We start from the raw sequence: 56,354 nt of genomic DNA, 5'->3' as shown, positions 1-56,354 counted from the left end.
TGGATTATTGATCCTATCGACGGTACGACAAACTTCGTCCACCAGCAGTATAATTTCGCCATATCGATAGGCATTTTCGAAGATGGTATCGGACAGCTCGGACTCGTCTACGATGTAATGAAGCGCGAGTGGTTTACAGCTCTTAAAGGAGAAGGCGCTTTTCAAAATGAAAAAAAATTAGAAAAGAGAAAGCCGGTAACGCTTAATAAAGCAATTATCGGGCTGAACAGCCGCTGGCTTGTATGGGAGCACAAAAATGGCGGCGGGCTGCTTCATGAACTGGTTGACAAATCGAGGAGTGCCCGCTCGTATGGATCTGCTGCTCTGGAGTTATGCTACGTAGCCTGCGGCCGGCTTGATACGTATATTAATCTCCGCCTATCTCCATGGGATTATGCAGGAAGTTTAATTATATTAGAAGAAGTAGGGGCTTCAGCAACTACATTTTCCAATGAAAAACCTTCTTTACTGGAGCAGGGATCCTTTATTGCCAGTGCCCCTGACCTGCATGAAGAACTGCTTGCCTACATGCCGAAAATGAAATAAAAAAAGCCTTTGACAACGTTTTCATATGCGTTTATAATCAAATTAAGTTAATGAAGAGCTACTAAGAGAAGATGAGACCAGTAGATATTTTTCACGCCGATAGTATCGTGATTAATTTTCCACTGGTCTTTTTTGCGTAGCTTGAGCTTTGAACTAACAGGTATATTTTTAGATTTCTGAATATTTATAATTTTTAATAATATAAAGGAGGAATAATTATGTCGCCGTTCATTGGGGAATTGCTGGGCACGATGTTACTTATCATTTTTGGTGGTGGGGTTGTAGCAGGTGTCGTGTTGAAGAAATCGAAAGCGGAAGGATCGGGATGGATCGTTATTACTATTGCCTGGGGTCTTGGTGTAGCAATGGCTATTTACGCAGTCGGTCAGATAAGTGGTGCGCACATTAACCCAGCTGTAACAGTTGGTCTGGCAATGACAGGAGAGTTTCCTTGGGCAGACGTACCGGGCTACATTGCAGCCCAGGTCATTGGAGCTTTTGTCGGTGGTACACTTGTATGGCTGCACTATTACCCTCACTTCAAAGAAACAGAAGACCAGGGCGCAAAACTTGCCGTGTTTTCAACAGACCCGGCCATTAACTACCGGCCGTCCAACTTCTTTGGGGAAGCGCTGGGAACATTTATGCTGGTTTTTGGAATCCTGGCCATTGGAGCCAATCAGTTCACGGAAGGCCTGAATCCTCTCATTATCGGAACGTTGATTATTGTTATCGGTTTATCTCTCGGGGGTACTACCGGCTATGCTATTAACCCGGCTCGTGATTTTGGACCGCGGCTTGTACACTTTTTCATGCCGATTGCCGGAAAAGGAAAATCCAATTGGGGCTATGCCTGGATACCAATAGTTGGACCGCTTCTTGGAGGTTCACTCGGAGCGCTGAGCTATAATTCCTGGTTTAATGGGGTAACGACTCCTATGTATTTTGTTGTACTTGCACTGTTTGTAGCCGTCCAGGCTACCACCATCGTGATGGAACGGAGATCAACTAAACAGGATAGGCCGGGACGCAATATTGTCCATGAAAAAGCAACACCGAAAATGTAACCAGCCAGGCTCTCTGCTTAATTAAAGCAGGGGGCTTTTTTTTTTTGCTCATTTTCGTGAACAAAACGTTTTTAATTTCCTTTTCATTTCAAAATGTTTTTAAGGTTACTCTTGAAAGAGTTGTCTGATAAGTTTAGCAGACAAAATATTTTGATATTATATGCAAGCGCATACAAATAACAAAAAATACGTAAAGAGAGTGCTGGAGGAGGAACCTGTTATGACTAGTCTTATCGGATTTATAACTATTATTACTATTGTTACACTGCTTATTACTAAAAAAATATCCCCTATCGTCGCACTGATATTAATTCCTGTTATTAGTGCGCTGCTGCTGGGAACAGGAGCAGCTGAGCTGACAGGCTATTTTGAAGAGGGCATCGATGCTGTTATATCTGTTGTCATCATGTTTATATTCGCTATTTTGTTTTTTGGTATTATGCAGGATGCCGGTTTATTTGACCCGATAATTAAAAAACTTGTGTCTCTAACGCGGGGGAACGTTATTATTGTAGCAATGGTAACAATCGCAATTGCTATTATTGCCGGCCTTGACGGATCGGGAGCATCGACGTTTCTTATTACGATTCCGGCTCTTCTGCCATTATATAAACGTCTGCATATGAGCCCCTATTTGTTAATGCTCCTTGTTGTTTTAAGCATCGGGGTTATGAACCTGCTTCCATGGGCTGGACCGATTGGAAGAGCGGCTTCTGTACTGGATATGGATCCTGTTGAACTATGGAGACCTTTGATTCCTTTACAGCTTATTGAAATTGTATTGTTATTTATCATTGGAGCATTGTTTGGATGGAGAGAAAAGATACGTATCGAAAAACGGTTTGGTAAAGAGGCGTATCGTGAATCGGCCGCATCGGTAGATACTTCTTCCGATGAGATGACAGTGTATGATGAAGAACGCGAAAAGTTGAGAAGACCAAAGCTGCTGTGGATTAATATTTTATTAACCGTTGGAGTAGTGGGAATGCTGATGAGCGGATTTTTGCCTTCCGGGTTTGTCTTTATGATTGGTCTTGCTATTGCTCTGCCGCTGAATTATCCAAAAGTAGATGACCAAATGAATCGTATTAAAGCGCACGCACCTAATGCTTTAATGATGGCGGGAATTATTTTAGCAGCCGGTTCATTTTTAGGGATTTTGGAAGGCACCGGAATGCTTGATGAAATGGCAGGAGACATCGTTAACCTGCTGCCGGCTTTCTTTATTCCATATCTGCACATTGTTATTGGAATATTTGGAGTGCCGTTTGATTTAGTATTGAGTACAGATGCATACTATTTCGCTTTAGTTCCTATTGTAGAACAAATTGTGTCGCAGGCCGGAGTGGCTTCCACTACGATTATATACACACTTGTGATCGGAAATATTATCGGAACTATGGTAAGTCCATTTGCGCCTGCTTTATGGCTTGGACTTGGTCTTGCTGGTATAGAGATGGGCAAGCACCTCCGCTATTCATTTTTCTGGGTGTGGGGCTTCAGCATCATTCTTCTCGGCGTAGCATGGATGATTGGAATAATAGGCGTATAGAATAAAGCACCTGCCGGGTATTAATCCGGCAGGTGCTCTTAATTTTTCCGGGTTTTAATCTGATACAGGCGCTGGGGTCTTCCCGGGTCCCCGTAGCTTGAAAACACCTCTGCATAGCTTGTGCTGGCCAAGTACTCCAGGTAGCGGCGGGCGGTGGGCCGGCTTACTCCTGCCAGCCCGGCTGCTTTGGCTGCGGAGACGCCCTCCGTTTCTACTTTAAGAGAATTTTTAATATGCTCGAGTGTAGTAGGATCGATGCCTTTAGGGAGAGCTTCATTTATTGGAGAGGCCGTTTTTTTCTTTTGGTGAATAAGACGATCAATGTCATCCTGCTCCAGTTCGCCCTGCTGTTGAAGCAGGGCGTGATGGCTGGCATATTGACTCAGCGTTTCCTGAAAGCGAAGAAAGTCGATCGGTTTTAAAATATAATCATAAATACCGGAGCGAATCGCTTCCTGTATCGTTTCTGTCTCGCGGGCTGCTGTGATCATAATAATATCAAGCTGTCCGTATGATTCCCGTATCTCTCTCAACAGAGACAAGCCGTCCGCATCAGGAATATACACATCGAGAAGAACTAAGTCAGGAAGCTTTGAACAGGACTTTAAGAAATGCATCGTTTCCTGAGCTGATTTGGTTTTATTGATGACTTGATAAGAGGAAGCGTTATGTACCGCATCTTCTATAATACCCGCAACTCTGAAGTCATCTTCTACAATCAATACATTTAACATGGCAACCCGGTTCCTCCTTTTATTTTGGAATGACTGCAACAAAGCAGGCTCCGCCGTGCTCTCCTTCTTCGACATAAATCGTGCCGCCTGCTTCCTGCACTTGAACATAGCAAAGATGGAGACCGATACCGCGGTTTTTTCCTTCTTTAGTCGTAACACCTTTTTGAAAAATAGTAGCAGAAACGTCTTTAGAAATACCCGGGCCGTTGTCTTCCACTTCGATAATAATGTTGTCTCCGGCATCATGAAAATGGATCCATATCTCCGGATCAGACTTTCCAGTCAATGCATCGAACGCGTTTTCTATTAGATTGCCCATAACGGTTAACAGTGTTTGACGCTGCTTTTCAGATAAAGGACAGGTTAAACTGCTGTTTTCATCAATATGCATAGCTGTTTTTAATTCAGATGCCTGATTATATTTCCCCATTAAAAGCCCGGCTAGTGCTGGATCGGAGACATTTTTTATAAAAAACTGAAGCCGGCTCTGCTGTATATTGGTTTCTTCCTGAATATAGTGAACGGCTTCTTCTTTTTTTCCGAGCTGCAGCATTCCTGAAATAGTAAATAATTTATTAAAAAACTCATGTGCCTGCGCCCGCAGCGTATCTGCATACTGCACCGTTCGGGATAGTTCCTCCGCCATAATATCAAGCTCGGACTTGTGGTGAAAAGAAGCAACAACTCCGACAGGTTCCTGTCCTCGTTTAATAGGGATCAGGCTTAGTATCAACGTTGTATTTTCAAACGGTATTTCCTGTTTGAATAAACTTTCTCCAGAACGATAAACGGTTTCTGCCATAGAGACGGGCACCAGGCCGACAAGGTAATTTTCTTTTTGTGCCTCTGGAAGGTATCGGAGGGAGTCAGCAATGGTCGAGGCGGCTTTATTTATTAAAGTTGGCTGCAGATAATGATCAAACGCAATGATGCCTTCGTATGTGGTCTGCAGTATCATTTCTTTCTGCAGGTAAAGCTGGGAAATTTCCGCAGGTTCCAGGCCAAACAGCTCTTTCTTAATATGATAAGCAATAAACACGGCTCCAAGAATACTGACCGTCAGCAGAAAACCGAGCAGAATCATAATTTCCAAACGAAATGCATTTATCGTATCATTTACTTCATTTACAAGAAAGCCGACAGATACGACACCAATAATGGCTCCTGCTTCGTCGTAAACCGGGGTTTTCCCGCGGATGGAGGGGCCGAGTGACCCTTCTTCCCGGCTTATATAGCTGTCCCCTTTAAGCAGAGCGCGCTCGTTGTCCGCGCCGATCATCTGCTCTCCTATGCGGGCCGGATCCGGATGGGAGTATCGTATTTCATCGGTGTTACCCACCACAATAAATTCAGCGTCTGTCTGCTCCCGCATCGGATCGACAATCGGCTGAATAACCGTTTCAGGATCTTCGCTGTTAAATGCCTCCTGTATTTCAGGAATATTGGCTACAGTAATCGCTAGATTTAAAGCGTTATCTCCAACTCTTTCTTCAAGAGAATCGGATAGCACGACAAATACAAATACAGCTGCTGTACTGATGCTGATAATTAAAAGCACACTCATTAATAAAATCATTTTGTGCAGAAGCTTTAAAGGAGGCCGCTTGCTTTGGGAGGGCATATGTATCCATCCTATCCTGGGTTACTCTTTCTATTATATAGTTTCCACCAGGCAAAACTAAAGGAGTAAAATAAACAGAATCCGTAACAGAGAATCAGCTGTTGTCCTGCCGGTGCATGCCGCAAGAAAAAGAAACGTTCAGCAACCAGATGCGACCTGCTATACTATATTTAAAATGAATTGATGGAGGAAACCATGAAGATAGGAATAATTGGACTGGGCAGTATTGCGTTAAAAGCGTACCTGCCTAGCATTTCTCAAATGAAACAGATAGATATTCACTTATGTACGAGAAACAAACAGGTTCTTCGGGAAGCGATGGATCGTTTTCATATCAGCAATGGCCATACTTCTATAGAAAAACTGGTAGAACAGAAAATAGAAGCAGCTTTTGTACATTCCTCTACCGATTCTCATGAACATATCATCGATTTCCTGCTGGACCACGGCATTCATGTCTATGTGGACAAGCCGTTAACAAATAACGCTGAAGCAACCAACCGATTGATCGATAAAGCAAACAGCAAAGGGTTATTGCTGATGGTCGGTTTTAACAGGCGGTATGCAAAGGTTTATCAAAACCTTAAAGAAGTGAAAGATCCGACGATGATCCTTATGCAGAAAAATCGTGCGCACCAACTGGATACTATAAGGGAATTTGTACTGGATGACTTTATCCATGTAATTGATACAGTTCTTTTTTTATTCCCGCATGAAATTGAGCAGATTCATGTTTCCGGTAAAGTGAAAGATGGCTGCCTTCATCACGCCACGCTTCAGATAGAGGGCGGAGGCAGTACAGCGATTGCAGTAATGAACAGAGTAAATGGAGCGGCTGAAGAGCGCGCGGAAGCTGCCGGTCCTGCTGAGAAAAGAGTGGCGGAGAATGTACGGGAGCTTTTCGTTTTAAAAGGTAAAAAAATAGAAAAGCAGGAAGAGGATGATTGGGAACCGACATTAACAAAGAGGGGGTTTACCCCTATGATTGAAGACTTCCTGTCAGCTGTGCGGCAGAAAACACTCCCGGCAGAAAACACAAATAACCAGGTTCGGCGTGTGCATGAACTGGCTGAAGAAGTTATTATGAATTTAGAAAATAAGTCGTAAATGATAAGACAAGCAGCCGGGAAGGCGCTTGTCTTTTTTCTATTCTTCCAGCTGATACATAAAAGCGATGGCACCGGGCCCGGTATGCGTGCTGATAACCGGCGTGGTGTCGTCAATAGAAATCATGACTCCTGGGGCCTTTTTATTAATAGCCTGAGCCGTTTTTTCAGCAAGTTCTTTTCCGTCCGCATGAGCAAATCCGGCTTTCTTGACGGAACGTCCTTCTATATCGGAAGCAAACTGCTCAGTGAGAAATCGTATCACCTGGTTGGAATTTCTTACTTTTGTTACTGGAGCGTAGACCCCGTCTTCAAGAACGGCAATTGGTTTTATTTTAAGCAGTGTACCTATTAAACCGCGGCCTTTTCCAATCCGTCCGCCTTTAATTAAATTCTCTAAAGTGTGTACGACCACGAATAATCGGGTGTTTTTTCGAACTTGTTCCAACTTCCGGATGATCTCATCCATCGGCATGTCCCGGTCTGCCATCTCACAGGCTTCTTCTACTTGAAAAGATAACGCTTTCGAAATGAATTTGGAATCTACAATAGTAACTTCCGCCTCTGTCATTTCAGAAGCAGTGTGTGCGGCATTGATCGTACCGCTGAGGCCGCTGGAGGCGTGGATAGATAAGATTTGATACCCCTCTTTGTGAAGTTTGTCGTATACTTCGGCAAACGCTCCCGGAGAAGGCTGGGACGTTTTCGGCAGTTCAGAAGATGCTTTCATTTTTGTAATAAATTCTGTTGGAGTAATGTCTACTCTGTCGAGGAAAGTTTCTTCGCCAATAGAAATCGATAGGGGAACTACTGTTACTCCGTAGGCTTTAATATCTTCTTCTCTCATATCAACAGTTGAATCAGTGACAATTTTTATTTTTTTCATTAATGGACGCCTGCTTTCCTATCATTTGATTAAAATCATGAAAGATCCTATCTTATCAATGTATACAAAGTGAATTAAACGTATCAAACAGGCAGAGAGAAGTCAATGTCAGAACTTTCAAGAATCAATCATATATTGACATTGATAATCATTATCAATTATAGTGTGAGTAGATTATTTAAAGAGGAGAGGGAAACGATGGCTTCTATTCTGCTCGTTTTTGCCAGCTTATCCGGAAATACGGAAGAAATAGCTGATATCATTCAAGCGCAGCTTACGCCCGCTGCGGACGTTACAAGAAAACATATCGATATGGACGACATAAAAGCGGTGGAACTGGAAAATTACGATGGAGTAATATTTGGAACCTATACATGGGGAGATGGAGATCTGCCGTATGAACTGGAAGATTTTTATGACGACATGGATAATATAACCCTGCAGGCAATACCGGCAGCCTGCTTTGGCTCCTGCGATTCCTCCTATCCGGAATACGGGGCAGCTGTAGATACAATCAGCGGAAAGCTTCAGGAAAAAGGAGCACTCCTTGTAGAACCTAACTTAAAAATTGAACTTGATCCGGAGGGAGAAGATATTACCCGCTGTAAGCAGTTTGCGGAGCAGTTTTTGGAAAAATGGAAAATACATCTTCAAAGCGTTTAACAAAAGCAGGTTGTGGGAGGTTCATAGTCCATCAGCCTGCTTTTTTTATTCGTGATTTCAAAAATATTCCTGCCGTGCTAAACTGCTTATGATAAAAGCAAAATAAGATAAAACACGATTGCAGGGAGGATATCAAATGGATAAATCGAGCAAGAATTTTTTATTTACACTGCTTAACACACCCTCTCCTTCCGGGAGCGAAGAAGAAATTCAAAGAATATGGCTGGATTACACAAAGCCTTTTGCCGAGGAGCAGAAAGCAGATGGTGCGGGGAATGCTGTTTCTATTATCAATCCCGCAGGTGCATTGAAAATTATGATTGCCGGTCACTGTGATGAAATTGGGTTTATGGTGAAAGGCATTGAGTCAGATGGTTATATCCGGGTTGAAAAGCTTGGGGGCATCAGCCATAAACCAGCGCTTGGAATGAAAGTGGATATACTTGGGGAAAATGAAACCATTACCGGCGTGTTTGGTGTGAATGCTGAGCACCAGGGCGGCACCGGTGACAGCTTTTCTTTTTCCGACTTGTTCATCGACTGCGGAGCATCCAGCAGAGAAGAAGTGGAAAAGTTTATATCCATCGGAGATACAGCTGTCTACCATCGATCGCCTGAACTGCTTTTTGGAAGTAAAATAAGCGGCAGGGGCCTTGATAATCGAACGGGAGCGTTCATTGCAGCGGAAACCATTAAACGTTTAAAAGGAAAGACATTTCCGGCCAGTGTTACTGCAGTGAGTACTGTTAATGAAGAGACCAATATGGGCGGAGCATACTATGCGGGAGCCGCTGTTCAGCCTGATCTGGCCATCGTCATTGATGTAACATTTGCTTATGATTATCCGGGGTCGAACCGGAATGGACAGCCGGAGGTGAAACTGGGCGGCGGTCCCGTTCTTGCCGTTGGCCCTCCTGTTAATAAAAAAGCTACCCGCCTTTTAAAAGAAACAGCAGAGAAGCTGGACATGAATGTTCAATATGAATTAACCCCGAGACATACCGGGACGGATGCAGATAAAATTCGTTACACGGGCAGCGGCATTGCTACAGTGAATGTCTCCCTTCCGCTTCGGTATATGCACTCACCCGTCGAAACAGCAAGTCTCGAGGACATAGAAAATGTAATCACCCTGCTGGTCACCTATATTGAAGGTTTGGAAGATAATACCCGTTTTCAGCCATTAATACTGGATTGATATGTATACACGGATGCGGTCAAAAATAGTATAATAAACAACATCATGTACAAAGAAAGGATTCTGCAGTTTGATTTCATTAAAGACAAAAAGGGAAATACAATTGATGGAAGACGCCGGCAGGCTGCTGGCAGACTGCCACAAAGAAATAGAACATCGGATAAAGCCGGGGGTGTCCACGAAAGAAATAGACAGGTTTGTAGAAACATATTTAAAAAAACATGGGGCAACACCGGAACAGAAAGGGTATATGGGCTACAAGTACGCTACCTGCGCGAGCATAAACGATGAAATTTGTCACGGCTTTCCGAGGCCTTCTGTGTTAAAAGAAGGCGATATTGTAACGATTGATATGGTCGTGAATCTAAAGGGAGGCCTGGCTGACTCCGCCTGGACGCATAAAGCTGGGAAAGTCTCTGATCAGACGGAGAAACTGCTGGAGGTAACCAAAAAATCTTTGGATTTAGGCATTCAGCAGGCGGTGGACGGAAACAGAATCGGTGATATCGGCCATGCTATCCAAAGCTATGCAGAAAATGAAGGATACTCCGTCGTTAAAGATTTTTCCGGTCACGGCATCGGGCGTACTATTCATGAAGATCCGCAGATTCCCCATTACGGAGAACCCGGAAAAGGACAGCGGTTAAAAAAAGGAATGGCCGTAACAATCGAACCGATGATTAACGAAGGCAGCTGGCACAGCAGGATGGACCGCAACGGCTGGACAGCCCGAACGAAAGATGGAAAGAAATCGGCTCAGTATGAACATACCATCATCATTACAGAGGATGAGCCTATAATATTGACCCGGCAATCATAAAAATATTGTAGGAGGAATAAAGGATGAAACAAGTAAATGAATATATTCAATCCGTTTTTCAGCCAAATGATGATGAATTAACAGAGGTGCTTAAGTCTATCCGGGAAAACAACATGCCGGAAATTTCCGTCAGTCCGAATGTAGGTAAAATATTGACGATGCTTGTTAAGATATCCCGTTCAAAAAATATCCTTGAAATAGGTGCATTGGGCGGATACAGCGGCATCTGTCTTGCCAGGGGATTTGGAAAAGAAGGACATTTAACAAGCCTGGAAGTAAACGAAAATTTCGCACAGGTATCCAAGCAGAATCATATCCGCGCCGGATTTGAAGGACAGACGACGATTATGGTCGGCGAGGCTCTCGATACATTAAAGCATCTAAAAGAAGGCGAGTATTCCTACGATTTTATTTTTATAGATGCCGACAAGAAAAATTACGTCAATTATCTCGACTATGCGGTAGAGCTTGCCAACCCACAGGCATTAATTGTAGCAGACAACGTTCTGGCAGGGGATACCGTATTTAATCCCGATTTGGAAGATAAGCGCTACACTGAATCGATCCGGCAGTTTAATGAAAAGGTGGCGGCCCATCCTCAGCTGGAGTCGACGCTTATCCCGAGCGGAGACGGGATTACTGTATCCAGAGTTGTTAAAAACGAAAACAGGGATTAAGGCTTCCGGTGTCTAACTGATCCGGCACCGGGAATGGTTGATTTAAGGCAGGTGAAAGAATGAGTTATTTAAAAGGAAGAAAAGCAATAATTGCAGCGGTTCTGTCCCTGCTGCTACCAGGGGTGGGACAAATGTATCTGAGGAAGTTTTTCAGTGGGGTTTTGTTTTTAATTGTTTATATTGCATTGTTTACGACCGTCTATGCGCCTTCCATATTTGTTGCAGGCGTAGCGGCTGTCCATGCCTATGCATCAGCTCCTGATGAAAATAATGCAGAAAAAAACAGCAGTGTTCAGTGAACACTGCTGTTTCCTATGCATTGGACTGTTGTTTCACACGAAGTTTTCTGGCTCCATAAAAAGAGCCAAGCAAACCGGCAATGCAGATCAAAGCAATTAGAAGTGAGCCTTCTGCAACAGCAATACCAAGGCTGGCAATGCTGAAAGTAGCGAGAAAGGCAAAGAAAAGAAATACCCATTTTACTGCCGTCATTGTAGTAAACACCACTTTTCACTATTACTTTATTCTACTTAATAGTCTACAATGGAATTAGAGAATTTAAAAGCATGACAGATATTTTCCCTTAATTAAGCAAAAAGTACTCCCAATCAAAAGGGAATGTGCTACAATTGATAGGTTAAGGAATGATAGTATCGGATAGGAGCGGTAAACGAATGGAATTACGTAATGATTTGAGAAATATTGCTATTATAGCTCACGTTGACCATGGTAAAACAACATTGGTGGACGAGCTGTTAAAACAGTCTGGAACGTATCGGGAGAATGAGCATGTCGATGAGCGTGCAATGGACAATAACGACATTGAAAAAGAACGCGGTATTACTATTCTTGCTAAAAACACGGCAGTAAAGTATAAAGACACCCGCATTAATATAATGGATACTCCAGGCCACGCCGATTTCGGCGGAGAAGTCGAACGTATCCTGAAAATGGTGGATGGTGTTCTTCTGGTAGTGGATGCGTATGAAGGATGTATGCCGCAGACCCGCTTTGTTCTTAAGAAGGCACTTGAACAGAAACTTACGCCACTTGTAGTGGTTAACAAGATTGACCGTCCAATGGCACGTCCTAATGAAGTAGTGGACGAGGTACTTGACCTTTTCATCGAGCTTGGCGCTGATGAAGAGCAGATCGAGTTTCCCGTAGTATTTGCTTCTGCTATTAACGGAACAGCAAGCATGGATTCAGATAACCAGGATGGAAAAATGGATATCCTGTTTGATGTTATTCTTGATACTGTACCTGCCCCAATTGATAACAGCAGCGAGCCTGCTCAGTTTCAGGTTACAATGCTTGATTACAATGACTATCTTGGACGTATCGGGATCGGAAGAGTATTCCGTGGAACGATCAAAAATGGAGATCAGGTTTCCTTAATTAAACTGGATGGCACGGTAAGAAACTTTAGAATTACGAAGCTTTTTGGCTTCATGGGATTAAAGCGTATGGAGATCGACGTTGCAACAGCCGGTGACCTGATTGCTATTGCCGGTGTAGAGGATATTATGGTTGGGGAGACAATCTGCCCGGCAGACCATAAAGATCCACTGCCTGCACTTCGTATCGATGAGCCTACTCTTCAAATGACGTTTCTTGTAAACAACAGTCCTTTCGCCGGACGCGAAGGCGACTATGTTACGAGCAGAAAAATTGAAGAGCGTTTGATGACACAACTGGAAACAGATGTCAGTCTCCGCGTAGAGCACACTGATTCTCCGGATGTATGGACCGTTTCCGGGCGCGGTGAGCTTCACTTAAGTATTCTTATTGAAAACCTCCGCCGTGAAGGATTTGAAATTCAGGTATCCAAGCCTCAGGTCATTATCAAAGAAGTAGATGGTGTCGTATCTGAGCCGGTTGAACGGGTACAGGTTGACGTGCCTGAAGATTATACAGGAGCAGTTATGGAATCTCTCGGAGAACGAAAGGGAGAAATGCGCGACATGGTTAACCGTGGAGACGGTCAGGTTCGTATGGAATTTTTCGTTCCTTCCAGAGGTCTTATTGGTTATTCAACAGAATTCATGGCCCAGACAAAAGGTTACGGCATTATTAACCATGTGTTTGACGGCTATCGTCCACTGCACAGCGGACAGGTCGGCGGACGCCGCCAGGGAGTGCTTGTTTCCATGGAAACTGGTAAATGTACTCCGTACGGCATGATGCAGGTGGAAGACCGCGGTACGCTTTTCCTTGAACCCGGAACGGAAATTTACGAAGGTATGATCGTTGGCGAACATACCCGTGATAACGATTTAACTGTTAACATCACAAAGATGAAACAGCAGACAAACGTTCGTTCCGCTAACAAAGACAACACCGTTACGATGAAGCGTCCAAGAATTATGACGCTTGAAGAAGCGTTGGAATACCTTAACGAAGATGAGTATTGTGAAGTAACACCAAAGTCTATTCGTCTCCGGAAGAAAATTCTTGATAAGAGTGCCAGAGAGCGCGATGAAAAGCGAAGCAAGGTATCTAAATAAGTAACACCTCAGCATAAATGGCATCTCATGAGGAGGGAAGCGTAATGAACGGCACCACCAACTCCGAAGATATTGCCGTCACGCAGGACCAGCTGTCATGGACAGCCGGTATGCTCGGCATACATGAATATCCGATTACGGGCTTTTGGCTTTTGTATGCAGCTGTAGTGATTATGTGCATTCTCGTATTTAACATGGGATTTGCACGTAAACTGCCTCTTCTCAAAAACGTTATCGTGTATAGTGCCCTTCTCATAGGTGCCCTTCCTTTAACAATATTTGCTATTGGAATGGCTGTAGTTGAATCGTTATTTGCAGCGGCTGTTGTGCTGGCTGTTTACCGGCTGCGGCTTAAACGCCATAAGCAGGAGCAGAATCAGCAGACGTCTGCATAATAAAAGAAGCTTTCCCTTTTGGGAGAGCTTCTTTTATTTTTATAAAGGTCTGGCTATAAAAAAACACTTCCCGAAGGAAGCGTTTTTGATAAACCATTTTTTTACCATCCATCATCCTGAGTAGGGTCCCGGTATAAATGAAAGTTACCGGTCTGCGCTCTTTCTTCTGTACGTTTGGCAATTCGTGCCTGGCAGGTTTCGCACATATACGTATGAATCGGGCGGTTCCGCAATTTTTTTGCAAGCGGATTTCCATCGTCAAGATCATGAATGTCATCGCAGAGTACACATTTGACTTTCATATCTGAATCCTCCAGTAGGATGAGCAATTTTATCGAGATTGTTTCTATAATAGTATAACATGAAAGAAGGAAGGCTATCACTGATGAACTTCCAAAGAACGACTAGTGAACAGGAAATTAAAGGAGTTTCCGCTCAAAATGTCGTATATGTAAACTAATAGGCATAAGCACCGCCTGTTATGGGAATTAAAAATACATAAGGGGGTTATGGAATGGCAAACCGAATGGAAAAAAACTTAAATGATGAGCTGTTGGCCCTTCTCAAAAAAGAACGGTACATTTCACTAACTACAGTAGACCACGAATCAAATGCGCCGGATGTGAGAGTACTTTCCTGGATATATGCACCGGATAGAGAAACCCTGCGGTTCACTATCGACAACCGTTCCAAGATGATGGATAACATGCATCATAATCCTGGGATTGTTATTACCGTTATAGGAAATGGATCGACGTATGCGATCGCCGGGGAGGTTAAAATACTCAAAGAAGAAATAGAAGATGTGCCTATTAAACTGGCGTTGGCTGAACTCGATATTAATGAGGTAAAGGACATTATGTTTTACGGCGCCAAAATGACATTGGAGCCCCGCTATGAGAAAACCTACGATGCGGAAGCTGCAGCTAAATTGGATAATCAAGTGATGAAGGCCATGAAAACAGTCTAGACGTAAGGGGGCCTCCTCCACAAAAAAAGACATCATTCTATTCATATAGGATAGAACAGATTTTCACTTACATCTGGGGGGAATAACGTTGAAAAAAATATACGTGCTCGATACAAATGTGCTTCTTCAGGACCCTCGTGCTATCTATCAGTTTAAAGAAAATGACGTAGTAATTCCGGCCGTAGTGCTGGAGGAAATTGATTCAAAAAAAAGGTATATGGATGAGATTGGAAGAAATGCCCGCGAAACGGCCAGAATTCTCGATAGTCTAAGAGCCACAGGGAAACTTCATGAAGGAGTCCTGCTCGATTCAGGAGGCTCCGTACGGGTTGAACTGAATCATAAATCCTATCAATACTTGAAAGATATGTTCATAGAAGTAACAAACGATAATCGCATTCTGGCCGTAGCGCATAACCTTCATACGCAGCAAATTGAAGAAAATACAGGAAAAACCGTTATTATCGTAAGTAAGGATGGATTGGTTCGCGTAAAGGCCGATGCTTTAGGTCTTCATGCCGAGGACTTTCTAAGTGACCGTGTAACTGAATTTGATGATATGTATAGAGGAAAGCGGCATATAGCCGTTACAAAAGATCTGATAGATACTTTCTATGCGGAAAATTCACTCCCGCTGGAACAACTGGAAGAAACGGGGATGTATCCGCATGAGTTTGTTGTTCTCCGGGACATTGCAGGCGGATCGTCTTCTGCTTTATGCAAAGTAGATGCTTCTGCCTCTCAGCTGGTTCCTTTTACGAATGAACATGAACATGCCTGGGGAATAAAGCCGCGGAACGTGGAACAAAAGATGGCTCTGGAACTGCTTTTGCGGGACGATATCCCGCTGGTTACCCTGACAGGTAAAGCAGGCACAGGAAAAACGCTCCTGACGCTTGCCTGCGGTTTAATGCTTACGGAAGACTACGGCAGCTATAATAAGCTTCTCGTAGCCAGGCCGGTTGTACCAATGGGGAAAGATATAGGTTATCTGCCCGGCGAAAAAGACGAAAAGCTCAGACCTTGGATGCAGCCTATTTTTGATAACCTGGAATATTTATTCAACGCAAAAAAGCCCGGCGAACTCGATCAGATTCTAGCCGGCATGGGATCGATTGAAGTGGAGGCGTTAACGTATATTAGAGGCCGAAGCATACCCGATCAATTTATTATAATTGACGAAGCACAGAATTTAACAAAACATGAAGTGAAAACGATCCTGACAAGAGTAGGGGAAGGCAGTAAAATTGTACTGATGGGTGATCCAAAACAAATTGATCATCCTTATCTGGATGAATTAAACAACGGGCTAGCCTACGTTGTCGAAGTGTTTAAGAATCAATCAATCAGCGGCCACGTGAAGCTGGAAAAAGGCGAGAGATCAGGACTCGCCCAGCTTGCAGCCGATCTGTTATAATTATACGATCCGGAATCCTGTCACAAAAGTGATGGGATTTTCTTTGTTTTCCCCGCTGCCGTAATAAATATGAACAGGACCGTCTTCTTTAAGGGTGGCACCGTCTTTGGAAAATCCTGCAATGAAGTCTTTTGCCGTATCCAGATCTACAATAAGTTCTGACCCCTGTGAGCGTTCTACGACTACTTTGGAGGCGTCTTCTCCGGGCTCGGCATTCTCGATAAAGGAATAAAAAGGAATCCCAAAACTGCCTTTGATCAACGTTTCTTTTTTGTTACGGACTTCATTTGTCTTGGTACGCTTTGGAATACGTGCCCCTTCTGTCATTTCCCTGTCCCAGTGCTCTGAGGCCGCCCGCGTGTATTCTTCCAAAGATGTATCTGCCTTTTTTTCCTGTTCAAACCAGGTAGTCAGGTCCACCTTTCTATCATCGAAAATCCAGACGGTGGGATCAATAGTGATCGTGTATTTGGTGTTACCGTATATGAAAAGAATAAATTCCATCGTGTAATTCCTCCTTGTATATGCAGTAGTACTATAATATCATAGGAAGGGAAGACTTGGAAAACAAGCAGGATGTTTAGATATGGTGAACTTTTCAATACTTTCTTGCATTTTTCCTATTAAATAGATAAGATAGATTTAATTAGCTTATATTAGGAGGGGTCACCTTGAGCGTAAAGGCAGAAACCGAACATAAAGAAAAAGCATATGCCCTTCTTGTTGCCGATGCAGAAAAAATCAGAAAGCTGATTGAAGTGCAGATGGAAAACTTAACAATGCCTCAATGTCCTCTTTATGAAGAGGTATTGGACACGCAGATGTTTGGTCTTTCCCGTGAGATTGACTTTGCTATCCGCTTGAATCTTATTGAAGATGCAACGGGTAAACATATTCTTTCTGAACTTGAAAGAAAACTTTCCGCGTTCCACGAAGCAACAGTAAACAGTTAAGAACAAGCTGCAGTCCGCAGCTTGTTTTTTTATTTATAAAGTACAAAATTTTTTTGACAAAAAATAAGGACATGGTATGATAAAATATATTTGGAATTGTCAGTAAATATATACAGAAAAAGAATGAAAACCGGGAGGTACGAGATGAGCCAGCTGAATAATATTAAAAAAGTATTAGTTGCGAACCGTGGAGAGATTGCGATTCGGATTTTCAGAGCTTGCACAGAACTACATATCCGCACCGTAGCAATTTATTCCAAGGAAGACACAGGGGCTTTTCATCGATACAAAGCAGATGAAGCATACCTCGTGGGAGCAGGAAAAAAGCCTATTGATGCATATCTTGATATTGAAGATATTATTGCTACGGCGAAAGAAAATAATATTGATGCTATTCACCCCGGCTATGGATTTCTTTCAGAAAATATTGAATTTGCCAGACGGTGTGAAGAAGAGGGCATTATTTTCATAGGTCCGGAAACAAAACATTTAAATATGTTCGGGGACAAAGTAAAAGCCCGGACCACAGCACTCGAGGCAGGTCTGCCTGTTATTCCGGGAAGCGACGGTCCGGTGGAGAGCGTCGAGGAAGTGCGTTCCTTTGCCGAGGCGAATGGATATCCCTTTATTATTAAAGCGTCTCTTGGCGGCGGCGGCCGCGGCATGAGGATTGTCCGGGACGCGGAATCTTTATCCGAGTCGTACGACAGGGCAAAATCAGAAGCTAAATCAGCTTTTGGAAACGATGAAGTATATGTAGAGAAGTTTGTAGAAAGTCCGAAACACATCGAAGTACAGATTCTAGGGGACACCCACGGCAACGTCGTGCATCTGTATGAAAGAGACTGTTCCGTGCAAAGAAGGCACCAGAAGGTAGTGGAAATTGCGCCGAGCGTGTCGCTTGGAGACGAACTCCGCGAGAAGATCTGCGACGCGGCCGTAAAGCTAAGCAAAAAAATTGAGTATGTGAATGCAGGTACGGTTGAATTTCTGGTCGATCCCCACGGAGAATTTTTCTTCATTGAAGTGAATCCGAGAATTCAAGTGGAACACACAATCACGGAAATGATTACCGGCTTTGACATCGTGCAGGCCCAGCTTTATATAGCAGACGGAAAATCCCTGCATGGAAAAGAACTGAATATGCCGGAACAACAAGATATTAAAACATTCGGCTTTGCGATTCAGTCCCGTGTTACCACAGAAGATCCCGCCAACGACTTTATGCCTGATACCGGGAAAATAATGGCCTACCGCTCCAGCGGGGGATTTGGTGTACGACTTGATGCCGGTAACGGCTTTCAAGGGGCCGTAATATCGCCACATTACGATTCTCTGCTCGTGAAAGTTTCCACCTGGTCGTTAACATTTGAAGGAGCGGCGGCAAAAATGCTGCGGAACCTCCGCGAATTCCGGATCCGGGGTATTATTACGAACATTCCTTTTCTGGAAAACCTCGTGCAGCACAGCGGCTTTTTAAGCGGCGATTATAATACTTCCTTTATAGATGAAACGCAGGAGCTGTTCGTCTTTCCAAAACGAAAAGACCGCGGAACAAAAATGCTCACCTTTATTGGAGAGACGATTGTAAACGGCTACCCGGGACTGGAAAAACTGAAAAAGCCTGTATTGGACAAGCCGCCTGTACCGATCATTGAAAAAACGGCAGAACCGTTAAAAGGAACCAAGCAGATTTTAGACGAACGCGGTCCGGAAGGTCTGGCTGACTGGGTCTTGAGCCAAAAGCAGGTACTGTTAACAGATACTACTTTCCGCGATGCCCACCAGTCGCTGCTTGCGACAAGAGTCCGGACGCAGGATTTGAAAAAGATTGCCGCCCCGACTTCTCATATGCTGCCGCAGCTGTTTTCGTCGGAGATGTGGGGAGGCGCGACGTTTGACGTATCGATGCGTTTTCTACACGAAGATCCGTGGGAGCGTCTGATTCTCTTACGTGAGAAAATGCCGAATATTCTGCTGCAGATGCTGCTGCGGGCCTCTAATGCCGTAGGATACAAAAACTATCCGGATAATGTCATTAAAGAATTTGTAGAAAAAAGCGCGGATGCAGGCATTGATGTGTTCCGCATATTTGATTCTTTAAACTGGCTGGAGGGCATGCAGCTGGCGATTGATGAAGTGAGAAACCAGCAGAAAGTGGCAGAGGCTTCTATCTGCTACACAGGCGACATATTAGATGCCGCCCGTACGAAATATGACCTGCAGTATTATAAAGACATGGCGGTGTCCCTCGAGAAGGCAGGCGCCCATATTCTGGGTATTAAAGACATGGCCGGCCTGCTTAAACCGGAAGCAGCCTATCAGCTGGTGACCGAGCTGAAGCAGACCATCTCCATACCGATCCACCTGCATACCCATGACACAAGCGGCAATGGCATCTTTACGTACGCGAAAGCGATAGAAGCAGGAGTCGATATTGTGGATGTTGCCATCAGCTCGATGGCCGGACTAACGTCCCAGCCAAGCATGAACAGCCTGTATTATGCGATTAAAGGCAATGAACGCCAGCCGGATATTGATATAAAAGCGATAGAAGAGCTGAATGAATACTGGGATTATACAAGAAAATACTACCAGGGCTTTGAAAGCGGCATGAACGCCCCTCACACGGAGGTATATGAGCATGAAATGCCAGGCGGCCAGTACAGCAACCTGCAGCAGCAGGCGAAAGCAGTCGGTCTCGGTTCACGCTGGAATGACGTGAAGAAAATGTACCGCCGGGTGAACGACATGTTTGGAGATGTAGTAAAAGTTACTCCTTCTTCAAAAGTAGTCGGCGATATGGCTCTTTATATGGTCCAAAATGATCTGACAGAAGAAGATGTGCTGCAAAAAGGCGGCAGTCTGGATTTTCCTGATTCTGTTGTAGAGCTGTTCCAAGGCTATCTCGGCCAGCCATATCAAGGATTTCCAAAAGACCTGCAGGACGTGATTCTTAAAGGACGGGAAGCCATCACCAACCGTCCCGGGGAAAACATGGATGACGTGGATTTCAAAAGCCTTCAGGAAGAGCTGTATAAAGAAGTAGATCGTCAGATCACAAGTCATGATCTATTGTCTTACGCGCTCTATCCGAAAGTGTATATGGATTTTGAACGTTTCCGTCATCAGTTCGGGGATGTAACGGTGCTGGATACTGCTACCTTCTTCTATGGCCTGCGGCTCGGTGAAGAGATTGAAGTGGAAATTGAGCAGGGAAAAACGTTAATTGTTAAGCTGATATCCATTTCCAAACCACAGGATAATGGCACGAGAATTGTTTATTTTGAACTGAACGGCCAGCCGCGGGAAGTAAATATTAAAGATCAGAACGTGGCAGCATCTGTTGTCGAACGGCCCAAAGTAGATAAAAAGAATGCCAATCAAATAGGGGCTTCTATGCCGGGAACCGTGATTAAGACACTTGTTGTAGATGGAGAAAAAGTTAAAAAGGGCGATCATTTGATGATCACGGAAGCCATGAAAATGGAAACAACCGTACAGGCTCCGTTCGATGGAAAAGTGAAGTCCATTCACGTAGCCGATGGCGATGCAATAGCTACCGGTGACCTGTTAATTGAATTTTCATCCTAACTATAAGAAAACCAGCTGAAGAGGTTATGCCTTCAGCTGGTTTTTTGTTTTTAAAAGCTTATAAAAGAGGGTATAAGAGAAAGGATAAGCAGAGAGGATGATATACACGATGGCAGAAACAGCAGTATTGTGGTTTAGAAGGGATTTACGGCTCACGGACAGCCATGCCATGCATGCGCTCGAGCAGTGGCTGCAGGAAGATGACGCCAGAAAATGGCTCGCCTTTTTTCATATAGAAAAAAAACGGATAGAAGACCCGTGTCCGCATCATGATTATTTTTTTCAAAACCTGGAGGCTTTTTCGGAAGAATGCAGCGAAAAGGATATCCGCCTGTACATAAAAGTTGGAGAAATCGGGCATGTTTTTGAAAGCTTAGGGGAAGCAGAAGAAATCAGTGCGGTATTTTTTAACGAAGATGAAGTGCCGCAGGCGGTCAAAAGAGATGAACAAGCACGCAAGGGGCTTTCTAATGCTGTATTTTATCCTTTTAAAGATGCCCATTTTCACGCTTCAGATGAAGTATTAAAAAAAGATGAAAGCTACTATGAGGTCTTTACGCCTTACTATCGAAATTGGTTTAAAAAGCAAAAAGACAGGCCGTTCCAGGCAGATATGGAGTTTTTAGCATCACGACAAATAAACAAAGCCTTTGCCGATAAACAAGACCAGGAGAGTTTAAAGAATTATAATAAAAAGGCAGAAACAAAATGGGAGAAGGTGCAGGAGCAGGATGCCCTTGATCGTTTAGATGCATTTGCAGATGATCCAGTGGAATATTATGAAAAAGAACGGGACATTCTTGCAGCAGACGGTACGAGCAGACTGTCGGCTTATTTAAAAACCGGCAGAATATCAGTACGTACGATTTATCAAGCACTGCTTCCCAAGCTCGAAGAAGAGGACAAAGGGGCCGGTACTTTCTTAAGTGAACTGGCCTGGAGGGATTTCTATAATATGATTCACGTTTCCCATCCGGATTTAAAAAATAAAGAATTAAAGGAAGCATACCAGTCGCTGAGCTGGGAAAATAATAAAAAAAATCTGGATAAATGGAAGAATGCCGAGACAGGGTACCCTGTAGTGGATGCATGTATGATTCAATTAAATAAAACAGGCTGGATGCATAACCGCGGCAGGATGATAACGGCCTCTTTTCTCGTGAAAGATTTTCTGGAAGACTGGAGAGAAGGGGAGCAGTATTTTGAACGACGTCTCATAGACTACGATCCGTCATCCAATGCCGGAGGATGGCAGTGGGCTGCGTCCACCGGTTCTGATGCGGTGCCGTATTTCAGAGTATTTTCTCCGATACGACAAAGCCAGCGGTTTGACGAAAGAGGAGAATTTATAAAAAAATACCTGCCCGTTTTAAAAGATGTACCCGAACAGTTTATTCATGAGCCTTGGAAGATGAGTGAAGAAGAGCAGGAAAAAGCATCCTGCATCATAGGGAAAGATTATCCTGAGCCGGCAGTTGACCATTCTATTCAGCGGAAACGGGCTATTGCCATGTTCAAAGGAGAGGACGAATAAAGGTGGAAATACGAAAAATGAAGACGGCAGAGCTCGATCAAAACATGAATCTGGGGGAATTTGCCTTTCAATTTGAGCTTTCAGCCGATCAGCGGGAAGACCGCAGAAAAATCATTAAACCGGAAAATACCTGGGTGGCCGTAGAAAACAAAGAAATTGCTTCAAAACTTACTATTATTCCTTCTGATATCTATATTGCCGGACAGATTATGAAGATGGGAGGGATTTCAGGTGTGGCAACCTGGCCTGAAAAACGTCGAGGCGGATTGGTTCGCGAGCTTCTCCGCTCCGCTTTGGAAGATATAAAAGAAAGGGGATGTGAAGTCTCTCTGCTGTATCCTTTCTCTTTTTCTTTTTACCGGAAGTTTGGATGGGAGCTGTTTGCCGATGCAAAAACCTGGACGCTTTCAAGCGCTCAGCTTCCCAAGCCCGTTCCATTGGAAAAAGGCAGCATCTCTAGAGTGAAACAAAGAGCAGTAGCGGTGCTGCAGCCTATTTACGAAAAATGGGCTGTTTCCTATACTGGAGCTGTTATCCGTGATAAACAATGGTGGGATTACATGGTGTTAAAGCGGAAAACGGGAGAGGTTGCCGTATTTAAAAATGAACAGGGCGAAGATAGAGGGTACGTTATTTACAAAGTGAAAGATCAGAAGATGGACGTAAAAGAGTTTATCTGGCTCGATGAAGAAGCACGTACGGCGCTTTGGAGTTTTCTGGCTCAGCACGATTCGATGATTACGGAAGTGGAAATGAAACCAGCTGTAGATGATCCAAGCCGTTTTCTGCTCCCGGATTCGAGGATTACAGAAAAGCGGGAAAGCTACTTTATGGCACGTATTGTAAACATGACTTCTTTTCTGCAGAAGTATCCGCTGCATTTAAAAGAAGGGGAAGAATTAAATTTAAAAATTGAAGATGATTTTTGTGAATGGAATCAAGGATTTTACAGCCTTGAAAATGTAGACGGCAGTATTCACATTCGATTTTTTCCAGGACGATCAGAGCATGAGGGCCTTGAAATGGATATCCAGACGGCCACGGCTGTTTTTATGGGATACATTAGTGCCAGGCAGGCTTGGAAATCCGGAAGAATCCAGGGGATGGAAGAACAGGCTAATCTTCTGCAGGCTGGTGTCAGCACCCTGGAGCCATTTATATACGATTTCTTTTAATAGGTACAAAAGAAGACCAGGGGGGTGACCCCCCTGGTCTTCTCCTTTGTTTATAAAAATAGTTCATATGCAGCCGGCAGCGCAGTTTTTATAACCAACTGTTATTTATAACGTTTATCCACCGGGGGTTTCCGGGTAGCAATCATTGCCATGTAGGCAAGCGTGGTAAATAAAAATGTGACCGTAATCGCATGTGTTAAAGCAGATGCAAGATAGGCATTAACAAATACAATGGAAACGCCGGCAGTAATTTGCAGGACTGTTAAGGCGAATACAAGAATGCTTGCTGTTTTTAAAGCAGTTGAAGAAGCAAAGCGTTTAATAGTCCAGATCATCAGAATCGCGATGAAAATGAATAAAATAGTAGCAAACACCCGATGGGCAAAATGAATACCGATCTGAAAGCCCAATACGCCGCTCACATCCGGAATAATCTGGCTGTTGCAGAGCGGAAAGCCTTCACAGGCGTAAGTGGCATCGGTATGCTTTACATAGGCTCCTGTATAAATAACAGCGTAACAGTAAACGATAACGAAAAGCAGATAATTTCTATATCCTTTACTGACCAGTGGGGCAGGAGCATCTTTATTATTCTCAAAAGCTAAAACGGTAAGAAGAACCACTGTAGCAAAAGAAATAGTGGAAATCCCGAAATGGAGGGCAAGTACAAGGCTTGAATTCCCCCATATGACGGCCCCGGCTCCCATCATTCCCTGGAAGACAATAAAAAGAACAGCCATGAGAGCCATAAACTTGGTCTCTCTTAAATGGGAGAGTTTTTTCCAGGCCCATACAGCCAGAATAATCACAAACAGTCCCATAAGTCCGGACCACAAACGATGGCTGTATTCTATAATCGTTTCCAAAGCAGGAGAATCCGGTATAACTTCTCCAAAGCAGAGCGGCCAGGTAGCTCCACATCCTTCTCCGGAACCTGTTTTTGTTACGAGGGAACCTTGAATAAGTACAATTAACATTCCAATAGAAGTTAAAACACTAAAAATCTTTAAGCCAATATTATTCACTGCTATCCACCTCAGTCCAATCTATGCTGTATAAGTAACGAACCTATTGTAATCGTAGGGATTCTACATATAAAAGTCAATTTAATAGTAATGAACATTTAAAGGCGTTTCGTAAACTTGAATAAATTGTGAATATAAGGAAATAGGTGAAAGCGTGAAGCATTTAAGCTATAATATTATAGTAAGGATGCGGCAGGACCTTGCAATTTCTGGTTCTAACCAGGGTATTTTAATGCTACAATATAAACAGTGAAGCGTACACACAGGGGGATTATTTATAATAGGAGGTGTAATCATGAATAGGACAGGATCATCTGCTGATTCGCTTCATCATCCAGGAGCCTCCGGAGAAAATCGATTCGCTGCGCGCCTATTCTTTTTATTCAGGAGAACAGGGCTTTTATTTTTTGTTATTTTGATAACGTTTACAGTGATGCTGGCCGCAGAACCCTTCTCCAGCTTCCAATGGCAGCAGAATCTGCATTTGTTTATTCTTACCTTTGCTGGAACAGGGCTTCTTTTACAAGGGTGCGTTATGGTGGAAAATAAACTGAAAAAAAGCAGCCGGAACGACGGAGAAAAAAAGGATAAACAAGCGCTTGCTATAGGCCTTCTTGTTATCGCTGTAGGTATCATGCTGCTCTTTTCCATTAGTTTAACGACTGGATTATTTGGAACGTTTGCTGCTTTAGTGTATGTGTTTGGCTATGCGTACTGGCTCAAATATCGGTCAAGCTTCGGAAGCTTTATACAGGCGGGAGTTTTTGCAGTGCTGCCTTTAATCGCCTGGTCAGCAGCAGATGCTTCGCTTCACCCGGCGGCCTGGATTTTAGCGTTTCTATTTTTTATCTGGTACTGTACGTGCTCGCTGGCTCTTTCCGTTATGAAAAAGGAAGAATACATAAAAGCGGGAATTCCCGTACTTTCAGTGATATCTGGAAACAAGACAGCTAAACTTCAAAGTATTTTATACGCAGCAGTTTTTATACTGGGTGCTCTTCTGCTGAGCCAGTATGGAACCGCGTATCTTATTACCGTAATGACCGGGGGAGCCGTCTGGCTCATTTGGCTGGCAGCAGGTTTGAAAGCCCGCTCGGACAAAAAGTGGGCAGCCGGGGCACTTGTCTGCTCCGTCGTATGTTTTTCCATGGTATTAATAACCATGGCGCTTCCTGCTCTATGAATTGCGCCGATCAGGCGTTGATATATTATTAATTAAAGAAAGAGGGGGTTAAATTAGCTATGAACAAGCATACGTTTATGATGCGGCTTCTGCCTTTATCTTTCATACTGCTCTTATTGTCAGGATGTGGTGAAGAACGCCTTACTGCGCTGGACCCATACGGTCCACAGGCAGAATGGATTCTTGATAACCTGATTTTGAGCTTGTATGTTATGGCAGTTGTCATTATTGTTGTATTTGCACTGTACTTTATTGCTGTAGTGAAATTCAGAAGAAAACCGGGTGACGATGAGTACCCTAAACAGGTAGAAGGAAGTAAAACACTAGAGCTAACCTGGACTATTATTCCTATATTTTTATTGGCAATTCTAGCCGTACCGACAATTACAGGTACATATTATTTTGCTGACACAACGCCCCAGGCCTCAGGATCCAGCGGTGAGGGAGAAGGCGAAGGTGTCACGATCGATGTAACAGGTCATCAATACTGGTGGCAGTTTGATTATCAAGAAGGCTTTACCGCAGGGAATGAAGTATATATTCCTGTTGGAGAAAGAGTAGAGTTCACATTAACGGCTGAAGATGTTATCCATTCTTTCTGGGTACCGGCACTTGGTGGGAAAATTGATGCTATTCCGGGAATTGAAAACAGTCTTTGGCTCGAAGCAGATGAGCCTGGTATTTACAAAGGGAAATGCGCAGAACTATGCGGACCTTCCCATGCATTAATGGACTTTAAAGTAGTAGCACTTGAGCGCGATGAATACAACAGCTGGGTAGAAACCATGCAGGCAGAACCTGCTGAACTGGAAGAGGATACTACAGCTGCAGATGGACGACAGGTATTTGAAGACCAGGGCTGTATTGGATGTCATGCTGTAGACGGTCAGGGTTCTGCCCAGGGACCGACGCTGACAAACTTTTCCGACCGGGAGACGATTGCCGGGGTTGTAGAATACAATGAAGAAAATCTTGAAGCGTGGATTCGTGATCCGGAATCCTTTAAGCAGGGTAACAATATGCAGGCATATCCGGACATGGAAGATCAGGATATGGAAGCTCTGCTTGATTACCTTGATACGTTAGAAGTGGAACAGCCGGCTCTGGGAAGACAAATAGAGACGGATGGATCAGATAGAATAGAAGAACCACAAAACGAATAAAGAGTAAAGGAGGGTAAATCCAATGGCGGATTATTCAGCAATTATTAAAGAAAAGAAAGACAAAAGCGTCTTAATGGACTGGCTGACCACAGTAGACCATAAGAAATTAGGCGTTATGTATTTAATAGCGGGTACGTTGTTTTTCCTGAAAGCAGGGTTAATGGCTGTTTTTATGAGAATACAGCTTATGTTTCCGGAAAACAACTTCCTGGACGGGCAGACATTTAATGAATTTATTACAATGCACGGAACCATCATGTTATTCCTTGCAGCAACACCCTTATTATTCGCTTTTATGAACTATGTTATTCCCCTTCAAATAGGAGCGCGTGACGTAGCATTTCCTTTTGTGAATGCGCTCGGTTTTTGGATTTTCTTTTTCGGCGGACTGCTATTAAGCGTCAGCTGGTTTTTCGGAGGAGCTCCGGACGCAGGCTGGACGGCATATGTGCCTCTGTCGGCAGGAGATTACGGACATTTAGGCATGGACTTTTATGTTCTCGGTCTTCAAGTGAGTGGTATTGGTACACTGATCTCTGCTATTAACTTTATTGTAACGATCGTAAATATGCGTGCCCCAGGGATGACAATGATGAGAATGCCGCTTTTCTGCTGGACTTCACTTGTTACTTCCCTACTGATTGTATTCGCTTTTACGCCATTAGCTGCAGGGCTTGCTCTTCTTATGCTTGACCGGCTGTTCGGCGCACAGTTCTTTTCACCGGACAGCGGTGGAAATGCTGTATTATGGCAGCATATTTTCTGGATTTTCGGGCACCCGGAAGTATATATTTTAGTACTGCCGGCCTTTGGAATTATTTCCGAAGTCATCCCGGCCTTCTCAAGAAAACGATTATTTGGTTACACAGCAATGGTATTTGCTACATTAATTATTGCTTTTCTAGGCTTTATGGTTTGGGTTCACCATATGTTTACCGTTGGTATCGGCCCGGTAACAAACTCGGTATTTGCTATTGCCACTATGGCAATAGGAATACCAACAGGCATCAAAATATTCAACTGGCTCTTTACGATGTGGGGCGGTAAGCTGACGTTTAATACAGCGATGCTGTGTGCTTCTTCTTTCGTCCCTACCTTCGTATTGGGCGGTGTAACTGGTGTTATGCTTTCTATGGTTCCAGTTGACTATTTATACCATGACACTTACTTCGTTGTAGCCCACTTCCATTATATTATTGTAGGTGGTATTGTTCTCGGGCTGCTGGCTGGATTGTACTACTGGTATCCAAAAATGTTCGGCCATCATTTAAATGAAAAGCTTGGTATGCTGATGTTCTGGATGTTTTATATCGGTTTTCACATGACATTCTTTGTGCAGCATATTCTGGGCCTTATCGGAATGCCAAGAAGGGTGTACACGTACCTGGAAGGCCAGGGAATGGAAACGATGAACTTAATTTCCTCACTTGGGGCATTTCTAATGTCTGCCGGTATTATCGTACTGGTTATTAACATCGTATATTCTGCTATGACAGCAGAGCGTGTGGTAGTAAGCGACCCGTGGGATGCAAGAACATTGGAATGGACGACTCCAACCCCTGTTCCGGAATATAACTTTGCACAGACGCCGCAGGTACGCTCCCTTGATCCTTTATTTTATGAAAAGATTCATGGAGACGGCAAAATGAAGCCGGCTGAACCATTGTCTGACATTCATATGCCAAATGGTTCAATTCTTCCTTTTATTATTGGAATCGGCATGTTTGTCTGGGGATTCGGCATGATTATGATTAATATGGAAAACGCTATTGTATCTCCATACGCTGTTATTATTCCAGGCTTTCTGCTTACATTCGGGCCGATGCTCGTCCGTTCTATTAAAGAGGACCACGGTTACCACATTACAGCAGAAGAATTGAAAAAGCTGGAAAAGGAGGTAAGTTAACATGGCTGATCACGTAGATATGACGAAAGGCCTTCCTTCCAATCCCGAAAAAGCAACGCTGGAAGGAAGAAATAAATTTTTAGGCTTTTGGATCTTTCTAAGCGGGGAAACGATCATGTTTGCTACCTTCTTTGGGGCTTTTCTCGGCTTAAGAGAAGGAACGGCAGGAGGTCCAACTGCAGAAGAATTATTCCAGCTGCCGCTTGTGTTTATCATGACAATGCTGCTGCTAACGAGTTCGCTTACGAGTGTACTGGCGATGTACGCGATGAAACGCAACAATTTTAAAAGCATGATGATCTGGATGAGTACTACCGTAGTACTCGGTATGGCATTTCTTGGTTTAGAAATCTATGAGTTCGTGGAATATGTACATCACGGGCTGGGTTTTACTACAAGTGCTTTTGGGTCTTCCTTTTATGCTCTAGTCGGTCTTCACGGAGCCCACGTGCTATTCGGACTTGCCTGGATCAGTACGCTGCTTATACGCTACGCCAGAACAGGTATTACCCTAACGAATGCTCCGAAGTTTTATCTGGCCAGTCTATATTGGCACTTTATAGACGTCGTATGGGTGTTTATATTTACCGTCGTTTATCTTATGGGAATAGGGGGAGCTTAATATGGCAAATGAGTTATCCAAACCATTCGAAAAAAGCGCATTGTCAGACGAAGATCTGCACAAGATGAATAAAGAAAAGAAAGTGCAGATTACTTCTTTCGCTTTTATGATTTTTCTAACATTCCTGGCATTTATTGCAGTAGCCACGGAAATGATTGAACCAACCTTTGCTGTTCCGTTTATTCTTGTACTGGCAGGAATTCAATTTTTTCTACAGTTGTTTTACTTCATGCATTTGAAAGACAAAGGCCATGAATGGGCTAACACATTTATTATTACCGGTGTGGTGCTTTCCACTCCAGCCTTGATTGCATTAACGTTTCTTCTGGGTATGACAAAATACTAAAAAGAAACAGCCTTTCGTTGAGAGAGGCTGTTTTTTTGTGTGTTCACTGATTTGTTAGAGATTTGAAACAGGCGGCAGCTACTTTCCTGTATAATGAAGAATAGATAAATAGAGAAATGGGGGAGACGATGAGTAAATCTTCAGATCAACTATCATCACAATCAAAGGGTTCATCAGAAAAAAGCCATGTGGCTATAGTAGTAACGCTTACTATTGTTATTAATGGTCTGGTCACCCTTTTGTTTTTTATGGATGGGCTGGGCGGAGATATAGAAGCTTTCGATTTAACAATCCTGCCAATGATGAATGCTATATTTAACAGCTTCACGACCGTCTTTTTGTTTACAGCATTGTTTTTTATTTTGAAAAAAAACATTACGATGCACAAGCGGTTTATTTATGCCGCGTTTTCTTCCACCGGGCTGTTTCTAGTCACTTATGTTACGTACCACGCTTTGGCGGAATCTACCGAATACGGTGGTACAGGAGCAATAGCCGCTGTATACTACTTTATTTTAATTTCCCATATTATCCTGGCAATTATTATTGTGCCGCTTGCAATATGGACGTTTTTAAAAGGAATCACCTCCCAGGTTGAAAAACACCGGAAAATTGCCAGATGGACAATGCCGCTCTGGCTGTATGTTAGTATAACCGGAGTTATTGTGTATCTCATGATCTCTCCTTATTATTAAAGAATAAGCAAACGGACTGCTCTTGTGAGCAGTCCGTTTTTGTTAAGTTAAATTTTAAAATCGAGTTTGATGAGACCGGCTTCCCGAGCGGATGTAAAAGCAATGACTGCGAGAGGACCTACAATAAAGCCGACGATACCAAGAAGGGAAAGGCCGATATACAAGGATATAAGTGTGGCCAATGGAGAAAGGCCGATGTGATGACCCATCACTTTAGGTTCTACCGTCCGGCGGATGATCAGGAGAATAATTCCTAATACCAGCAGCTGGGTGCCAAGCACCATATCCCCGGATAAATATTGGAAAATCGCCCACGGAGCAAGAATAGCAATAGAGCCAATAATGGGGATGAAATCTATCACCCAAATAATGAGCGCCATAATCAGAGCTACCTCGGGCACAATAAAGTATAAACCGATATAGGTTACAATTACGATAATAAGACTGACCAAAAACTGGGCTTTAAAAAAGCCAATGATTACTTTACCAAGACGAGCCGTCATAAAATGAACTTTTTGAGCGGTTTCTACTTTCATGAAAGAATACATTTTCCTGCTTAGGCGGGGAAGGTCCATCATAAACAAGAACAGTGCAATTAAATACACAATAAATGATACTAGATAGCCAGGGATAGAAGCGACAATACTCGTAACGGTATTTAAAAACTGGCCATCGGTAAAGATGTTACTAACGTTATTAAGCATGTCAGTTACCTGGGCATTTATTACGTTAATTACATCAGGAGGCAGATTCATTTGTACATAGGTGTTTTCAATAGAAGTCTGTATTTCTTTCCAAGAACGGTTTACTTCAGTTATGTAGTCCGGCAGGTTTTCCACAAATAGAATAGCCTGTGTCACAACTTGAGTAATGATTAGATAACCGGCGATGCCGAGAGAAATAAGAAACAAGATAAATACTACCATTACAGCAATGGAACGCCGCCACTTAGCTTTTTCATTTAACAGCCTGACAAGAGGCGAGAGAGCAAGCGCTGTGAGTAATGCGAGAATAATAGGACCGGAAACCGGCAGAATGAAAATTAGAGCAACGATAAGTATAAGTATGGATAAAAAACGAATCATATTTTTTTTCGTAAGGAACGACGACACAGCTATACCCCTTTCAGACATACGGACAAGATAGTATACCAATTAGTATATAGGATTTGAAAGAAGAGAACAAAATATTTATCCCGTGAACATAAAAAAAGAAGCTGGTTTCAGCTTCTTTTTGATTATTTCTTTGCTTTTAGGACATCCCAGACTGCTTTTGTTTTGTCCTGGCATTTTTGAATGATTTTTTCCGGGAATTCTTCATCGTATTCTATTCCGTGTGGATAGTAATGTCTTCCAAAATAGGGTGTTAATATTTCAACAACTGTATCTTCGTCCGGAATATCTCCGTCCACCGCATAAGCCGGGATACGTAAATAGTAAGTCGCATCATCCGTGCGGTCAAAAAATTTATAATCAAATGTTACGCGCTCATAGTCCCATTGACCAGCGTGAATAAATCCTGCGTCTTTAATGATTCTATGTAGCTTACCAAATGTGATTTGAGTGCCCTCAAATTCATAATCTGCAATTTGCATGTGCTGCGCCCCCTATTTATACATATATTCTTATTTTAATATTAAAATAAAGCGTTTGCAATGGGGAGATGGAATTTCATGAGTTAAGCCAGGAAATCAATTACATAAAACGTGCCGGTGCCATAGGCAATAATTTGATCTTTTTCGTCTTTCACAGTGGAAGATAAAAAAAGCGTTTTTGAGCTTTGCGATATCACTTCCGTTCGGCAGTACAAATAGTCTCCTTTTCCGGGTTTTAAGTAGTTCACCTTTATTTCCAGTGTAACAGCCGCCTTTTTTGCAGGAGTGGAGTGGTTGGCAAGGGTTCCCATGCAGGTGTCCATTAACGTAGCGGTTACTCCACCGTGGACAATCTCGAGCGGGTTTTGTATGCCTTTATGAATCGGAATGCGCATTTGATAGCTTCCATCTTCATTCCATTCTCCTTCCGCCTGCAGCCAGCCGCTCACATAAGAAGGATGGTGGCCTTCGTGCGTTTGTTTAAGGCCATTTAGAAACTGCTGCATCACTTCTTTTTCTTCGGCTGTTGCAGACTGTAAAAAATCCTTAATATCTGTTGATAAGGTTTTTGTATCTGTCATATTCGATCCTTTCCTAATGCTTTAATAGTTATATTGTAGCAAGCAAGCTCAAGCATGCCAATTAATTCTTCAAACAAAGGCTTATTCCATGTTATACTCCGGATAGGAGGTGCCATTATGAACAGTACTGCTTATACGTCGACACCAGCTGACATTTTAACAGCATCAGAGGAGCTGACAGCTTTGTTGTTTACCTCTGATATATATATAGCTTACACGACAGCCAAGGCTGAAATGGAAGCCGATAAAGAAGCCCGCAGGCTTATTTCTGAATTCACCGGCTGGAAGGACCGTTACGAGGAAGTCCAGCGTTTTGGAAAGTACCATCCGGATTATAAATTGGTTTCAAAAGAAATCCGGCTGAAAAAGAGGGAGATGGACGTCCATCCAACCGTTACGGCTTTTAAAAAAGCAGAAAAGGATTTAGAAACCCTTTTAAATGATATTTCCGGAGAAATCGCCGGGGCAGTTTCTCCTAATATAAAAGTGCCTACCGGAAACCCATTTTTCGACAATGCTTCCTGCGGCACCGGCGGATGCGGGTCCGGCGGTTCGTGCGGGTGCAGCGCATAGACTATCTGCCTGATTAACGTTCTGTTTTTCATATAAGATCTTTTTCTTTAGTACAGAAATTGCTGCCAAGGAGGAACAGTATGTTTAAAGGGAGTATCGAATACCAGACAGTAGTAAAAGCATCCAGAGCCGACGTCTGGAATTTCTTCCAGGATTCTAAAGCACTGGAAGGACTGACAGATTTTCCGGAAGTTACCGTAGTATCCAATGGAGAGTCGAAAGCCGGAGAGACAGTGGAGATTCAGATAGCAGCCGGCCCGATTAAATGTAATTGGGTGTCCGCTATTACGGACAGCAAACAAGAAGAGTATTTCGTAGATGAAGGAAAAGATATACCGTTTCCTTTAATCAACTGGAAGCATACCCACTCTTTTCAATCGCTGGCTGATGGAGAGCTGACCGGAATTACAGATCACGTGGAGTTCGAAAGTTATGCTCCATCATTATTTATTAAAGCAGGATTATATAACATGTTTAAAGACAGGGAAAAAGCACTGCAGAAACAATTTAAACAATAACGAAAAGAGCCATCCATCTGGACGGCTCTTTTGCTTTATGCTGAATATCTGATTATGCTTATCCTTTTTCAAAGTAACGGTGGATTAAAGCAAGAATGGATCGTCTTGTTAAAATGCCGACAAAAGAATGGTCATGATCTTCAATGCAGACAAAAGGATGATTAATAGAAAGCATCAGCGCTTTTCCAAATGTTTCATCTTTGTGCATACGAGGAACTTTAGCAGACATCACATCTTTTACTTTGTAGTCATGAAGGCGCTCCATTTCGATGCGTTCAATACCCAGGATAGAATCGAGGATGTGCGCTTTGCTGATCTGACCCTGCACCCTGTATGATTTATCAAGCACAGGAATAGCGGTATAACCCGATTTGATTAAAATAAGCAAAGCATGATCCAAAGGGTTTTCAAGCTGTACGTGTGCGACTTTTTCATCTGACACAATAAGCTGTTTTATTTCGTTATCCATGATCTGGCTGTTTTTTAATGTTTGCATGTGTTTCATCACTTTCTTTCTGTAGGCGCTCCCGCGCCGGAAGTTTCAAGTAACACCTCAGCACAAGTGTTGGAGGGTTTATACCTCTTTTATCGTATGCTCAAAAAATAGGAAAGTCAAGAAAATATTGTAAGCGTTACATGAAGCGAAATCGGATGATGCCGCCACTTACATATACCCCTTTACTTTTGTATTTAATCCATAATATGTTTATTTCCGCAGGTTAAAAGCAGCATTTAACTGGCCGCGCAGCATTTTATCACGAAGCTCTGAATTCTTCATTTTCTTTTGTTCCATCCTGCGTATTTCAAACGTCTGCATACCATCTTCCATTTTATCAGCTATGTCAATCAGGCGTTCCACATCGCCAAATGAATATTTTCTTGTACCACCGGACGATCGTTCCGGAAATATCAGCTTTCTTTCTTCGTAATATCTGATTTTTCTCTCCGACAAACCTGTAAGTTCGCTAATGACTCCTATTGTAATGACTTTTTTGTCTTTGTAGTTTGAAGACATCGACAAGCGCCCCTTTTTCTCTATTGTTTCTAACAACATATCATAAAATCTTACATAGTAAATGTACATTGTTAGATTTCCTTACATGATTGAGGTTCTTTTCTGTTGTATATACGCTATACTATAAAGAACATCAGAAAGAAAAAAGTACGTGAAAAAAACCCTGTATACAGCGTCAGCAGGAAGTTCTTCAGGATACATACAATATTCAATGCCATAGGCATAAAGAACCTTTGTAAGAGCGCCTGAGCGCTGTATATCTAGTGTCAGCAGAGTAAATGTCCTTTGTGGCAGGGAGCTATTTATGATAAGCTAATATTTGTGAAATTTTCAGAATTTAGATTAAAGGAAACTATTTATTTGGGAGATGGGAACGAATGAACGTAGCAAAATTTGGGGGATCCTCCTTGGCAGACGCCGGGCAGATCAAAAAAGTAGCATCGATTATTACGGCAGATACAGATAGAAAAATAATTGTCGTTTCCGCGCCAGGAAAAAGAAGCGATGAAGATACAAAAGTAACGGATCTGCTGATTCATTTAGGCGAAACAGCATTGGCTGAAAAAGACACAGCAGAGGCTTTGCATAATGTGGTCGAGCGGTTTCGTTCGATAACAGAAGAGCTGGGGCTTTCCGAAGACATGCTGCAAATCATTGAAAAAGACCTGCAGGAAAGAGTCGACTATAAAAAAGACAATCCGGGCCGGTTTCTTGATCAAATGAAAGCAGCGGGAGAGGACAACAATGCGAAAGTGATTGCCGGCTATCTGCAGAGCCTGGGAATCGTGTCAGAATACATAAATCCGGCAGAAGCCGGTCTCTATGTCAGTGACACCCCTGGAAACGCGCAGGTGCTTCCGGAATCCTACGACAACCTGTACAAGCTGCGGAACCGGAAGGGAATTCTAATATTTCCCGGTTTCTTTGGTTATTCCAAACAAGGCGAGCTGGTTACTTTTTCCAGAGGGGGGTCAGATATTACAGGCTCCATCGTAGCAGCCGGTATTAAAGCGGATTTATACGAAAACTTTACCGATGTGGACAGCGTATTTGCAGCGAATCCAAACGTAGTTAAAGATCCTGTAGCCATTAAAAGAATGACTTATAGAGAAATGCGTGAGCTGTCTTATGCCGGTTTCGCAGTATTTCATGATGAAGCTTTAATTCCTGCATTCCAAAAGTCGATCCCGGTATGTGTGAAAAACACAAACAATCCTAAAACGAGCGGGACGATGATTATTTCGGAAAGAGAGTATGCATTGAATCCCGTTATCGGCATTGCAGCGGATAAAGGCTTCAGCACCTTGTATGTGAGAAAGTATCTAATGAACCGGGAAGTAGGGTTCGGGCGCAGGTTATTATCGATTATCGAAGACGAGGGGATCTCCTACGAGCATATACCTTCCGGGATTGATGATACTTCTGTGATTCTGGACAACAGCCAGCTCACCGATTCTATTGAAGAAAAAATTATCCAGCGCATCACAGAAGAACTCGAAGCAGACGATGTGTATTTTGAAAAAGGTCTGGCTATGATCATGCTTGTTGGAGAAGGCATGCATGAAACAGTTGGTATTGCAGCAAGAGCAACAAAAGCTTTAATGGAGAAACAGATTAATATTGAAATGATTAACCAGGGTTCATCAGAGGTTTCGCTTTCCTTTGGTATTAAAGAAGGACAGGTCGATGATGCAATCAGGGGCCTGTATGAAGAATTTTTCAGCACAAAAGAAGTATTGCAGTAAAAATCAAAAAGACGGAAACCGATAATTATCGGTCCCCGTCTTTTTTTTGTTCCATAATGAGCTGTTTAAGTTCCTGTATTTCTTTTTGCAGTTCCTTTGTCGTTACCTCGGGCCCGTTAGCCGCTTCTTTTTCCATATTATCGGCTTTTTCGACATTACTGACGATTACACCGATGAAAAGGTTAAAGATAATAAATGTACCAATCAGCACGAAGCTTACAAAATAAAACCAGGACATTGGTGCCTGCTCTAAAACAGGGCGCATGACGCCACTGGCCCAGGATTCAAGCGTTACTACCTGGAAAAGCGTTAAAAGAGTCAGCTGCAGGTTGCCAAAGTATTCGGGTTCGATATCCTGATACAGCATCGTTCCGATAACTGCATAAATATAAAAGAAAATACTCATTAGAAACATAATGTTACCGAGCGAAGGGATCGTTAACAGCAGCGCGTCTACGAGTCTCTTTAACGATGGTATAATAGAGATGGCCCGGAGGACACGAAGTACACGCAGAATTCGAAGCACAGTAACAAAATGGGCCCCGGCGAAGATGTGACCGGCAAATACAATCAAAAAATCGAACCAGTTCCATGGATTTTTAAAAAATCGATAAGATGGTTTAAAGGCAATAATCCGAAGAACAATTTCAACAGTGAATATCCAAAGCAGTATCCGGTCCGCTATGTAAAACCAATGTTGATTTTCCTGATAAACAGCTGGATATGTCTCAATGCCTACTAAGGCAGCGTTAATTAAAATAATAACCATAATCGTATTAATAAAAAGCGGACTTTCGACAAGTACAGCTAATTTATCGCGCCATGTCCGTCGTTGTTTTGACTCTTTCATAAACCTAAAACTCCCTTTATTCTCTATTAATGGCTGCTGCTGATTTATTAGCTGGTTGTAATAATGCACACAACTATCTTATTGTACTAAAACACAGATAGCATGGAAAGATTTCTTTCTCGAGCGCCGGGGATTGAGGTACGCTCGACGAGGGTATAGAACATAATAGAAAAAGGGGATGAAAGCAGATGAAAAATAAACAAGTGATTATTATAGGCTCCGGCCTGGCTGCGTGGAGTGCCCATGCCGTTTTGGAGGCTAGAGGTATCAAGACAATGATTCTGGAGAAGAGCAGAGGCGTTGGAGGGCGTATGGCCACCCGTCGGATGGGGGAAGGACGTGCAGACCACGGGGCTCAGTTTATTACAGCCCGCAGCACGGAAATGAAACAGCTCATCCAGGAATGGGAAAGAAACGGCTGGGTGAAAGAATGGAACAAAGGTTTTGCCCGTGCAGAAGACATAGCTGACCGGAAAATAACCGAGAACGGCGGAGACGGGCATCCCCGCTATGCAGGAGTAGATGGAATGTCCCCTTTCGTAAAAAGGCTTTGGAGAGGAAAAAATATACATACATCCCACCTTGTCCGGACCATTAAGCCTGGAAAAGAAGGCTGGATTGTGGAAGGCGAAGCAGGAGAAGATCATTTTTCTTTTTCAGCAGAAGGCGTTCTTGTTACGGCCCCTATGCCGCAGACGCTGGCGCTCTTTCCGGAATTTCCGGGTTCGTCTAAGGATCAGAAAGCGATGGAAGAACTTACTTACGAGAAAAGCGTTGGATTAATGATTGCTTATTCCGGAGAAACAAAGATTCCTGAAGCCGGCGGCATTCAGTGGGAAAAAGGCGACATTGCTTTTGCCGGCTGCAATTATCAAAAAGGTATTTCCAAAGAGAAGCTTCTGACGATTCATGCGAGCGGAGACTGGTCGGGTATCCATTGGGAGGAAGCAGAGGATACATTGAAAAGCGCTCTTCTTCAAAAGATAGACTGGCTGCTGGACGGCGCCGAAATACAAGACGTACAAGTGAAAAAATGGCTCTATGCCAAGCCGAACGTGCTTTTTCCTGAAAGGAGCATCAGCTTTACATCACCGGCACCTGCAGCGTTCGCCGGAGATATTTTCAAAGAAGGCAAAGCAGAAGGCGCTATTTTGTCAGGAAAACATGCAGCTGAACATTTATCTCTTTAAATAATAAGCCCGCTGAAGGCATATCTTCAGCGGGCTTATTGTTTATTTAAGTGGGGTGGTAGCAGGTTTTCCTAATTCTTTGGATCGTTCAATAGCCCGCATGATACTGGCAGTAAAATGTTCCTGGACATGATGCTGCTCGAGTACATCAAAAGCAGCTTCCGTCGTGCCGGCGGGACTCATAATTTCTTTATACAGCTCTTTTGACGTTTTTTCGGTGTGCTGCAGCCGCAGGGCTGCACCGAAAAAGGTTTGTATAATAAGTTCTTTTGCTTCATCTTCATGAAGGCCGGCCTGTCTCCCCGCATTTTCCATTGCTTCGACCATGTAATACAAATAGGCGGGACCGCTGCCGGCAATGCCGGTAACAGCATCCATTTTTTCCTCAGTAAGTTCGGTTACTGTTCCGATAGAACGAAACAGAGCCGCCGCAATCCGTGCGTCTGTTGAAGAAGCATAGGATCCCAGGGAGATCGCGGTCGCAGATGCCCCGACTTTAGCCGATGTGTTTGGCATCGCTCGTATAACCGGCGGGTGAATCGCGAAAAGATTTTCCATATACATAGTAGAAATTCCGGCCATTACAGAGACAATAATTTGTTCGTTTGACAGCTTATGGCGTATGGAGTGAATAGCGTCTTCTGCATGCCTGGGTTTCATTGCGAGAATAATGACCGAGGCTTCTATTGTTTTTGTATCTTTGAGCTGGAAGGAGTGGATACCATATTCTTTTTCCAGACGAAGAAGTTTATCTTTGTCCGAATGGTTGGTGACTGAAATTTGATCGGGCTGTACAAGTTCTTTCCGGATCAGTCCGCCGATAATGGCTTCTGCCATCGCTCCTGCTCCAATGAAAGCAAACGACTGGTTCGTAAGCATAAGCTCCTCCTATTCTTTTATCTGTCCGGTACCTTCGATAATATATTTATAAGACGTGAGCGCTTTAAGTCCCATTGGTCCGCGGGCATGAAGTTTTTGAGTACTGATGCCGATCTCTGCGCCGAAGCCAAATTCAAAACCATCCGTAAATCGCGTGGAAGCGTTATGATAAAGGGCCGCTGCGTCAATACCTGCAAAGAATGCCCGCTTATTTTCTTCGTTTTCCGTAATGATCGACTCGGAATGAGTCGTGCCATACGTTTGAATATGGGAAATTCCTTCTGCTGCACTGTCAATGCATTTCATGGAAACAATATAATCGAGGTACTCTTCAGCCCAGTCAGACTCCTTGGCTGCTTTAATATCGGAATGAAGCGCCTGGATTTTCTCGTCCCCTCGAATTTCAACCCCGGCAAGGAGAAGCTCTTCTATTAATTCACTTCCATTTTCCTGCAGCCATTTTTCATGCACGAGGATGGTTTCGCAGGCGTTGCAGACAGAAGGACGCTGCGTTTTTGCATTAATTGCAATATCGATGGCCATTTTTTTACCGGCTGATTCATCAATAAGAACATGACAGTTCCCAACTCCGGTTTCTAAAACAGGAATGGAAGACTGGTCAACCACAGTTTGAATAAGACCGGCACCGCCACGTGGAATCAGCACATCAAGATACTTATTCATTTTAAACATTTCTGATGCCCCTTCACGTGAAGTGTCTTCTGCCAGTTGAATAGAATCAGGGGAAAGGGAATATTTTTCCATTCCTGCATGGATAGCATCGATAATAGCCTGGTTGGAATGATAGGCCGATGAACTGCCGCGAAGCAGCACGGCATTTCCGGTTTTGACTGCTAAAGCAGTTGCATCGGCTGTTACGTTAGGTCTGGCTTCATAAATAATACCGATAGCACCGAGCGGGACACGTATTTTTTTTATTTCAAGTCCATTGGGACGATCCCAGGCTTCTATTTCTTCTCCAATAGGATCGGGCAGGGCGGCAACATCGCGGAAGCCGTCCGCCATCGTTTTAATGCGTTCCTCTGTTAAACGCAGCCTGTCCAGAAGGGCCTCGGTAAATCCCTTTTCCATTCCAGCTTCTATATCTTTTTGATTCGCTTCCAATATGGTAAGCGTATGTTCTTCCAAAGATAAAGCCAGTTCATTTAATACATTGTTCTTTTGGGCAGCGTTCAGCACGGCGAGCTCTCCGGCTGCCTGTTTTACTTTTTGGCCCTGTTCTGTCATTTTACTCATTTACTTCATCTCCTTCATAGCAACCCAGTCATCACGATGGATGACTTCAGCTTTGATCGTTTTGGTGTAAGCCGCAGCTTCTGAGCTTGATTTTCCTTTAATGTCTGCCAATTCAGCGGAGGACATATTTACCTGTCCTTTACCGATAAGCTTTCCTTTTTCATCCACTACCTGCACGACCGATCCGCTGCCGAACGTGCCTTTAATTAATTTGATGCCGGCAGGGAGAAGGCTTCTGCCATTTTGAAGCAGAGCCCGTTTGGCACCGCCATCGACTACCAGTTCTCCTGAGGGAAGAGAGTGCAGTGCAAGCCATTGCTGCTTTGATTTCAACGTGAACTGCCCGGGATAGCCGATATACGTTCCATTTCCTTTTCCATCGATAATATCCGTAAGTTTATGCGGACCTGATCCAGTGCCAATAAATATGCGCAGCCCCAGCTGCAGAGCCGTTTGGGCAGCGAGAAGTTTTGATTTCATTCCACCGGTGCCAACCAGGCTGCCGCTGCCGCCCGCTCCAATAAGAAGCTCATCTGTGATTTCAGAAAGAAAATGGTATTTTTTGGCCGAAGGATTTTCTTTTGGATGTGAATCATAAAGGCCGTCCACGTCGGTCAGGATAAATAAATCATCAGCCTGGCACAGTCCGCCTACGAGAGCCGACAGCATATCGTTGTCGCCAAACGTAAGCTCATCCACCATAATAGAGTCATTTTCGTTAATAATCGGGAGCACCTGGCGCTGAAGCAGTTCGGAAAGAGTGTTGTACGCATTTTGATACTGCGGCCTGTTGGAGAAATTATCACGTGTCAGCAGCAGCTGCCCGGTTGAAATGCCATACGCATGAAACTCCTTTGTGTATGCTTCCATGAGAAGGCCCTGGCCTACCGCAGCTGCGGCCTGTTTGCCGGCAAGCTTTACGGGGCGGGAGGGGTAGCCGAGCCGGCCGAATCCGGCAGCCACGGCGCCGGATGAAACGAGAATAACCTGATGACCCCGCTCCCGCAGTGCTGCAATAGCTGATACGTGTTCTTTCAGTTTTTTTTCACTCAGCCTGCCATTTGGGGTAGTCAGCGAACTGCTTCCAATTTTTACGACTATCCGTTCCTTTTTCATTTGGGCTCTTCTCTCCATTTCATTTATCTGTTAATACAAAAAAGCCCCCGTCCTAATAAAGGACGGAGACGTATAATCCGCGGTGCCACCTTCGTTGAAAAGCGATAACTACCGCTTTTCCACTTGGAACTTTAACGCAGTTAACGATCAGGCTGTCGGCCTGACAGCTCCAGAGCAGGTTCATAAAAGAGATGTTACAGCGCCTCTCAGCCAGTGAGCGCCATTTTCTGTACGACATCCTGCTTTTATTACTATTCTCCTTCGACACTGTTTCTCTTTTTTTAATTCGGGATGATACAATAGTTGTTCATATTATGTTTCATAGATGCGGAGTTGTCAAGCAAATTAAAGCCCTCCGCGGAAGCCGTGGAAATAAAGATACACAGAAAGAGAGATGAAACGATGACAGCAGAAAAAACAGTAGTAATCACGGGAGCCGGAAGCGGACTCGGACGATGGATCAGTATTGAGAGTGCAAAGCACGGCTATTATCCCATTCTGGTAGGACGATCCGGAGAGAAACTAAGAGCTGTCCAGCGTGAACTGGTGCACCTGGGTGTTTCTTCAGATATAGAAACGGCGGACATTAGAAACCATGAGGATAACAAAAGAGCTGCTGAAGCCATTTTGAATCGAACAAAAAAAATCGATGTACTTATTAATAACGCCGGGTATGGATTTTTTGCGGAAGCTGAAAACCTTTCTTATGATAGTGCCAGGCAAATCATGGAAGTGAACCTGCTCGGTCTAATCGATTGGACAAGCTTGTTTCTGCCGCATTTAAAACAACAGCAGAGTGGACGTATCGTTAATATTGGCTCCATGGCAGGTAAAATAGCAACCCCTAAAGCCTCTGCCTATGCAGCGAGTAAGGCCGGGGTTATTGCTTATTCCAATGCGCTTCGTATGGAGATGAAACCTCACCGTGTATCGGTGATGACGGTGAACACCGGACCGGTCAAAACACCTTTTTCAAATAAAGCGGACCCGACCGGACAGTATGAAAAATCGGTGAGCAGGCTCGCTATTCGTCCTGATAAGCTTGCCCGTACTATTGTAAAAAACCTGAATGGGCGTGCCAGAGAAATAAACCTGCCCGGTTACATGAACAAAGCGGCCCTGCTGTACAGTTTGTTTCCAAAAACGGTAGAACAGCTGGGCAGAAAGCAGTTCATGAAAAAGTAAACGTGGATTTTCTCGTTAGCTGTGTTCTTCTTTATAAAAACGGGAGCCGGTAATCGACTCATAAACATGAATGGCGCTCATCGTAACGGCCATCGTGCTGCCCCCGGGAAAGACGGAATCTCCGCACATCCAGAGACCGGGCAGGTTTGTCCGATGGGAGAGGCTGTTGAAAAGAGCATAGCGGCTCGTCTGCGGAAAACCGCCCACCATGCCATCCGGACGGTGGATATAATGCTCCCACGCATGAGGAGCACCAGGAAGCAGGGAAGACAGAGCATCAGACCAGCCTGTCTGCGATAAAAGAATTTGTTTCAATTCTTCCAGGGTCTGCTGTTTCTGTTCGTCATAGGTGGCTCTGTTTTTCCAGCGTGCAGGATCGGTGTGCGTGGAAATAGTAAAGGTACGTTCCCGTCCCGGAGCCCTCAGGGTGTCTTCTTCTTCAGATAACGATACAAACATGTGCTCTTTTTCAAAAGCATTTTCCGGTCCCCACATTATCTGCTGGAACAACGGGGTACCGGCAGATGCTTCTGTCAGCGTGCCGTACATAGAAAAAGCGCTCCAGATTGGAGTACGGCTTCTTTTCTGCCATTTTCCTCCGAGTGCCGCAAAGTCGGCTTCGCTCATTAACGAAGGAAGCACCTGAACGGGTACATTCAGGACAAGATCCTTCGCTGTAAACAGTCTGCCGCGTTTATCGACTGCTTCCCACAGGCCGTTATTTCTTTGAATCTTTTCGATGGTACGTCTTTTGACGGCCTGGCCGCCGTTTGCTTTGACTGCAGCTGCAAGTGATTCGGCACCTCGGTAAAGCCCGCCTTTCATATAGTGGGCACCTTGATGGTAGATGGCAAGACCATACAGGCCGAGAAGGGCGGCTGCTTTATCAGCGGAAGCCTGCATGCTGTCGAGGAGCTGGCCGTTAATATACTGCATGAACCCATAATGTTTATCAAGCTGATACTGGGCCAGCACTTGTGTTACTGTTTTCCGGTAATATGGAATAAGTACGGCTGCTCTGCCATCAGCGGAAGCGAGCAGCGTTTTCCAATCCTGCCAGTTTTTCGGCGGCATAACCGGTGCTTTTTTTAATAAAGATAAAAATATATCCCCTGTTTTGGCAACAAGCTGGTAGAATTTTTCGATACGGTCACTGATCTCGGGAAAAGTATGGCACAGGTGCTGGATGTGGGTATCCATGTCTGCATGGACTGTAATAGAGAACCCGGCAGAGTGTACATCCATAATAGCAGACAAAGGGGTTTTTTCCGGCTGGGGGAGACCAAGGTGGTTAAAAACACGGTAATGAAGACCATCAGGCTCCTGAAATCCCAGGCCCAGTGTGGCGCCGACCGGATAAATGTAATCTCCTCTTCTGAATTTGCCTGCACTTCCGCCCCATTCATTTGAAGCTTCCAAAAGCGTAACGGATTTACCTGCACGGCTTAGAAGTCCGGCCGCCGTGAGACCGCCAAATCCACCGCCTATAATCAATACATCTGAAGAGTCCATCAGCATATTCCTTTCTTGAAAGCAGCTGGAAAGCGCTGCTTTATTGCTCTTATTGTATACCCATGCTAGACTAAAAAGAAATCCAGTAAAAGGGGAAGACCTTATGTATCCAAAACGAACAGGTATTGCTATATGGCTGAAGTCCACTAAGCATGCTCGACAGCTTCGCCGGTACGGGGTCGTTCACTATGTTTCGAAGTCGATGAACTACGCAATAGTTTACTGTAATGAAACCAGCGTGGAATCGGTTATAGAGGATATAAAAAACCTTCATTTTGTCGAGAAGGCGGAACGATCCATGAAACCATCTGTAGCTACAGAATATAAAAAGAAGACAATCGAAAAAGAGCCGGCACCGGACTATACTATGGGCCTGTAAACAGACTTTTTCCTATACAGCCATGAACCCCCTGACAAAGGGGGTTCATTTTTATGGAGAAGAACGGTATTGGCAGCAATATTGTTTCGATTGCCGGAATATAATATAATGAGCGGGAAAGAAGGAATTCATATGCCAAAATGGAAGAAGAATTTATACATACTTGTTGTGTCGCAGTTTATGGTTATGGCTGCTATGACGATGATTATTCCTTTTCTCCCGCTTTATCTGCAGGAGCTCGGGGTAACCGATCCGCAGTCTATAACCATTTGGGCTGGATTTATATTTGGTATTAACTTCTTAAGTGCGTTTATCGTTTCTCCGTTCTGGGGGAAGCTGGCTGATAAATATGGAAGAAAACCGATGGTGCTGCGTTCGGGAATTGGTATGGCGGTCGTTATGATTTTGACCGGCTTTGCTACGGGGCCGTGGAGCCTTTTGTTTCTAAGACTTCTGAACGGAACCATCTCAGGATTTATTCCTGCTTCGATTGCTTTGGTGTCCACCAACACTCCAAAAGAAAAAGCGGGCTATGCGCTGGGTATTCTTCAATCCGGTGCGGTGGCCGGCGGCATATGCGGTCCGTTGTTCGGCGGACTGCTCGCAGAAGCGTTTGGCTTCCGGACTATTTTTAATATAACAGGTATCGGCCTGGCGCTTGCAGCGCTCACCGTTTGGCTGTTTGTAAAAGAAGAGTTCACGCCGCCCGAAGCTGGAGAAAAAACAAGTACGATGGATGATTTTAAAAAAATAGCAGCGGTTTCTCCGATTGTTCAAATATATATGGTCGTATTTATTATTCAATTTGCGCTGATCGGTGTCAACCCACTCGTTTCTTTATATGTGGAAGATTTAAGCGGCGGGGTGAATAGTGCATTTTATGCAGGTCTGGCTGTGTCTTCTATGGGAATAGCTAATATGGTGGCAGCCCCTATTCTCGGAAAAACAAGTGACAACAAAGGAGCGTATTATACCCTTTTCGTCTGTTTAATCGGTGCCGCTGTCTTTTCGGTGCCGCAGGCCTTTGTGACCAACTTATGGCAGCTGATTGCCATGCGGTTTATGACAGGCCTCTGCCTCGGAGGGCTGCTTCCTGCTGCCAATACTTTAATCAGGCAGCTGGCGCCATCAGGTATGGAAAGCAGAACATACGGATTTTCGAATAGTTTTCTATTTTTAGGTTCTCTGCTTGGGCCGATTATCGGCGGGCTGCTGGCCGCGGTGTACGGCATTCAGGGAGTATTCTTAGTTTCAGCTGTAATGCTTACGATAGCGGTCATTATTATGAAAGTGTATGTTATACCGGGAATTAAAAACAGAAACAAGGACACCGCCGATTAGCAGGTTTACACCCATCTGTGCATGCGGTACTATGTGATCAGTAAACGCCCGTCTTAAAGGAGAGGAAACGTAGTGAGGATAGTAGCAGGCTCTTTTAAAGGAACTATAATTAAAGCGGTGCCCGGTAACAAAACGAGACCTACGGCTGATAAAGTTAAAGAAGCTGTATTTCACCGGCTTGGTCCTTTTTTTGAAGGGGGAGAGGCACTGGATTTATTTGCCGGCACGGGAAGTCTCGGTCTGGAAGCGTTAAGCCGTGGCTTCGATAAAGCAGTATTTATTGATCAGGCCTCCCAGGCCCTTAAAACGATTAAATTGAATATAAATCAATGCCGCTGCGGTGACCGGACGGAAGTATACCGAAATGACGCAGGACGCGGACTTGAAGCGCTGGCACGTCGAAAAAGATCATTTGACGCTGTGTTTTTGGATCCTCCTTATGCAGCAGGGAAAATTCCAGCTCTTCTTGAGAAGCTGAATGATCTTCAGTTAATAAATAAGGGTGGATTTGTTTTATGCGAGCATGCTTCCAAAGAAATCCTGCCGGACCAGACAGGAAACCTGCAGAAACACCGGGAGGATAAGTACGGGGATACGATGATAACAATTTATTATGAAAGCTGATATAATAAAGCGAATCAATAGACCATAGAGAATACTGCAGGTGTTTAACGCAGATATAGAGGGGGAACCGTCATGGCAAGTGTAGCTGTATATCCTGGAAGCTTTGATCCCATTACAAATGGCCATCTGGATATTATTGAAAGAAGCGCCAAAGTGTTTGATCGGGTGATTATATCCGTTTTACATAATAGAAATAAAGTACCGTTGTTTTCTGTGGAAGAACGAGTGGCTATGCTGGAAGATTCGATAAAGCATATCCCAAATACAGAAGTGGATTCATTTAATGGACTGCTGATTGAATATATTAAAGAAAAAAAAGCTCATACCATTGTAAGAGGGCTTCGGGCAGTATCTGATTTTGAATATGAGATGCAGGCAGCGTCGATCAACCGCAAGCTTGCTCCGGACATTGAAACCTTTTTTATGATGACAAATAATCAGTATTCATATCTAAGTTCAAGTATTGTAAAAGAAGTGGCGAAGTATGAAGCAGATGTAGGAGATCTTGTGCCGCCAATGGTGGAAAAAGAACTTAAAAAGAAGTTTTCTGCCTCTACGTAACACACTTTAAGGTTTGGGGCAGAATACCCCAAACTTTTTCTATGTATAAAGAGATGGAGATGAACCAGAGGAGGAAAACGATTGGCAGAACAACAGAAAAAGAAAAGATGGAGCCGCAGCTGGGTTATCTTCGGACTGCTTCTGCTCATACTTATAGTAAATCAAATTCCGCTTCCCTACTATTATTCCCAGCCCGGCGAGGCGAATGCCCTTGAAGATATCATTATGGTAGAGGGCGGCGAAGGGGAGGAAGGGGAATTTTATATTACGACGATCCTCCAGAGAAGAGCGAATATCCCGCTTTATCTATGGGCCCAGGTTTCGCCTTATAGAGAAGTAACACCGACAGATTCTTACTTAATGGATGGTGAAACAGATGATGAGTATTTTCACCGTCAGGAAATGATGATGACAAGCTCACAGGAAGCCTCCAAGCTTGTTGCCTACCGGGAAGCGGGACTCGAGCCTGATATCGAATATGAAGGCATACGCGTCACAGAGGTTATTGAAGGAATGGACGCGGCAGCCCATCTGCAGGAAGGCGATCTTATTACTTCTGTGAACGGTACAGGGGTTAATACATTGGAAGAGCTTAATGCAGAGCTGGAAAATGAAGAAATCGGCACCGAAATAACGGTCGGACTTACGAGAGCGGAAGAAGAAGAAACCGCCTCGGTAGCTATCGACAGATTTCCAGAAGAAATGGACAGCGAAGGAAGAGGCGGCCTTGGTCTATTATTTCCTTATACGCAGCGAAGCATTGAATTTGATCCGGAAGTTGAAATAGAAGCTGGAGCAATCGGTGGTCCTTCAGCAGGACTAATGTTTGCTCTGGAGATATATAATCAACTGACCCTGGATGATCTGACAAAAGGACTAAAGGTGGCAGGTACCGGTACGATTGATGATGAAGGAAACATTGGCCGCATCGGCGGCATTGAACAGAAAGTTGTTGCAGCGGAAGAGTCCGGAGTGGACGTATTCTTTGCCCCGGATGACGATCTGGACTCTCTTTCGAATTACGATCAGGCGGCCGAGACGGCAGCGGATATAGAGGCAGAAATGGAAGTAATCGGTGTAAGAACATTTGAAGAAGCCGCTTCCTATCTGGAAGCTTACACCCCTTCTTAATACAAAAACCTGTACAGGGGTGCTTTCCGCAGGCCATGCCTTAAGATAAAGAGGAAAAAAACGACCTCTTTATCTTCACCTATGGCTGTTCTGCAGGAGTCACCCCTGTGTGTTTTTCTTTTCACCTTTTCAACAAAGTGTTAAAAGAATTCGAGATCGTGTATAGATATACAAGGTGAAATAGTTTCTCGACAATCTGAAAACCGGAAAGCCTTGAGGGCTTTCCGGTTTTTCATAATATAAGGGGGGGCAGAGTGTATTCTTCTTTCCAACGGGCCGTTTTCCAATCGGGAAAAGGCAGGTAATAAGTAGAGGAAGCCCTGTCTTCTAGTAACGCCTGGCCGGTTTTTCTGCGTGGCATTGAGGTCTTCAGTGGGATCGTGAATGATTTTTTCCGCTGCTGCAGATACGCTCGGCCCGCTGAGGTCATCCCAAGCAGTCTCATATACTGAGGCTGCCCATCTGTCATGGCGTCAGTCATTTCCGATTTTGTTACCCCAAGAAGAAACTGAATGGATGCGCGCTGCAGGCGGGTCGTCGTATAGCGTTTTGTTTTAGCGGCAGCCAGCATGGCCGCAAAGCTTTCTTCCCGGGCATGTTTGGCAAGAAGCCGTTCTAGTCCTTCCTCCGCCTCGTACATAGTGCTTAAGTGTTCACGGGAAACCGTCAGAAGCTTTGCCTGCAGAAAAGGAAAGTAGTGCTCCCATTCCACGAAAGGCGCCTGACCCGCGTAGGCTGTAAGCAGCGAAAAGGCGGATGCGGGCATATAAGGTTCAACAGATGAAGCTGTTTGGTCAATAAGTATTCTTCGGATTGCTGTTGCGCTTGCTATGTGTGCTGAAGGAAGTTCCTTGTCATGAAAGGCAGCTCCTGTCCGTTTAATAGTAACCGGTTCAATAGAAGCCCGCAGGCTCTTTACGGCCTGTATGTAATGCAGTCCCAGGCTGTTGTTAGGCTCAGCGATATCGGGAAGGTCTTCAGCCGGAGAGAGAGCTTTAAAAGCAGAAGCGGCAGCCCGTGGATAGCTGTAGCCGAGCTGATTAAAATAGCGTACATGTTTATCATATTCCAGCCGGTGTTCGTCTAAAAAAGAAGCGAGGGAGAGAAAAGGCTCGATGGTACCGGCTTCGCTTCCAAAACAAAGGTAGTCTGTGCCCAGCTGCTTTAGAATGGAGACAGCGCCGCGTGCGAAAACAGAGGCGTGCTGACTGGAGAAGGCATACGGAAGTTCTATTACAATATCCGCGCCTTCGAGAAGAGCCATTTCTGTGCGGATTCGCCGGGGAACAACAGCCGGTTCTCCTCTTTGAAGGAAGTAGCCGCTCATTACAGCTACAACGGTATCGGCTCCCGTGATCCGCCGCGCTTCCTGCAGATGGAAGGCATGGCCATTATGAAACGGATTGTACTCAACAACCACTCCTACTGCTGTCATAATAGACCCCCTTTCAATATTTGGTGCTCATCATATTTTTTTCTTTATTAAGAGACGCCGAAATGGTAAAATAGAGCCACTATTCCTTACATTATAATGTAAAGAAAATATGTTGACAAATATAGTGATGGTGGATATAATTATTTTTGTTGCCTTGAGGTGATGTAAATGAAATGGAGTATACAGCAGCTTTACGCAAAGCGGGTCCGAGGACTCGTTGTTGACGATGAAGTGAATGTAGATGAGTTAAAAGAAAGAGACAGCGAAATCAGGGATATTTCACCTGCGAAAGTAAGCGGGCACGCTGAATTTTCAGCTGATGGACTAGTAACCTTCTTTCTTCGGATATCCGGGGAAATGACGCTGCCCTGCGCAAGATCGCTTGCAGACGTCCGCTATTCATTTGAAACGGAAACAGAAGAGATGTTTCAAATAGACGGTTACAAAGACACAGAAGATGAAGACGTTCGTGAACCGGAAAATGGTTTTGTTGATCTGCTTCCGGCTGTAAAGGAAAGCATTCTGCTTTCTATACCTATCCAGGTTTTTGCTGATGAAGAAGAACAGAAAAAAGGTCCGGCTCCTCTTGAAGGAGAAAACTGGTCTTTGATCTCAGAAAAAGAAGCATCTGAAGAAACGGAAAAAGAAGCAGACACCGTAGACCCTAGATTAAAGGATTTAAGCAAATTCTTTGATAAATAAAGATGAAGCACAAAGATAACCGCATTTTCTTTTGTATTCATAAGAGAAATTTTCATGAATATATGGTAAAATGTTGTGTCTGACTAGAAGTGTAACTTGTATAAGGAGGTGGGTAACATGGCAGTACCATTTAGACGTACTTCTAAAACCCGCAAAAGACAGCGCCGTTCACATTTGAGAATGGAAATTCCGGGTATGGTAAAATGTCCGGATTGTGGTGAAATGAAACTTTCACACCGCATCTGTAAAAATTGCGGTTCTTATAAGGGAGAAACAGTAATCGAAAAAAAATAACCAGAGAAAGCTGCATAGTGGGTATATCCATTATGCAGCTTTTTTTGAATAAAATGATAACGTTTTCATAGAAGGGGAGAGAAAAAATGGAAAAAAAGGTGATAAAATCAAATATAGGCGGGCGTTGCATCATAAAAATTAATCGGCCGGAAGTGCATAATGCTGTAGATTTTGACGTTATGCATCTTTTAAACCGGTATTTGGATGAAGCTGCCGAAGATACAGCGGTTGAGATGCTGGTTCTTACAGGAACGGGGGGAAAAGCGTTTTGTGCAGGAGGGGATTTACGAGCCTTTCAGCATCTACATACAGAAGAAGAAGCGTTTCAAATGCTTAACGGCATGAGCGGTGTTCTTAAAAAAATAGCGGCATTTCCCTATCCGACTGCAGCCTTGTTAAATGGAAATGCATATGGCGGCGGGGCGGAACTTGCCATGGCATGTGATGTAAGAGTAGCAGTTCCTTCCGCATCTTTTGGTTTTACGCAGGGGAAATTTGCGATTACTACAGGATGGGGCGGGGGGGCGCTTCTGCTGAACAAAACTCCTTACGATACCGCCGTGAATGTATTATGTTCCTCAAGAGTATACTCTGCCCGGGACTGGCATGAGATGGGGATAATTACCGAAGTGCAGGAAAGCCCTGAAGCTGGAACTATCCTGGGGTGGCACAACGGGGAAAAAGAAGTTAATAAAGCCTATAAAACATTAGCAAGAAGAATGCTTAATGAAGAAAAATTGTTTGCTATGATGGATGAGGAAGTACGCACCTGCGCCGCTCTATGGGCCGAACCGGCCCATGAGAAAGCAGTCGAGCAGTTTCATTCCAGAAAAAGAATATAAAAAAAGGCCCTTTCCATTTTTGGAAACGGGCCTTCTCATTATTCCTGCGGCTGAACGCCTTCAGGGTACCAGACAAAAGGATTTTCCCCGCGGTCACGATCCGGGTCATACGTAACAGGCTGAAAGCCCATCTTATCCCAAAAGTCATCGGAACGCTGACGTGCATTTGTTTTTACAGGGATGTTAAAACTTTTGGCGTGTTCTACGAGCGCCTGCCCGTATCCTTTGTGTTTATAACCTTCCAGCACTTCGAGTTTCCAAAGCTCTAAATAACCTTTTGGCGGATCAAAGTACTGATCATATTTGCTTTCAATTTTATACAGGCACATTCTGGCAACCAGCCTGTCACCATAATAAATACCGTAAAAAGGAGATTCGCTGTCGTTTTCAATAATGTTTTCCTCGAGCTCTTCTTTCATGGACAGCTCCTGGGCTCCCACTTCTTTAAACTGCTGAAAATCTTCAAGTGTTTTAAAATTTATAAGTAAGCGCTTTACTTTTTCCGTTGCCATAATCATCCTCCTCTGTCTATTCTAATTCTATTGTACTATAAAGGTTCCCATATTTGTGTAATAATAAAAGAAGAAAAAATAGACCGAATAGTAAGAAAAATAAAGAATCAAACTTAGGGGTTAGGCAATGGGAAGGGAGTATGCTAGAATTTATAGGGATTTACAAAATGACTACACGGAGCTTAGCGCAAATAGGAAAAAGCTCCGAAAGAAAGCGTGAAGTATATGCAGATTTTTATAGACGCAATCGTCGGCACTTTGTTGCTTCTCCCTTTTTTAGGATGGTACATACTCTATTTCATACAAGCAAAGATTACGAAGAAAAAAAGAAAATCAATGCGGAGGGCATCGGAGTTTTCCTCTCTGTTTTTTGCCACATCCATTTATTTTTACGCCCAGCTTTTATGGGGGCTGTCTGTATTGTGGATTATATTCCTGGTTGTTCTGGTAATCGGTATCATTGTATTAATACTTCACCGGAAGTATAGATTAGATATGGAATTTCCAAAGATTATGAAAAGCATGATGCGCTTTTCTTTTGCCGTATTTTTTGCGGCATATATCCTGATGCTACTTTATGGATTAATTGATTATTTCTTTATTGCTTAAGAAAGGCAGGCCTCTTATGAATACGACCATCGGAGATGTAGAGTTATCTACATTTAACACAGCTTATAAAAACCTGCATCCGTCTGCTGTTGCTCTGTTTGATTATATTCCGTCCGCAGACGGAATCCAAAAACGGCACACAGCGTTATTGCAAAAATCTTTTGAGAGAGAAGAGCTGGCAGAAGCTCTTTTTTCATTCAACAAAAAGTTTTTATACAATCAAAAAGCATTAGGTGCTATAGAGCGTTTAAAAAACAAAAAAGCTACGGTAGTAGTTGGAGGGCAGCAGGCAGGTCTTCTGACTGGTCCAATGCTTGTTATTTCCAAAGCTTTAAGTATTATTTCGCAGGCGAAAAAGCTGGAACAGGCCACAGGCTCTCCAGTTCTGCCTGTTTTCTGGATAGCCGGGGAAGACCATGACTGGCTTGAGATTAATCATATTTGGGTGCCGGGCGGAAACGGCCCTGTGAAAGTACGGTACAAAGGATATAAAAAAGAGCAGCTTGCAGCTTCCGAACAGCAGCTGCCTTCGCAGGACTTATCTGTATTTATTACGGAAGTGTTCAGGCATTTAGAGGAGACCGAACATTCTGTTTCCCTGCTGAAGACAATAAATTGTCTCGCCGAAAGGTCGGCTTCCGTGTCTCTGTTTTTTGGAGAGTGTATGCGCTGGCTGTTTAAAGATACAGAGCTGATTTTGCTGGATGCGCATGATGAACAGATTAGAGCATTGGAAAAGCAAGTATTTACGAATGTCATAACCAATAATGAAAAAATAAGAAGTGCCCTTAAAGAGGGGGAAGCAAAACGAACAGAAGCTGGTTTCTCTCCGGTGGAAGGTATAAACGCCCAAAGCAGCCACCTGTTTTATCATCTCCCTCAGCGTGATTTGTTATACCCACTGCCCGGTGGAGGCATGGAGACGAAAAGCGGCAGAGTATTCGATACAGATACATTGATGAAAGAAGTGCAGAAAAAACCATTTCCTTTCAGTTCCAACGTAGTGACAAGGCCATTGACCCAGGAGGCGCTTCTGCCTGTGCTTGCTTTTATCGGCGGTCCGGGTGAAGTGAATTATTGGAGCCTGCTGAAGCCGGTTTTTCATGCAATGGACTACGCTATGCCCCCGGTGTTGTTAAGACAGCACTTGACCGTGCTGGATAAACAAACACAGAAACTATTGAAAAACGAAAAAATTCCGGTGGGCAGCGGCGCAGTAAAAGAAATAGCGTGCAGGATAAAAGCTGTCGAAGATTCTCCTGCTTTCCAGGAAGGACGTTCGGCGGCTGAGGCAATGGTGGAAGAAATAAAGCCTATGCATGAACAGCTGGCGCAGAATTGGGAAAAAAAGCGCCCGGCTGAAAAAAGCTTCGCAGAAAACAACTGGCGGCGGATACAAAACGAAATATTCGCTCTCGCCAATCGAATCGATTCCGTAGAAAAAGAGAAAGCGGGCCGGCAGTTGAAAAATTTGAAAGAAGCCCTGCAGGTTCTTCAGCCGAATGGTATCCCTCAGGAAAGGGTGTACTCGATATTCTGGCTGCTTAACCTGTATGGACCGGAAATAGTAAATACGATGTCCGAAGCGCTGGAGACTTCGTTTGCATCGGCCCAGCATTATATCGAACTGTAACCCGCCTAATCATAGGCGGGTTTTTTTGTTGTAGGTATTTTTATTAAAGAAAACATCGAAATTGTAAAAAATTCCAGAAAGTGACCGATAGTAAATAAGTATAAATAATAATAAGGAGACAAACACATGTGGAACAATAGAAAAATCGGATCGAAAATTAACATTATCGTGCTGTCGATTCTGGCGCTGCTTTTTATCGGTCTTGGAAGCGTTGTATACTGGCAGACTTCAGAGAGTATTAAAAAAGCGTCCACAGAGAAAGCGGCGTCGGATCTTCAATTAGGGCGCGAAGCATTAAACGGTGCCTATCCGGGAGAGTGGGCGCTGGTAGATGGTACTCTCGTTAAAGGAGAGACGCCGGTATCCGATGAAATGGTGGATTACATAGGGAATATCACTGAAGGAACAGTGACTATATTTCAAGAGGACACCCGTGCTGCTACCAATGTAATGGTGGATGGAGAGCGGGCAGTCGGCACCCAGGCTTCTCCGGAAGTAATAGAAACTGTAATGAATCAACAGGAAACATACACAGGAGAAGCGGACGTTGCAGGCAATATGTATCAAACGGCATACGAGCCGATTGTTGATGAAAACGGACAAGTGGTGGGTATGTGGTACGTAGGAGCATCACAGGAATTAATCAGTGAAACTGTAACTATTATGATGACAGCCTTCGTACTTATTTTCGTCGTAATGGCCGCGCTGGCAACTTTTTTCGTGTGGTTGTTTACGAAAGGATTGAATAAGCGGCTTCAAACGATGACCAATGCGCTGCAGCGTGCAGGTCAGGGTGACTTTTCCGTTGAGTTGGAGGATCATTCAGGTGATGAAATCGGTCGTCTGGCCAGGGACTATAATGAAATGAAAGAGAAGCTGACAAGGCTTGTCCATCAATTATCAATTTCTTCTGAGCAGGTGGCCGCTTCTTCTGAAGAGCTTACCGCAAGCGCTGAAGAAACGAGTAAAGCGTCCATACAGATATCGGAAAGCATCCAGCAGGTAGCTTCCGGTACAGATCAGCAGACTGCCTCTACGGAGGATGATCTAACCATTTTGCGAAATCTTGCTGAAGGGATGGAAACCTTGACGGTGCAGGTGCATAAGGCAAAAACCGTATCGGAAGACACTTCTTCTAAATCCAATAACGGATTTGATGTGGTGGAACTTGCTACAAGCCAGATGAAAAGCATCCGCAGCACCACAACAGACAGTGCAGCGCATGTTGAAACGCTGGGACAGCAGTCTATGCAGATAGGAAGCATTGTAACGCTTATTAGAGAAGTGGCTGAGCAGACTAACCTGCTGGCATTAAACGCTGCTATCGAAGCGGCAAGGGCAGGGGAGCAGGGAAGAGGATTTGCAGTGGTGGCAGAAGAAGTGAGAAAGCTCGCAGAGGAATCCCAACTTTCTGCAAAACAGATTGAAACCATTGTGTTTGACATAAAAACCGGCATTGAATCAGCAGTTGTGTCAATGAAAGAAGGAGAAAAAGCAGTTGATACAGGAATGGATTATGTCGTAAAAGCAGGACTCTCCTTTAAAGAAATTTCGCAGGGAGTTCACGAAATGGAAGAACAAATGATCCAGGCTTCCGGCAATGTAGAAGATATGGCTGATAAAACAAAAGGGCTGGAACGTTCAATGGCGGAATCTCTTACTGTGTTAAAAGAGGCAACGGGGTATTCGGAAAATGTTGCTGCAGCGGCTGAAGAACAGACAGCCTCCATGCAGGAAGTTTCCAGTGCTTCCGGAAGTTTAGCTGCAACGGCGGAAGAATTACAGCAGTCAATGCAATCTTTTATCCTTAAGTGAACAAAGGTATGGCGGGCCCGCGTCCTTAAAGGATACGCGGGCTTTAATTAGGACTATATTAGATAATTGTGAATTTAAGTAAATTTTTTTGAAGAAATCGTGGTAC

Annotated in this window: 58 protein-coding genes and 1 other annotated feature (1 of these 59 only partly in view); of the genes, 39 read left to right on the top strand and 19 right to left on the bottom strand. The window is 43.9% G+C overall.

Translation table 11 applies throughout. The annotated features are described in order from the left end of the window. The 3 genes from AC5W14_RS01755 to AC5W14_RS01745 form a co-directional block, all read left to right on the top strand. Nucleotides 1-546: the 3' portion of an inositol monophosphatase family protein gene (locus tag AC5W14_RS01755; protein ID WP_496059327.1), read on the top strand. 252 nt of this gene lie to the left of the window's left edge; only the last 546 of its 798 coding nucleotides appear in the window; the start codon falls outside the window, past its left edge; it ends in the stop codon at nucleotides 544-546. A gap of 218 nt (nucleotides 547-764) precedes the next feature. Next, on the top strand, nucleotides 765-1,613 hold the full coding sequence (locus AC5W14_RS01750; protein ID WP_496059328.1) for an MIP/aquaporin family protein: 849 nt from the start codon (nucleotides 765-767) through the stop codon (nucleotides 1,611-1,613). Between the two features lie 220 nt (nucleotides 1,614-1,833). Beyond that, nucleotides 1,834-3,165 carry a CitMHS family transporter gene (locus tag AC5W14_RS01745; RefSeq protein WP_496059329.1) on the top strand — a complete coding sequence of 444 codons (1,332 nt, stop codon included), beginning with the start codon at nucleotides 1,834-1,836 and terminating at the stop codon, nucleotides 3,163-3,165. A gap of 38 nt (nucleotides 3,166-3,203) precedes the next feature. Here the strand turns inward: AC5W14_RS01745 and AC5W14_RS01740 are convergent, their stop codons facing one another. Both AC5W14_RS01740 and AC5W14_RS01735 read right to left on the bottom strand, forming a co-directional pair. Further along, entirely contained in the window at nucleotides 3,204-3,899 is a 696-nt protein-coding gene (locus AC5W14_RS01740) for a response regulator (protein WP_496059330.1), read from the bottom strand. 19 nt (nucleotides 3,900-3,918) lie between these two features. Beyond that, nucleotides 3,919-5,475 (bottom strand): ATP-binding protein, encoded by a 1,557-nt coding sequence (locus AC5W14_RS01735; RefSeq protein ID WP_496059331.1) that lies wholly within the window; start codon nucleotides 5,473-5,475, stop codon nucleotides 3,919-3,921. A 240-nt stretch (nucleotides 5,476-5,715) separates the two neighbouring features. Between AC5W14_RS01735 and AC5W14_RS01730 the strand changes: the two genes are divergently transcribed. After that, the gene (locus AC5W14_RS01730) at nucleotides 5,716-6,627 is read left to right on the top strand and encodes a Gfo/Idh/MocA family protein (protein ID WP_496059332.1); all 912 of its coding nucleotides are present in this window, start codon (nucleotides 5,716-5,718) and stop codon (nucleotides 6,625-6,627) included. Nucleotides 6,628-6,666: 39 nt separating this feature from the next. On the opposite strand, the gene AC5W14_RS01725 is transcribed toward AC5W14_RS01730, so the two are convergent. Further along, entirely contained in the window at nucleotides 6,667-7,512 is an 846-nt protein-coding gene (locus AC5W14_RS01725) for a DegV family protein (RefSeq protein WP_496059333.1), read from the bottom strand. 198 nt (nucleotides 7,513-7,710) lie between these two features. Here AC5W14_RS01725 and AC5W14_RS01720 point away from each other — a divergent pair, with 198 nt between their 5' ends. The 5 genes from AC5W14_RS01720 to AC5W14_RS01700 all read left to right on the top strand — a co-directional run bounded on the left by AC5W14_RS01720 (nucleotide 7,711) and on the right by AC5W14_RS01700 (nucleotide 11,169). After that, a complete protein-coding gene (locus AC5W14_RS01720; protein WP_496059334.1) occupies nucleotides 7,711-8,175 on the top strand; it encodes a flavodoxin in 465 nt (154 codons plus the stop codon). 136 nt (nucleotides 8,176-8,311) lie between these two features. Further along, the gene (locus AC5W14_RS01715; RefSeq protein WP_496193553.1) at nucleotides 8,312-9,373 is read left to right on the top strand and encodes a M20/M25/M40 family metallo-hydrolase; all 1,062 of its coding nucleotides are present in this window, start codon (nucleotides 8,312-8,314) and stop codon (nucleotides 9,371-9,373) included. Between the two features lie 70 nt (nucleotides 9,374-9,443). Further along, nucleotides 9,444-10,193: a type I methionyl aminopeptidase gene (gene map, locus AC5W14_RS01710; RefSeq protein ID WP_496059336.1), complete on the top strand. Its 750-nt coding sequence runs from the start codon at nucleotides 9,444-9,446 to the stop codon at nucleotides 10,191-10,193. 23 nt (nucleotides 10,194-10,216) lie between these two features. Then, nucleotides 10,217-10,870: an O-methyltransferase gene (locus tag AC5W14_RS01705; protein ID WP_496059337.1), complete on the top strand. Its 654-nt coding sequence runs from the start codon at nucleotides 10,217-10,219 to the stop codon at nucleotides 10,868-10,870. A 59-nt stretch (nucleotides 10,871-10,929) separates the two neighbouring features. After that, complete coding sequence (locus tag AC5W14_RS01700) at nucleotides 10,930-11,169, top strand: hypothetical protein (protein WP_496059338.1); 240 nt, start codon at nucleotides 10,930-10,932, stop codon at nucleotides 11,167-11,169. Nucleotides 11,170-11,182: 13 nt separating this feature from the next. Here the strand turns inward: AC5W14_RS01700 and AC5W14_RS01695 are convergent, their stop codons facing one another. Further along, nucleotides 11,183-11,362, bottom strand: coding sequence for a DUF5325 family protein (locus AC5W14_RS01695; RefSeq protein ID WP_496059339.1), 180 nt, complete (start codon nucleotides 11,360-11,362; stop codon nucleotides 11,183-11,185). Nucleotides 11,363-11,544: 182 nt separating this feature from the next. Between AC5W14_RS01695 and typA the strand changes: the two genes are divergently transcribed. Then, nucleotides 11,545-13,377: a translational GTPase TypA gene (typA, locus tag AC5W14_RS01690; RefSeq protein ID WP_496059340.1), complete on the top strand. Its 1,833-nt coding sequence runs from the start codon at nucleotides 11,545-11,547 to the stop codon at nucleotides 13,375-13,377. 17 nt (nucleotides 13,378-13,394) lie between these two features. Then, nucleotides 13,395-13,772, top strand: coding sequence for a YlaH-like family protein (locus AC5W14_RS01685; protein WP_496193552.1), 378 nt, complete (start codon nucleotides 13,395-13,397; stop codon nucleotides 13,770-13,772). 101 nt (nucleotides 13,773-13,873) lie between these two features. On the opposite strand, the gene AC5W14_RS01680 is transcribed toward AC5W14_RS01685, so the two are convergent. Next, on the bottom strand, nucleotides 13,874-14,074 hold the full coding sequence (locus tag AC5W14_RS01680) for a YlaI family protein (RefSeq protein WP_252315650.1): 201 nt from the start codon (nucleotides 14,072-14,074) through the stop codon (nucleotides 13,874-13,876). Between the two features lie 212 nt (nucleotides 14,075-14,286). On the opposite strand from AC5W14_RS01680, the gene AC5W14_RS01675 reads away from it, so the two are divergent. After that, on the top strand, nucleotides 14,287-14,742 hold the full coding sequence (locus tag AC5W14_RS01675; RefSeq protein ID WP_496059342.1) for a pyridoxamine 5'-phosphate oxidase family protein: 456 nt from the start codon (nucleotides 14,287-14,289) through the stop codon (nucleotides 14,740-14,742). 88 nt (nucleotides 14,743-14,830) lie between these two features. Continuing rightward, nucleotides 14,831-16,159 carry a PhoH family protein gene (locus tag AC5W14_RS01670; RefSeq protein WP_496059343.1) on the top strand — a complete coding sequence of 443 codons (1,329 nt, stop codon included), beginning with the start codon at nucleotides 14,831-14,833 and terminating at the stop codon, nucleotides 16,157-16,159. Here AC5W14_RS01670 and AC5W14_RS01665 read toward each other — a convergent pair whose 3' ends face one another. Beyond that, nucleotides 16,160-16,663, bottom strand: coding sequence for a peptidyl-prolyl cis-trans isomerase (locus AC5W14_RS01665; RefSeq protein WP_496059344.1), 504 nt, complete (start codon nucleotides 16,661-16,663; stop codon nucleotides 16,160-16,162). A gap of 167 nt (nucleotides 16,664-16,830) precedes the next feature. On the opposite strand from AC5W14_RS01665, the gene AC5W14_RS01660 reads away from it, so the two are divergent. The 4 genes from AC5W14_RS01660 (at nucleotide 16,831) to AC5W14_RS01645 (ending at nucleotide 23,415) form a co-directional block, all read left to right on the top strand. Then, entirely contained in the window at nucleotides 16,831-17,112 is a 282-nt protein-coding gene (locus AC5W14_RS01660; RefSeq protein ID WP_120192368.1) for an Fpa/YlaN family protein, read from the top strand. 144 nt (nucleotides 17,113-17,256) lie between these two features. Further along, complete coding sequence (pyc, locus tag AC5W14_RS01655) at nucleotides 17,257-20,706, top strand: pyruvate carboxylase (protein WP_496059345.1); 3,450 nt, start codon at nucleotides 17,257-17,259, stop codon at nucleotides 20,704-20,706. 109 nt (nucleotides 20,707-20,815) lie between these two features. Beyond that, a complete protein-coding gene (locus AC5W14_RS01650; protein ID WP_496193551.1) occupies nucleotides 20,816-22,240 on the top strand; it encodes a cryptochrome/photolyase family protein in 1,425 nt (474 codons plus the stop codon). Between the two features lie 2 nt (nucleotides 22,241-22,242). Continuing rightward, nucleotides 22,243-23,415 (top strand): GNAT family N-acetyltransferase, encoded by a 1,173-nt coding sequence (locus tag AC5W14_RS01645; protein ID WP_496193550.1) that lies wholly within the window; start codon nucleotides 22,243-22,245, stop codon nucleotides 23,413-23,415. 101 nt (nucleotides 23,416-23,516) lie between these two features. On the opposite strand, the gene AC5W14_RS01640 is transcribed toward AC5W14_RS01645, so the two are convergent. Then, on the bottom strand, nucleotides 23,517-24,440 hold the full coding sequence (locus AC5W14_RS01640) for a COX15/CtaA family protein (protein WP_496059348.1): 924 nt from the start codon (nucleotides 24,438-24,440) through the stop codon (nucleotides 23,517-23,519). Between the two features lie 295 nt (nucleotides 24,441-24,735). Here AC5W14_RS01640 and AC5W14_RS01635 point away from each other — a divergent pair, with 295 nt between their 5' ends. The 6 genes from AC5W14_RS01635 (at nucleotide 24,736) to AC5W14_RS01610 (ending at nucleotide 30,355) form a co-directional block, all read left to right on the top strand. Beyond that, on the top strand, nucleotides 24,736-25,623 hold the full coding sequence (locus tag AC5W14_RS01635) for a UbiA family prenyltransferase (RefSeq protein ID WP_496193549.1): 888 nt from the start codon (nucleotides 24,736-24,738) through the stop codon (nucleotides 25,621-25,623). A gap of 59 nt (nucleotides 25,624-25,682) precedes the next feature. Continuing rightward, nucleotides 25,683-26,786: a cytochrome c oxidase subunit II gene (gene coxB / locus AC5W14_RS01630; RefSeq protein WP_496059350.1), complete on the top strand. Its 1,104-nt coding sequence runs from the start codon at nucleotides 25,683-25,685 to the stop codon at nucleotides 26,784-26,786. A 22-nt stretch (nucleotides 26,787-26,808) separates the two neighbouring features. After that, a complete protein-coding gene (gene ctaD / locus AC5W14_RS01625; protein ID WP_496059351.1) occupies nucleotides 26,809-28,692 on the top strand; it encodes a cytochrome c oxidase subunit I in 1,884 nt (627 codons plus the stop codon). 1 nt (nucleotide 28,693) lies between these two features. Then, nucleotides 28,694-29,314, top strand: a complete 621-nt coding sequence (locus AC5W14_RS01620; RefSeq protein WP_496193548.1) for a cytochrome (ubi)quinol oxidase subunit III — start codon at nucleotides 28,694-28,696, stop codon at nucleotides 29,312-29,314. A gap of 1 nt (nucleotide 29,315) precedes the next feature. Beyond that, nucleotides 29,316-29,660, top strand: a complete 345-nt coding sequence (locus AC5W14_RS01615) for a cytochrome C oxidase subunit IV family protein (RefSeq protein WP_496059353.1) — start codon at nucleotides 29,316-29,318, stop codon at nucleotides 29,658-29,660. Between the two features lie 128 nt (nucleotides 29,661-29,788). Further along, the gene (locus tag AC5W14_RS01610) at nucleotides 29,789-30,355 is read left to right on the top strand and encodes a DUF420 domain-containing protein (RefSeq protein WP_496059354.1); all 567 of its coding nucleotides are present in this window, start codon (nucleotides 29,789-29,791) and stop codon (nucleotides 30,353-30,355) included. 47 nt (nucleotides 30,356-30,402) lie between these two features. On the opposite strand, the gene ytvI is transcribed toward AC5W14_RS01610, so the two are convergent. The 3 genes from ytvI to AC5W14_RS01595 form a co-directional block, all read right to left on the bottom strand. Next, complete coding sequence (ytvI, locus tag AC5W14_RS01605; RefSeq protein ID WP_496193547.1) at nucleotides 30,403-31,467, bottom strand: sporulation integral membrane protein YtvI; 1,065 nt, start codon at nucleotides 31,465-31,467, stop codon at nucleotides 30,403-30,405. Between the two features lie 125 nt (nucleotides 31,468-31,592). Next, nucleotides 31,593-31,949, bottom strand: a complete 357-nt coding sequence (locus AC5W14_RS01600; protein WP_496059356.1) for a YugN family protein — start codon at nucleotides 31,947-31,949, stop codon at nucleotides 31,593-31,595. A gap of 83 nt (nucleotides 31,950-32,032) precedes the next feature. Further along, nucleotides 32,033-32,530 (bottom strand): PaaI family thioesterase, encoded by a 498-nt coding sequence (locus AC5W14_RS01595; RefSeq protein WP_496059357.1) that lies wholly within the window; start codon nucleotides 32,528-32,530, stop codon nucleotides 32,033-32,035. Nucleotides 32,531-32,647: 117 nt separating this feature from the next. Between AC5W14_RS01595 and AC5W14_RS01590 the strand changes: the two genes are divergently transcribed. Further along, nucleotides 32,648-33,103 carry a YlbF/YmcA family competence regulator gene (locus tag AC5W14_RS01590; protein ID WP_496059358.1) on the top strand — a complete coding sequence of 152 codons (456 nt, stop codon included), beginning with the start codon at nucleotides 32,648-32,650 and terminating at the stop codon, nucleotides 33,101-33,103. Between the two features lie 80 nt (nucleotides 33,104-33,183). Continuing rightward, nucleotides 33,184-33,621, top strand: coding sequence for an SRPBCC family protein (locus AC5W14_RS01585; protein WP_496059359.1), 438 nt, complete (start codon nucleotides 33,184-33,186; stop codon nucleotides 33,619-33,621). A 58-nt stretch (nucleotides 33,622-33,679) separates the two neighbouring features. On the opposite strand, the gene cbpB is transcribed toward AC5W14_RS01585, so the two are convergent. Beyond that, nucleotides 33,680-34,117 carry a cyclic-di-AMP-binding protein CbpB gene (gene cbpB, locus AC5W14_RS01580; RefSeq protein ID WP_252315639.1) on the bottom strand — a complete coding sequence of 146 codons (438 nt, stop codon included), beginning with the start codon at nucleotides 34,115-34,117 and terminating at the stop codon, nucleotides 33,680-33,682. A gap of 210 nt (nucleotides 34,118-34,327) precedes the next feature. Further along, nucleotides 34,328-34,636 (bottom strand): MerR family transcriptional regulator, encoded by a 309-nt coding sequence (locus AC5W14_RS01575; RefSeq protein ID WP_120192354.1) that lies wholly within the window; start codon nucleotides 34,634-34,636, stop codon nucleotides 34,328-34,330. 377 nt (nucleotides 34,637-35,013) lie between these two features. On the opposite strand from AC5W14_RS01575, the gene AC5W14_RS01570 reads away from it, so the two are divergent. Continuing rightward, the gene (locus AC5W14_RS01570; RefSeq protein WP_496193546.1) at nucleotides 35,014-36,381 is read left to right on the top strand and encodes an aspartate kinase; all 1,368 of its coding nucleotides are present in this window, start codon (nucleotides 35,014-35,016) and stop codon (nucleotides 36,379-36,381) included. A 25-nt stretch (nucleotides 36,382-36,406) separates the two neighbouring features. Here AC5W14_RS01570 and AC5W14_RS01565 read toward each other — a convergent pair whose 3' ends face one another. Further along, a complete protein-coding gene (locus AC5W14_RS01565) occupies nucleotides 36,407-37,231 on the bottom strand; it encodes an ion transporter (protein ID WP_496193545.1) in 825 nt (274 codons plus the stop codon). Nucleotides 37,232-37,419: 188 nt separating this feature from the next. On the opposite strand from AC5W14_RS01565, the gene AC5W14_RS01560 reads away from it, so the two are divergent. Then, nucleotides 37,420-38,421, top strand: a complete 1,002-nt coding sequence (locus tag AC5W14_RS01560) for an NAD(P)/FAD-dependent oxidoreductase (protein WP_496193544.1) — start codon at nucleotides 37,420-37,422, stop codon at nucleotides 38,419-38,421. 42 nt (nucleotides 38,422-38,463) lie between these two features. Here AC5W14_RS01560 and proC read toward each other — a convergent pair whose 3' ends face one another. The 3 genes from proC to proB are packed head-to-tail and all read right to left on the bottom strand — an operon-like array spanning nucleotide 38,464 to nucleotide 41,673. Further along, a complete protein-coding gene (gene proC, locus AC5W14_RS01555; protein ID WP_496059363.1) occupies nucleotides 38,464-39,300 on the bottom strand; it encodes a pyrroline-5-carboxylate reductase in 837 nt (278 codons plus the stop codon). Nucleotides 39,301-39,309: 9 nt separating this feature from the next. Continuing rightward, entirely contained in the window at nucleotides 39,310-40,557 is a 1,248-nt protein-coding gene (locus AC5W14_RS01550; RefSeq protein WP_496193543.1) for a glutamate-5-semialdehyde dehydrogenase, read from the bottom strand. After that, nucleotides 40,558-41,673: a glutamate 5-kinase gene (proB, locus tag AC5W14_RS01545; protein ID WP_496059365.1), complete on the bottom strand. Its 1,116-nt coding sequence runs from the start codon at nucleotides 41,671-41,673 to the stop codon at nucleotides 40,558-40,560. Nucleotides 41,674-41,728: 55 nt separating this feature from the next. Then, nucleotides 41,729-41,947, bottom strand: a binding site (T-box leader). Between the two features lie 128 nt (nucleotides 41,948-42,075). On the opposite strand from proB, the gene AC5W14_RS01540 reads away from it, so the two are divergent. Continuing rightward, complete coding sequence (locus AC5W14_RS01540; RefSeq protein WP_496193542.1) at nucleotides 42,076-42,858, top strand: SDR family NAD(P)-dependent oxidoreductase; 783 nt, start codon at nucleotides 42,076-42,078, stop codon at nucleotides 42,856-42,858. A 15-nt stretch (nucleotides 42,859-42,873) separates the two neighbouring features. Here the strand turns inward: AC5W14_RS01540 and AC5W14_RS01535 are convergent, their stop codons facing one another. After that, a complete protein-coding gene (locus tag AC5W14_RS01535) occupies nucleotides 42,874-44,376 on the bottom strand; it encodes an FAD-dependent oxidoreductase (protein ID WP_496193541.1) in 1,503 nt (500 codons plus the stop codon). A 97-nt stretch (nucleotides 44,377-44,473) separates the two neighbouring features. Here AC5W14_RS01535 and AC5W14_RS01530 point away from each other — a divergent pair, with 97 nt between their 5' ends. The 5 genes from AC5W14_RS01530 (at nucleotide 44,474) to AC5W14_RS01510 (ending at nucleotide 48,406) form a co-directional block, all read left to right on the top strand. Continuing rightward, entirely contained in the window at nucleotides 44,474-44,749 is a 276-nt protein-coding gene (locus AC5W14_RS01530) for a YlbG family protein (protein ID WP_496059368.1), read from the top strand. Nucleotides 44,750-44,881: 132 nt separating this feature from the next. Beyond that, nucleotides 44,882-46,090: an MFS transporter gene (locus AC5W14_RS01525; protein WP_496193540.1), complete on the top strand. Its 1,209-nt coding sequence runs from the start codon at nucleotides 44,882-44,884 to the stop codon at nucleotides 46,088-46,090. A gap of 72 nt (nucleotides 46,091-46,162) precedes the next feature. Continuing rightward, the gene (gene rsmD, locus AC5W14_RS01520) at nucleotides 46,163-46,714 is read left to right on the top strand and encodes a 16S rRNA (guanine(966)-N(2))-methyltransferase RsmD (protein ID WP_496193539.1); all 552 of its coding nucleotides are present in this window, start codon (nucleotides 46,163-46,165) and stop codon (nucleotides 46,712-46,714) included. A 72-nt stretch (nucleotides 46,715-46,786) separates the two neighbouring features. Further along, on the top strand, nucleotides 46,787-47,275 hold the full coding sequence (gene coaD, locus AC5W14_RS01515) for a pantetheine-phosphate adenylyltransferase (protein WP_496193538.1): 489 nt from the start codon (nucleotides 46,787-46,789) through the stop codon (nucleotides 47,273-47,275). A gap of 81 nt (nucleotides 47,276-47,356) precedes the next feature. Next, on the top strand, nucleotides 47,357-48,406 hold the full coding sequence (locus AC5W14_RS01510) for a SepM family pheromone-processing serine protease (RefSeq protein WP_496193537.1): 1,050 nt from the start codon (nucleotides 47,357-47,359) through the stop codon (nucleotides 48,404-48,406). A gap of 232 nt (nucleotides 48,407-48,638) precedes the next feature. Here AC5W14_RS01510 and AC5W14_RS01505 read toward each other — a convergent pair whose 3' ends face one another. Then, complete coding sequence (locus AC5W14_RS01505; protein ID WP_496193536.1) at nucleotides 48,639-49,841, bottom strand: nucleotidyltransferase; 1,203 nt, start codon at nucleotides 49,839-49,841, stop codon at nucleotides 48,639-48,641. 168 nt (nucleotides 49,842-50,009) lie between these two features. Here AC5W14_RS01505 and AC5W14_RS01500 point away from each other — a divergent pair, with 168 nt between their 5' ends. The 3 genes from AC5W14_RS01500 (at nucleotide 50,010) to AC5W14_RS01490 (ending at nucleotide 51,679) form a co-directional block, all read left to right on the top strand. After that, entirely contained in the window at nucleotides 50,010-50,543 is a 534-nt protein-coding gene (locus AC5W14_RS01500; protein WP_496059374.1) for a YceD family protein, read from the top strand. A 117-nt stretch (nucleotides 50,544-50,660) separates the two neighbouring features. Further along, complete coding sequence (gene rpmF / locus AC5W14_RS01495) at nucleotides 50,661-50,837, top strand: 50S ribosomal protein L32 (RefSeq protein WP_120192339.1); 177 nt, start codon at nucleotides 50,661-50,663, stop codon at nucleotides 50,835-50,837. A gap of 86 nt (nucleotides 50,838-50,923) precedes the next feature. Beyond that, the gene (locus AC5W14_RS01490; protein ID WP_496059375.1) at nucleotides 50,924-51,679 is read left to right on the top strand and encodes an enoyl-CoA hydratase/isomerase family protein; all 756 of its coding nucleotides are present in this window, start codon (nucleotides 50,924-50,926) and stop codon (nucleotides 51,677-51,679) included. A gap of 38 nt (nucleotides 51,680-51,717) precedes the next feature. On the opposite strand, the gene AC5W14_RS01485 is transcribed toward AC5W14_RS01490, so the two are convergent. Further along, the gene (locus AC5W14_RS01485) at nucleotides 51,718-52,191 is read right to left on the bottom strand and encodes an N-acetyltransferase (RefSeq protein WP_496059376.1); all 474 of its coding nucleotides are present in this window, start codon (nucleotides 52,189-52,191) and stop codon (nucleotides 51,718-51,720) included. 225 nt (nucleotides 52,192-52,416) lie between these two features. Between AC5W14_RS01485 and AC5W14_RS01480 the strand changes: the two genes are divergently transcribed. The 3 genes from AC5W14_RS01480 (at nucleotide 52,417) to AC5W14_RS01470 (ending at nucleotide 56,248) form a co-directional block, all read left to right on the top strand. Beyond that, on the top strand, nucleotides 52,417-52,800 hold the full coding sequence (locus AC5W14_RS01480) for a DUF3397 domain-containing protein (protein ID WP_496059377.1): 384 nt from the start codon (nucleotides 52,417-52,419) through the stop codon (nucleotides 52,798-52,800). 16 nt (nucleotides 52,801-52,816) lie between these two features. Then, nucleotides 52,817-54,433, top strand: coding sequence for a bacillithiol biosynthesis cysteine-adding enzyme BshC (gene bshC / locus AC5W14_RS01475; RefSeq protein WP_496193535.1), 1,617 nt, complete (start codon nucleotides 52,817-52,819; stop codon nucleotides 54,431-54,433). A 126-nt stretch (nucleotides 54,434-54,559) separates the two neighbouring features. Further along, nucleotides 54,560-56,248: a methyl-accepting chemotaxis protein gene (locus AC5W14_RS01470; RefSeq protein WP_496059379.1), complete on the top strand. Its 1,689-nt coding sequence runs from the start codon at nucleotides 54,560-54,562 to the stop codon at nucleotides 56,246-56,248. Nucleotides 56,249-56,354: the final 106 nt, after the last annotated feature.

The sequence above is a fragment of the Sinobaca sp. TMA16-18 genome (assembly GCF_059510535.1).
The sequence above is the reverse complement of the archived record's forward strand: the minus strand, read 5'-3'. Positions and strand labels throughout refer to the sequence as shown.

What these genes read in the sequence shown, in the direction of transcription:
- AC5W14_RS01700 (WP_496059338.1), top strand. Translation starts at nt 10,930, where the DNA reads ATGAGTTATTTAAAAGGAAGAAAAGCAATAATTGCAGCGGTTCTGTCC.
- AC5W14_RS01610 (WP_496059354.1), top strand. Translation starts at nt 29,789, where the DNA reads ATGAGTAAATCTTCAGATCAACTATCATCACAATCAAAGGGTTCATCA.
- AC5W14_RS01565 (WP_496193545.1), bottom strand. Translation starts at nt 37,231, where the DNA reads ATGAAAGAGTCAAAACAACGACGGACATGGCGCGATAAATTAGCTGTA.
- cbpB (WP_252315639.1), bottom strand. Translation starts at nt 34,117, where the DNA reads ATGCAAACATTAAAAAACAGCCAGATCATGGATAACGAAATAAAACAG.
- AC5W14_RS01530 (WP_496059368.1), top strand. Translation starts at nt 44,474, where the DNA reads ATGTATCCAAAACGAACAGGTATTGCTATATGGCTGAAGTCCACTAAG.
- AC5W14_RS01735 (WP_496059331.1), bottom strand. Translation starts at nt 5,475, where the DNA reads ATGATTTTATTAATGAGTGTGCTTTTAATTATCAGCATCAGTACAGCA.
- AC5W14_RS01505 (WP_496193536.1), bottom strand. Translation starts at nt 49,841, where the DNA reads ATGACAGCAGTAGGAGTGGTTGTTGAGTACAATCCGTTTCATAATGGC.
- AC5W14_RS01715 (WP_496193553.1), top strand. Translation starts at nt 8,312, where the DNA reads ATGGATAAATCGAGCAAGAATTTTTTATTTACACTGCTTAACACACCC.
- AC5W14_RS01635 (WP_496193549.1), top strand. Translation starts at nt 24,736, where the DNA reads ATGAATAGGACAGGATCATCTGCTGATTCGCTTCATCATCCAGGAGCC.
- AC5W14_RS01705 (WP_496059337.1), top strand. Translation starts at nt 10,217, where the DNA reads ATGAAACAAGTAAATGAATATATTCAATCCGTTTTTCAGCCAAATGAT.
- AC5W14_RS01680 (WP_252315650.1), bottom strand. Translation starts at nt 14,074, where the DNA reads ATGAAAGTCAAATGTGTACTCTGCGATGACATTCATGATCTTGACGAT.
- AC5W14_RS01500 (WP_496059374.1), top strand. Translation starts at nt 50,010, where the DNA reads ATGAAATGGAGTATACAGCAGCTTTACGCAAAGCGGGTCCGAGGACTC.
- AC5W14_RS01730 (WP_496059332.1), top strand. Translation starts at nt 5,716, where the DNA reads ATGAAGATAGGAATAATTGGACTGGGCAGTATTGCGTTAAAAGCGTAC.
- AC5W14_RS01490 (WP_496059375.1), top strand. Translation starts at nt 50,924, where the DNA reads ATGGAAAAAAAGGTGATAAAATCAAATATAGGCGGGCGTTGCATCATA.
- AC5W14_RS01550 (WP_496193543.1), bottom strand. Translation starts at nt 40,557, where the DNA reads ATGAGTAAAATGACAGAACAGGGCCAAAAAGTAAAACAGGCAGCCGGA.
- bshC (WP_496193535.1), top strand. Translation starts at nt 52,817, where the DNA reads ATGAATACGACCATCGGAGATGTAGAGTTATCTACATTTAACACAGCT.
- proB (WP_496059365.1), bottom strand. Translation starts at nt 41,673, where the DNA reads ATGAAAAAGGAACGGATAGTCGTAAAAATTGGAAGCAGTTCGCTGACT.
- AC5W14_RS01535 (WP_496193541.1), bottom strand. Translation starts at nt 44,376, where the DNA reads ATGCTGATGGACTCTTCAGATGTATTGATTATAGGCGGTGGATTTGGC.
- AC5W14_RS01525 (WP_496193540.1), top strand. Translation starts at nt 44,882, where the DNA reads ATGCCAAAATGGAAGAAGAATTTATACATACTTGTTGTGTCGCAGTTT.
- AC5W14_RS01570 (WP_496193546.1), top strand. Translation starts at nt 35,014, where the DNA reads ATGAACGTAGCAAAATTTGGGGGATCCTCCTTGGCAGACGCCGGGCAG.
- AC5W14_RS01720 (WP_496059334.1), top strand. Translation starts at nt 7,711, where the DNA reads ATGGCTTCTATTCTGCTCGTTTTTGCCAGCTTATCCGGAAATACGGAA.
- rpmF (WP_120192339.1), top strand. Translation starts at nt 50,661, where the DNA reads ATGGCAGTACCATTTAGACGTACTTCTAAAACCCGCAAAAGACAGCGC.
- AC5W14_RS01595 (WP_496059357.1), bottom strand. Translation starts at nt 32,530, where the DNA reads ATGACAGATACAAAAACCTTATCAACAGATATTAAGGATTTTTTACAG.
- AC5W14_RS01560 (WP_496193544.1), top strand. Translation starts at nt 37,420, where the DNA reads ATGAAAAATAAACAAGTGATTATTATAGGCTCCGGCCTGGCTGCGTGG.
- AC5W14_RS01675 (WP_496059342.1), top strand. Translation starts at nt 14,287, where the DNA reads ATGGCAAACCGAATGGAAAAAAACTTAAATGATGAGCTGTTGGCCCTT.
- AC5W14_RS01585 (WP_496059359.1), top strand. Translation starts at nt 33,184, where the DNA reads ATGTTTAAAGGGAGTATCGAATACCAGACAGTAGTAAAAGCATCCAGA.
- AC5W14_RS01745 (WP_496059329.1), top strand. Translation starts at nt 1,834, where the DNA reads ATGACTAGTCTTATCGGATTTATAACTATTATTACTATTGTTACACTG.
- coaD (WP_496193538.1), top strand. Translation starts at nt 46,787, where the DNA reads ATGGCAAGTGTAGCTGTATATCCTGGAAGCTTTGATCCCATTACAAAT.
- AC5W14_RS01485 (WP_496059376.1), bottom strand. Translation starts at nt 52,191, where the DNA reads ATGGCAACGGAAAAAGTAAAGCGCTTACTTATAAATTTTAAAACACTT.
- AC5W14_RS01740 (WP_496059330.1), bottom strand. Translation starts at nt 3,899, where the DNA reads ATGTTAAATGTATTGATTGTAGAAGATGACTTCAGAGTTGCGGGTATT.
- AC5W14_RS01620 (WP_496193548.1), top strand. Translation starts at nt 28,694, where the DNA reads ATGGCTGATCACGTAGATATGACGAAAGGCCTTCCTTCCAATCCCGAA.
- proC (WP_496059363.1), bottom strand. Translation starts at nt 39,300, where the DNA reads ATGCTTACGAACCAGTCGTTTGCTTTCATTGGAGCAGGAGCGATGGCA.
- AC5W14_RS01665 (WP_496059344.1), bottom strand. Translation starts at nt 16,663, where the DNA reads ATGGAATTTATTCTTTTCATATACGGTAACACCAAATACACGATCACT.
- AC5W14_RS01600 (WP_496059356.1), bottom strand. Translation starts at nt 31,949, where the DNA reads ATGCAAATTGCAGATTATGAATTTGAGGGCACTCAAATCACATTTGGT.
- pyc (WP_496059345.1), top strand. Translation starts at nt 17,257, where the DNA reads ATGAGCCAGCTGAATAATATTAAAAAAGTATTAGTTGCGAACCGTGGA.
- typA (WP_496059340.1), top strand. Translation starts at nt 11,545, where the DNA reads ATGGAATTACGTAATGATTTGAGAAATATTGCTATTATAGCTCACGTT.
- AC5W14_RS01480 (WP_496059377.1), top strand. Translation starts at nt 52,417, where the DNA reads ATGCAGATTTTTATAGACGCAATCGTCGGCACTTTGTTGCTTCTCCCT.
- AC5W14_RS01695 (WP_496059339.1), bottom strand. Translation starts at nt 11,362, where the DNA reads ATGACGGCAGTAAAATGGGTATTTCTTTTCTTTGCCTTTCTCGCTACT.
- AC5W14_RS01615 (WP_496059353.1), top strand. Translation starts at nt 29,316, where the DNA reads ATGGCAAATGAGTTATCCAAACCATTCGAAAAAAGCGCATTGTCAGAC.
- AC5W14_RS01750 (WP_496059328.1), top strand. Translation starts at nt 765, where the DNA reads ATGTCGCCGTTCATTGGGGAATTGCTGGGCACGATGTTACTTATCATT.
- AC5W14_RS01470 (WP_496059379.1), top strand. Translation starts at nt 54,560, where the DNA reads ATGTGGAACAATAGAAAAATCGGATCGAAAATTAACATTATCGTGCTG.
- AC5W14_RS01575 (WP_120192354.1), bottom strand. Translation starts at nt 34,636, where the DNA reads ATGTCTTCAAACTACAAAGACAAAAAAGTCATTACAATAGGAGTCATT.
- AC5W14_RS01685 (WP_496193552.1), top strand. Translation starts at nt 13,395, where the DNA reads ATGGCATCTCATGAGGAGGGAAGCGTAATGAACGGCACCACCAACTCC.
- ctaD (WP_496059351.1), top strand. Translation starts at nt 26,809, where the DNA reads ATGGCGGATTATTCAGCAATTATTAAAGAAAAGAAAGACAAAAGCGTC.
- AC5W14_RS01725 (WP_496059333.1), bottom strand. Translation starts at nt 7,512, where the DNA reads ATGAAAAAAATAAAAATTGTCACTGATTCAACTGTTGATATGAGAGAA.
- AC5W14_RS01650 (WP_496193551.1), top strand. Translation starts at nt 20,816, where the DNA reads ATGGCAGAAACAGCAGTATTGTGGTTTAGAAGGGATTTACGGCTCACG.
- AC5W14_RS01590 (WP_496059358.1), top strand. Translation starts at nt 32,648, where the DNA reads ATGAACAGTACTGCTTATACGTCGACACCAGCTGACATTTTAACAGCA.
- AC5W14_RS01540 (WP_496193542.1), top strand. Translation starts at nt 42,076, where the DNA reads ATGACAGCAGAAAAAACAGTAGTAATCACGGGAGCCGGAAGCGGACTC.
- coxB (WP_496059350.1), top strand. Translation starts at nt 25,683, where the DNA reads ATGAACAAGCATACGTTTATGATGCGGCTTCTGCCTTTATCTTTCATA.